This window comes from Frankia sp. R82, assembly GCF_023716925.1.
Lineage (GTDB): Bacteria > Actinomycetota > Actinomycetes > Frankiales > Frankiaceae > Frankia.
The window spans coordinates 1-57,671 of the sequence record NZ_JAMQQG010000002.1 but is presented as its reverse complement, the minus strand read 5'-3'; the positions used below and the strand labels follow the sequence as shown (position 1 = coordinate 57,671).

The 57,671-nt window shown below is 69.0% G+C and carries 44 protein-coding genes, 1 tRNA gene and 2 pseudogenes (1 of these 47 running past the window's edge); 34 read left to right on the top strand and 13 right to left on the bottom strand.

The window, feature by feature from the left end; all coding sequences use genetic code 11:
• Positions 1-1,957, top strand: partial view of an NACHT domain-containing NTPase gene (locus tag ND747_RS01020; RefSeq protein ID WP_251730996.1) — the 3' portion only. 635 nt of this gene lie to the left of the window's left edge; only the last 1,957 of its 2,592 coding nucleotides appear in the window; the start codon falls outside the window, past its left edge; the stop codon is at positions 1,955-1,957.
• A complete protein-coding gene (locus ND747_RS01015; RefSeq protein WP_251730995.1) occupies positions 1,954-3,027 on the top strand; it encodes a hypothetical protein in 1,074 nt (357 codons plus the stop codon). Before ND747_RS01020 ends, ND747_RS01015 begins: the two co-directional genes overlap by 4 nt.
• Before the next feature lie 108 nt (positions 3,028-3,135).
• On the opposite strand, the gene ND747_RS01010 is transcribed toward ND747_RS01015, so the two are convergent.
• A complete protein-coding gene (locus ND747_RS01010) occupies positions 3,136-4,026 on the bottom strand; it encodes a hypothetical protein (RefSeq protein ID WP_251730994.1) in 891 nt (296 codons plus the stop codon).
• A gap of 689 nt (positions 4,027-4,715) precedes the next feature.
• On the opposite strand from ND747_RS01010, the gene ND747_RS01005 reads away from it, so the two are divergent.
• From ND747_RS01005 to ND747_RS00975, 7 genes are all read left to right on the top strand, one after another.
• The gene (locus ND747_RS01005) at positions 4,716-5,231 is read left to right on the top strand and encodes a hypothetical protein (RefSeq protein WP_251730993.1); all 516 of its coding nucleotides are present in this window, start codon (positions 4,716-4,718) and stop codon (positions 5,229-5,231) included.
• Between the two features lie 279 nt (positions 5,232-5,510).
• Positions 5,511-6,758, top strand: a complete 1,248-nt coding sequence (gene fxlM, locus ND747_RS01000; protein ID WP_251730992.1) for a methyltransferase, FxLD system — start codon at positions 5,511-5,513, stop codon at positions 6,756-6,758.
• A gap of 64 nt (positions 6,759-6,822) precedes the next feature.
• Complete coding sequence (locus ND747_RS00995; protein WP_239375252.1) at positions 6,823-7,014, top strand: FxLD family lanthipeptide; 192 nt, start codon at positions 6,823-6,825, stop codon at positions 7,012-7,014.
• A 78-nt stretch (positions 7,015-7,092) separates the two neighbouring features.
• On the top strand, positions 7,093-10,200 hold the full coding sequence (locus ND747_RS00990; RefSeq protein WP_251730991.1) for a lantibiotic dehydratase: 3,108 nt from the start codon (positions 7,093-7,095) through the stop codon (positions 10,198-10,200).
• Positions 10,197-11,384 (top strand): lanthionine synthetase C family protein, encoded by a 1,188-nt coding sequence (locus tag ND747_RS00985; protein ID WP_251730990.1) that lies wholly within the window; start codon positions 10,197-10,199, stop codon positions 11,382-11,384. Before ND747_RS00990 ends, ND747_RS00985 begins: the two co-directional genes overlap by 4 nt.
• Entirely contained in the window at positions 11,366-12,334 is a 969-nt protein-coding gene (locus ND747_RS00980; RefSeq protein ID WP_251730988.1) for a thiopeptide-type bacteriocin biosynthesis protein, read from the top strand. Before ND747_RS00985 ends, ND747_RS00980 begins: the two co-directional genes overlap by 19 nt.
• A 6-nt stretch (positions 12,335-12,340) precedes the next feature.
• Positions 12,341-13,453: a hypothetical protein gene (locus ND747_RS00975; protein WP_251730987.1), complete on the top strand. Its 1,113-nt coding sequence runs from the start codon at positions 12,341-12,343 to the stop codon at positions 13,451-13,453.
• A 12-nt stretch (positions 13,454-13,465) separates the two neighbouring features.
• Here ND747_RS00975 and ND747_RS00970 read toward each other — a convergent pair whose 3' ends face one another.
• Together ND747_RS00970 and ND747_RS00965 are read right to left on the bottom strand one after the other, a co-directional pair.
• A complete protein-coding gene (locus tag ND747_RS00970; protein ID WP_251730986.1) occupies positions 13,466-14,245 on the bottom strand; it encodes a glucose 1-dehydrogenase in 780 nt (259 codons plus the stop codon).
• On the bottom strand, positions 14,245-15,363 hold the full coding sequence (locus ND747_RS00965) for a M48 family metallopeptidase (protein ID WP_251730984.1): 1,119 nt from the start codon (positions 15,361-15,363) through the stop codon (positions 14,245-14,247). The genes ND747_RS00970 and ND747_RS00965 overlap by 1 nt, the downstream gene beginning before the upstream one ends.
• Positions 15,364-15,579: 216 nt before the next feature.
• Between ND747_RS00965 and ND747_RS00960 the strand changes: the two genes are divergently transcribed.
• The 4 genes from ND747_RS00960 to ND747_RS29610 all read left to right on the top strand — a co-directional run bounded on the left by ND747_RS00960 (position 15,580) and on the right by ND747_RS29610 (position 20,673).
• Positions 15,580-15,978 carry a hypothetical protein gene (locus ND747_RS00960; protein WP_251730983.1) on the top strand — a complete coding sequence of 133 codons (399 nt, stop codon included), beginning with the start codon at positions 15,580-15,582 and terminating at the stop codon, positions 15,976-15,978.
• A gap of 181 nt (positions 15,979-16,159) precedes the next feature.
• Complete coding sequence (locus tag ND747_RS00955) at positions 16,160-17,068, top strand: class I SAM-dependent methyltransferase (protein ID WP_251730982.1); 909 nt, start codon at positions 16,160-16,162, stop codon at positions 17,066-17,068.
• A gap of 190 nt (positions 17,069-17,258) precedes the next feature.
• Positions 17,259-17,558 (top strand): trypco2 family protein, encoded by a 300-nt coding sequence (locus ND747_RS00950; protein WP_251730981.1) that lies wholly within the window; start codon positions 17,259-17,261, stop codon positions 17,556-17,558.
• A gap of 607 nt (positions 17,559-18,165) precedes the next feature.
• Complete coding sequence (locus tag ND747_RS29610; RefSeq protein WP_251730980.1) at positions 18,166-20,673, top strand: tetratricopeptide repeat protein; 2,508 nt, start codon at positions 18,166-18,168, stop codon at positions 20,671-20,673.
• 388 nt (positions 20,674-21,061) lie between these two features.
• On the opposite strand, the gene ND747_RS00940 is transcribed toward ND747_RS29610, so the two are convergent.
• Both ND747_RS00940 and ND747_RS00935 read right to left on the bottom strand, forming a co-directional pair.
• Positions 21,062-21,274: a DUF397 domain-containing protein gene (locus ND747_RS00940; protein ID WP_251730979.1), complete on the bottom strand. Its 213-nt coding sequence runs from the start codon at positions 21,272-21,274 to the stop codon at positions 21,062-21,064.
• A complete protein-coding gene (locus tag ND747_RS00935) occupies positions 21,271-22,140 on the bottom strand; it encodes a helix-turn-helix transcriptional regulator (RefSeq protein WP_251730978.1) in 870 nt (289 codons plus the stop codon). Before ND747_RS00935 ends, ND747_RS00940 begins: the two co-directional genes overlap by 4 nt.
• 202 nt (positions 22,141-22,342) lie before the next feature.
• Between ND747_RS00935 and ND747_RS00930 the strand changes: the two genes are divergently transcribed.
• The 4 genes from ND747_RS00930 (at position 22,343) to ND747_RS29085 (ending at position 24,036) form a co-directional block, all read left to right on the top strand.
• Entirely contained in the window at positions 22,343-22,636 is a 294-nt protein-coding gene (locus ND747_RS00930; protein WP_251730977.1) for a hypothetical protein, read from the top strand.
• A 49-nt stretch (positions 22,637-22,685) separates the two neighbouring features.
• Positions 22,686-23,291: an ATP-binding protein gene (locus ND747_RS00925; protein WP_251730976.1), complete on the top strand. Its 606-nt coding sequence runs from the start codon at positions 22,686-22,688 to the stop codon at positions 23,289-23,291.
• A gap of 14 nt (positions 23,292-23,305) precedes the next feature.
• A complete protein-coding gene (locus ND747_RS00920; protein WP_251730975.1) occupies positions 23,306-23,806 on the top strand; it encodes a hypothetical protein in 501 nt (166 codons plus the stop codon).
• Between the two features lie 107 nt (positions 23,807-23,913).
• Positions 23,914-24,036, top strand: coding sequence for a hypothetical protein (locus tag ND747_RS29085; RefSeq protein ID WP_285899781.1), 123 nt, complete (start codon positions 23,914-23,916; stop codon positions 24,034-24,036).
• Between the two features lie 61 nt (positions 24,037-24,097).
• On the opposite strand, the gene ND747_RS00915 is transcribed toward ND747_RS29085, so the two are convergent.
• A complete protein-coding gene (locus ND747_RS00915) occupies positions 24,098-24,733 on the bottom strand; it encodes a hypothetical protein (RefSeq protein WP_251730974.1) in 636 nt (211 codons plus the stop codon).
• 789 nt (positions 24,734-25,522) lie between these two features.
• Between ND747_RS00915 and ND747_RS00910 the strand changes: the two genes are divergently transcribed.
• The 5 genes and pseudogenes from ND747_RS00910 to ND747_RS00890 all read left to right on the top strand — a co-directional run.
• Positions 25,523-25,867, top strand: a complete 345-nt coding sequence (locus tag ND747_RS00910) for a hypothetical protein (RefSeq protein WP_251730973.1) — start codon at positions 25,523-25,525, stop codon at positions 25,865-25,867.
• A 771-nt stretch (positions 25,868-26,638) separates the two neighbouring features.
• Positions 26,639-27,013 (top strand): hypothetical protein, encoded by a 375-nt coding sequence (locus ND747_RS00905; protein WP_251730972.1) that lies wholly within the window; start codon positions 26,639-26,641, stop codon positions 27,011-27,013.
• 189 nt (positions 27,014-27,202) lie between these two features.
• Entirely contained in the window at positions 27,203-28,108 is a 906-nt protein-coding gene (locus ND747_RS00900; protein WP_251730971.1) for an SAM-dependent methyltransferase, read from the top strand.
• 293 nt (positions 28,109-28,401) lie between these two features.
• A complete protein-coding gene (locus tag ND747_RS00895; RefSeq protein WP_251730970.1) occupies positions 28,402-28,893 on the top strand; it encodes a DUF2975 domain-containing protein in 492 nt (163 codons plus the stop codon).
• Positions 28,893-29,108, top strand: a pseudogene (locus ND747_RS00890) (helix-turn-helix domain-containing protein); the annotation flags it as partial. The gene ND747_RS00895 and the pseudogene ND747_RS00890, both read left to right, overlap by 1 nt.
• Before the next feature lie 327 nt (positions 29,109-29,435).
• Here ND747_RS00890 and ND747_RS00885 read toward each other — a convergent pair.
• Positions 29,436-29,855 carry a nuclear transport factor 2 family protein gene (locus ND747_RS00885; protein WP_251730968.1) on the bottom strand — a complete coding sequence of 140 codons (420 nt, stop codon included), beginning with the start codon at positions 29,853-29,855 and terminating at the stop codon, positions 29,436-29,438.
• A 731-nt stretch (positions 29,856-30,586) separates the two neighbouring features.
• On the opposite strand from ND747_RS00885, the gene ND747_RS00880 reads away from it, so the two are divergent.
• The 4 genes and pseudogenes from ND747_RS00880 to ND747_RS00865 form a co-directional block, all read left to right on the top strand.
• Positions 30,587-31,396: a hypothetical protein gene (locus ND747_RS00880; RefSeq protein WP_251731066.1), complete on the top strand. Its 810-nt coding sequence runs from the start codon at positions 30,587-30,589 to the stop codon at positions 31,394-31,396.
• 1,002 nt (positions 31,397-32,398) lie between these two features.
• Positions 32,399-32,980 (top strand): hypothetical protein, encoded by a 582-nt coding sequence (locus ND747_RS00875; protein WP_251730967.1) that lies wholly within the window; start codon positions 32,399-32,401, stop codon positions 32,978-32,980.
• Positions 32,981-34,331: 1,351 nt separating this feature from the next.
• Positions 34,332-34,718: a hypothetical protein gene (locus tag ND747_RS00870; RefSeq protein WP_251730966.1), complete on the top strand. Its 387-nt coding sequence runs from the start codon at positions 34,332-34,334 to the stop codon at positions 34,716-34,718.
• Positions 34,715-36,019: pseudogene (locus ND747_RS00865) on the top strand (recombinase family protein); the annotation flags it as partial. The gene ND747_RS00870 and the pseudogene ND747_RS00865, both read left to right, overlap by 4 nt.
• Positions 36,020-36,639: 620 nt before the next feature.
• Here the strand turns inward: ND747_RS00865 and ND747_RS00855 are convergent.
• Positions 36,640-36,712 (bottom strand) — tRNA-Leu (locus tag ND747_RS00855).
• 258 nt (positions 36,713-36,970) lie between these two features.
• On the opposite strand from ND747_RS00855, the gene ND747_RS00850 reads away from it, so the two are divergent.
• From ND747_RS00850 to ND747_RS00840, 3 genes are all read left to right on the top strand, one after another.
• On the top strand, positions 36,971-37,570 hold the full coding sequence (locus tag ND747_RS00850) for an ANTAR domain-containing response regulator (RefSeq protein WP_250642081.1): 600 nt from the start codon (positions 36,971-36,973) through the stop codon (positions 37,568-37,570).
• A complete protein-coding gene (locus tag ND747_RS00845) occupies positions 37,567-39,096 on the top strand; it encodes a branched-chain amino acid ABC transporter substrate-binding protein (protein WP_251730964.1) in 1,530 nt (509 codons plus the stop codon). Before ND747_RS00850 ends, ND747_RS00845 begins: the two co-directional genes overlap by 4 nt.
• 217 nt (positions 39,097-39,313) lie before the next feature.
• A complete protein-coding gene (locus ND747_RS00840; RefSeq protein ID WP_251730963.1) occupies positions 39,314-40,489 on the top strand; it encodes a branched-chain amino acid ABC transporter substrate-binding protein in 1,176 nt (391 codons plus the stop codon).
• 189 nt (positions 40,490-40,678) lie between these two features.
• Here ND747_RS00840 and ND747_RS00835 read toward each other — a convergent pair whose 3' ends face one another.
• Complete coding sequence (locus ND747_RS00835) at positions 40,679-41,074, bottom strand: hotdog fold thioesterase (RefSeq protein ID WP_251731064.1); 396 nt, start codon at positions 41,072-41,074, stop codon at positions 40,679-40,681.
• A 264-nt stretch (positions 41,075-41,338) separates the two neighbouring features.
• On the opposite strand from ND747_RS00835, the gene polA reads away from it, so the two are divergent.
• Positions 41,339-44,110: a DNA polymerase I gene (gene polA, locus ND747_RS00830; RefSeq protein ID WP_251730962.1), complete on the top strand. Its 2,772-nt coding sequence runs from the start codon at positions 41,339-41,341 to the stop codon at positions 44,108-44,110.
• Between the two features lie 657 nt (positions 44,111-44,767).
• Positions 44,768-47,908 (top strand): EAL domain-containing protein, encoded by a 3,141-nt coding sequence (locus ND747_RS00825; protein WP_251730961.1) that lies wholly within the window; start codon positions 44,768-44,770, stop codon positions 47,906-47,908.
• On the opposite strand, the gene ND747_RS00820 is transcribed toward ND747_RS00825, so the two are convergent.
• Positions 47,898-49,073, bottom strand: coding sequence for a M4 family metallopeptidase (locus ND747_RS00820; RefSeq protein WP_251730960.1), 1,176 nt, complete (start codon positions 49,071-49,073; stop codon positions 47,898-47,900). The genes ND747_RS00825 and ND747_RS00820 overlap by 11 nt on opposite strands.
• Before the next feature lie 93 nt (positions 49,074-49,166).
• A complete protein-coding gene (locus ND747_RS00815) occupies positions 49,167-50,021 on the bottom strand; it encodes a hypothetical protein (RefSeq protein ID WP_251730959.1) in 855 nt (284 codons plus the stop codon).
• Between the two features lie 39 nt (positions 50,022-50,060).
• Between ND747_RS00815 and coaE the strand changes: the two genes are divergently transcribed.
• Positions 50,061-50,660 (top strand): dephospho-CoA kinase, encoded by a 600-nt coding sequence (gene coaE, locus ND747_RS00810; RefSeq protein ID WP_251730958.1) that lies wholly within the window; start codon positions 50,061-50,063, stop codon positions 50,658-50,660.
• Here coaE and uvrB read toward each other — a convergent pair.
• On the bottom strand, positions 50,654-52,786 hold the full coding sequence (uvrB, locus tag ND747_RS00805) for an excinuclease ABC subunit UvrB (protein ID WP_251730957.1): 2,133 nt from the start codon (positions 52,784-52,786) through the stop codon (positions 50,654-50,656). The two genes, coaE and uvrB, sit on opposite strands and share 7 nt — an antisense overlap.
• A gap of 63 nt (positions 52,787-52,849) precedes the next feature.
• On the bottom strand, positions 52,850-54,523 hold the full coding sequence (locus ND747_RS00800; protein WP_251730956.1) for a CdaR family transcriptional regulator: 1,674 nt from the start codon (positions 54,521-54,523) through the stop codon (positions 52,850-52,852).
• 336 nt (positions 54,524-54,859) lie between these two features.
• Here ND747_RS00800 and ND747_RS00795 point away from each other — a divergent pair, with 336 nt between their 5' ends.
• Complete coding sequence (locus tag ND747_RS00795; RefSeq protein WP_251730955.1) at positions 54,860-56,269, top strand: peptidase M50; 1,410 nt, start codon at positions 54,860-54,862, stop codon at positions 56,267-56,269.
• A 228-nt stretch (positions 56,270-56,497) separates the two neighbouring features.
• Entirely contained in the window at positions 56,498-57,553 is a 1,056-nt protein-coding gene (locus ND747_RS00790) for a TerC family protein (protein WP_251730954.1), read from the top strand.
• The last annotated feature ends 118 nt before the right edge of the window (positions 57,554-57,671 follow it).

The following is a 57,671-nucleotide window of genomic DNA, read 5'->3' as shown; positions in this document are numbered from 1 at the left end:
CACGGCCCTGGGCATTGAGGAGGCGTCTCTGCAGGGTGGGCTGGCGTGGTCAGCGGAGACGGCCGTGGCGTATCGGGCCGCGATGAGCGACACGGGCCGGCAAGTACGCGGATTTCTGCCGCTCGACCTGGTGTCGGTTGCCTCGACACCGACGGTGCTGCGCCTCTTGCATCCGCAGAGTAGGCGTTCCGACGTCGCTGAACCCTCACATGTGATCCTGGGTCAGGCGCGGGCGGTGCTCGTCGGGGCCGCGGGTCAGGGTAAGACGATCACGTTGACGCACCTTGGTGAAGTTGCTGCGGCGCGTGGCCTCCTGCCGGTCATTGTCCCGGCAGCCGGGCACGTGGCGGGAGCGCTGCCACGCCGGATCCGCCATGCTGTCGAAGTACAGCTTGGTCAGTCCCTGACGGCCGGTGCGGTTGACGCGCTGCTGTCAGCGCCCACGCTGGTACTGCTGATCGATGGGGTGTCAGAGGTCGACTCAGAGACCCGCGACGCTCTTGGTGGAGACCTTCAACGGTTCGCGGCGCAGCGATCTGTTCAGATGATCGCCACTGGTCGGGATCTTTCTCTGACGATCACAGTCATGACCGGGCCGGAGACGCCGGCTGCCTACCAGCTGACCACGCTTAACCGGGACGCACGTCGGCGGTTGGCCCGCACCCACGGGTACGGCGATGAGGTGGTCAGCTTGATCGAGCATCGTCTCGGGGACACCGTCGACAACCCGATGCTTTTCGTGATGGCACTCTCCGTATCCGCCGGTGGTGTCCCGGACAGTCGGGCCGACGTGTACGGACTGTTCCTGCGTGGCCTTGCCGCGCGGGCGGGACTGGGTGACGACGACATTCACATCGCCGCGATGGGAGCGGCCTGGGCGCAGCTGATCGGACGAGGCCTGCGCGCTGCCGACCACTACACGTGGCTGTCGTCATTGTCGGCCGAGCTCGATGCGCTGCGCGGACTTCCTGTGTGGCGAGGCCACGAGTGCAGCCCCGCCGACGCGCTGTCCCACGCTCAGGCTGTCGGATTGCTTACGCGGCTCGATCCCGACAGCGGCTTGGCCCCGCTTCACGACTCGTTCGCCGATTATCTGGCCGCTCGCGCTATCGCCCGCGGACAAGTCGCCTTGCCCGCAGTGTTGGATCCTGGCTACGACGAGACTGTGTTGTTCACGGTCGACATGGCCGGGCTGAGCGACGATCTAACCTACCGGCTTGCGGCGGAAAATCCCCTGCTCGCATGCAGGGTGGCGCGTCTGCCGCAGGCCTCTGGCCTAGCCGAGCCCAGTGGTGTGGGACGGCTGGTGGACGCGTTGATCGGCGACTCCGTGCTGCCGTTGTTCGGCACGTCCAAGGGGTTGAGTTTGTATCGGCACAACAGGTTTACCGGCGTGGCGCTCGCCGGAGAGGGCCGCGACCTGGTCGACGGCACCACCTTCGAGGTGCTCAGCCGAGACCATCCGTCGATGCTGGTGCCGAAAGACACGGGCAATCTTCAGCTGGCGATCGCGCTGTGGGCGAAGGCGGTGCGGCGGGCGCACCGTCCGCACGTTCGAGTGTTCCAGCCGGCGCCACCTGCCGACCCCGATGCGGCCACCGAACTTCTCCCGAAGTATCTGCGTGCTGTCGAGGCGGAACTAAAGCGGCTGGTCACTTCTACGCTACCGGCTCCGGTTCGCCAGCGGGTGTCGGCTATCCTGGGGCCGCAGGGCATGGTGGCGTATGTCGACGATCCAGAGCCCGGGGCGTTTGGCGGCTTGGATCTCCCCGTGCGCTACCGCCGTGACGTGACCTGCGTGGTCACCCGTGCCGACCGCGAAAGTGTGGATGACTCGTCCATGACTGCAGGCAGCACATTGGCCACGTTGATGCGCCGCCATCCCACGGATCAGGCAGCCCACGAGCTCGGTCAGGCTCTTGCCATGCTCACCGATCACACCTGGCCAATGTCATGAGCGTTCTTATCTGGCGGGCAGTCGGGGAGCTGGCCGCTGTTTGGCGGTCGTCTGCATATGTACAGGAGTACAGCGCCGGTGCGAGCGGACCGTTGCATCTATGCGACACATCTGGTCACCACATCGCCGCTCAGCCGTTCTACCTGTCGCGATACCTGCCCACTCACCCGCGTTATAGTTCCCGTGCTCGTTCACCGCGGAGGGATGACTGGCAGGGCAAAGGAAAAGACCTCGAAGCCGGCTACACGCTCGTCATCGAGTGGATTCGCTCCCGGCTGTATGGCTATCCTTTTCCCGGCTCGCCGCAGCTGACTCAACCGAGTCCTTGGACCACCTTCAACGTGTCGATGCACGTGCCATGGCTACACCAATTGCGCGCATGGCAGCTCCACAACCAAGTAAACCCACCGACGATACCCGTCCTGGGGGTCGACCAGGCAACGCAGCTGGAAGCTGGGGCCCACTTGGGCGCGGCGATCGCGGCCAGCCCACCTGCGATCGAGGTAGAGGCAGCATGGAAGTCACTGACCGAAATCGACAAAGATCAGCTCCGTGCGACAAGCGTCGCCATGCAGAAGGTCAGCTATCTAGAACCGAATGATGTCACCGGCACCGACGACTTTCGTGGGCTGGCCTGGGCGGAAACAATATTGGACGAAGCGATCAGGTCATTGACTGGCCGCGCCCGCGTGTTCACTGACGCTCTCACGGCGGCCGATCGTCTGATCCAGCAAGCCGCCGCCCTGTTCAGTCAGCTTATCTTCTACAACCAGGTTCGCCAGCTTGGGCAGGTGTTCTCGGTCGATCTACTTGACGGTGCGGATGGCTGGCACACCATCCGCTCCAACTCATTCATTCTCGTCGATCACCCACGTCTACGTGAGATCCTCGCGTTCGACTATCCGTATCCACGAGGCGTGATGCTGGTCGCTGGCATCCACGAGCAACTACCCTTCGACAATCGCCAGGCCACTCTGTCTGTCCATGGCCACATTTTGGCCGACAGTGAGGAGCTGGCTGCGTCAGTCGTCCCGATTCGGTCAATCCATACCGGATTCCACCAGCCGTGATCCCGTCGGGTGTCAGTCCAATCTGGACAACATCGTTGCTGGGTATCCAGGGAGAAAATGGATCTGGATGCGCCGTCAAGGCTCGAATCGTTCGAACTGTCCGGTGGATCAGTCGGTGATGTATTGTACGGCCACGTCGTGGATGAGCCACTCGCACACGGTGTCCGGGAGTTCCCATGGCTTAGTGAGCATCTTTCTTCTGACTTCCGAAAGATCCACGCCGGCGGGTGGAGGTGGTATGGGTTCGTCTTTCCAGGTTCGGTGGCCCGGATTGCCGAGTATAGTGAACATCTGGTCGACGTGGGACGGGTAGTCCGGCAGGCCCCACCAGCCGGTCGCCCACACGGTGGCGGGGAGTGCTGAACTGTACAGTGCCGAGCGGGGGTCGTAGGTGTCCATGGACGTTAGGGCGTAGCCGGCGGCGCCCGCCACCTGCCGCTTGTATTCAGCGAGTTCGGTTTCGGTCGTGACGTCGGCCGGTACGACGCAGTCGGGATGCGCTCGCGCGTTGCCGAGAGTGCGGTCAATCACGTCATGAAGGGTGACCCCGGTAATCAGCACCCGCTTCGGGTTGGTGAACCAGCGGTACAGGTTGTACAAAACCCTCTCCAAGGGCTCCGGGTCAGCATTCGCCACGTCGGCGATGGTGCGAATTCCTTCCTGGCGACGCCATCTCCTGAGCCGTTCTCGTACCTTCGAGGTGGTGTGCGTGTTGATGCGGTACATGTCGGTGTCAGACAAGGCACCGATGTCGGAACCGGCATGCCAGTCCTCGACCTTGGTGTTCCGCCACCATTCCGCTGTTATGCCGACCGCTGAGACGTCCACCATCTGACCGACATCGTCGGGATCGAGTCCTTGCCGCGTCAGCCGCTCACGAAGGACGTCCGGTGAGGGAAGACGGAGTTGCCCCGCCGAGCTGTCGCCGGAACCCGTAGATCCGCTGCGCGCCGGATCGACGGGAGGCCCGCCCGATTCCGTCGCGTTCTGCTCCGTCACGACCGCCACCCCGCTCGTCGGCTGTCTACGTCCCATGTCTCAGAGTAATGCGCCCAATAGGTGCGAACCGCTTTGGCGTCTGAGCCTCGGACTCGACACTTCTCTGCGTCCACCAGGTCACCGTGCCGATCATGCCGGTGGAACCCTGTGGCGCGTCGGCGATCCGCGTCCGCGACGTCAGGTCTACGTCGACTGGCCGGCTCTGGTACCGGTCGGGACCAATCCACTGAGGTGTATCCCGCTCCTCGGACACCTGCGTAGCGGCGAGACAGCGCCTACAGGCCTAAGCGAGGCCGACGATGGAGGTAGCACCCGTCACCGTGACGAGGTGGCTGATCTACCGACCTGTCCCGGCCGTCTCCACTCACCGCCGCCGATCACCCCCGCCAGCCTCGACCGGCAGCAGCATGCGGCCTGACCGGAGTCCGGCCCGGCGGGAGGTCCTGTCACCTGAGCCGAAGGTCGGGTTGGAGGACCCGTCGGCGGCCACCGGACGGTTCGGCCGCGATGACCGCTTCATCAGGCCGAGGGGCGAAACGGCGAAGCGGCCCATGGCATGCAGGCGGAGAAGCCAGCGCGTGTCGCGGACGGTCGGGCCCGATGCCGAAGCGCATCAGTGGTGAAGGGGTGTGATCGGCCCTGCGGCGTATCCGCCAGATACGCCGACATTGCGGAAGGAAGGCTGGGCTATGAACAGCGAAACCGGAGCCCTGGTCGAGGACATCACCGCCCGTGTGCAGCGCGCGGTCCGCGCGGGCGACTATCCGGCCATCGTGGGGTTGCACGGCGACCGGACCTTGATCCTCAGCGACTACGACTACCTGGCCAGCTGGGCGACCAGCCTCGCGTTCGAGGTCCGCGCCGCAGCCCAGGCCCAAGCCATCCACGTTAACCGGTGGGTCTTCGCCGTCCCGCATGTCTGGTACGACGACGGCGACACCATCCAGGCCCGGCCCCTGTTCACCGCCCACCTCCAGCCTGGCGAGACCGAGACGATCAGCTGGATGAGCTACGACGACGGCGATGGCATCGACTACGGCCGGGTCGAGTTCGCCCGCCGTCCCAACGGCGAGCCGGTCTTCGACGAACCCGAGTACTTCGCCGTCCCCATGCACCCGCTGCCCCGCCACCCCGGCGCCGCCCTGCACCGCCTCCTCGCCTCCGGGATCCCCAACCTTGCCTCGGCGCTTCCGCAGCGACCCTGAACGTCACCCGGTCAAGATCTGTTGGCCCGCGCGGCAGACGGACCGGTTGGCGAACTTTCTGACCCGCATCCGTGGCCGATGCGCCGAACCGGAGAGGGCATCGATCATCGTTTCCGCAGCTCAGGAGCCCATGCGTAGCCGAGGTCAAATCTTCCCCGCCCGGGGAATGAGTCGCGCCTCGGCATGGGCCATCGTTACAACGCACCCCACCAGAGCCCAGGCGATCTTCCGCCTGTGCAGCCGCGGAGCTGGGGGCGAGACGGCCCGGAAGGATCTTCGTTGACTCAGATGATTGGCACGTCCAGCGCCCCGGACCGGGCGGCTGAGGTCCGTAACGCGCTGGTGGACAAGCTCTGCGTGACCGGCATGATCACCTCTCTGGAGGTAGAGCGGGCGTTTCGTGCCGTGCCGCGGCACCTGTTCGTTCCCGAGGGCACCTCCCTGGAGGTTGCCTACAACGCCGACGACTCGGTGGTGGTCAAGCGGGCCGCGGACGACGTGATCATCTCGTCGATCAGTGCTCCGTTCATCCAGGCTCGGATGATCGAACAGGCCGGGCTCGGCCCCGGGATGAGCGTGGTCGAGATCGGATCCAGCGGCTACAACGCCGCGCTCCTCGCTGAGGTCGTCGGCCCCTCGGGCCGAGTGATCAGCGTGGACATCGATCCCGAGGTGACCGACCGGGCCCGCGAGCTTCTGGAGACGACCGGGTACGCGGACCGGGTCGCGGTGATCCGCGCGGACGCTGAGGACGGCGTGGCCGAGCTCGGCGACCGGGTCGACGCGATCTTGGTGACGGCCGGTGCGTGGGACCTCTCGCCGGCGTGGCTCGCGCAGCTGGCCGAGGACGGCCGGATCGTCGTACCGCTGCGGATGAACGGGATCACCCGGTCGATCGGGTTCCGTCGCGACGGCGATCACCTGGTGAGCACCTCGGCGGAGGTGTGCGGGTTCGTCCCCATGCAGGGTGCCGGTGCCCACGACGAGCGGGTCTTCCTCCTGCCTGACGGGCACGGTCGTCACGTCAGGCTGCGGTTCGACGCCGACCCGCCCCAGGATCTGGATCTTCTGGGCGGTGTCCTGGCGTCACCGCGGACCGAGGTGTGGTCCGGGATCACGATCCGGCACGGGGTGTCGTTCGCCGACCTGCACCTGTGGTTCGCCTGTTTCCTGCCGGGCTTCTGCCGGCTGGCGGCGGACGAGGGAACCGACCTGGCTGCCGACCGCAAGAGCTGGTTCCCCTTCGGGGCCGTGCAGGGTGACTCGTTCGCCTATCTGGCTGTGCGCCCGGCGCTGGACGGCGCCGGTGTCGAGTTCGGCGGACGTGCGTATGGCCCGCACGGCGAGGCCGCTGCCGCTGCGCTTGTCGAGCAGATCCAGGCCTGGGACCGCCAGGCACGGGGCGGACCGGCCCCGACCTTCGCCTACTGGCCGACGGGCACCGACCGTCCGCCGGCCGGGGAGGGCACGGCCGTGCTGGCGAAGACCCACGGCCTGGTCACGATCTCCTGGCCGGTTGCGGGCTGACCCGGCCGGTTCAGGACGCACCACCCACCCGAGAAATCCCCCACCAGAACAAGGAGTGATCTCGATGTCGCCGGTGCTGATGGCCGACCAGGCGGAGTCCGTGGACTTCGCGCTTGACGACGCGGAACTGGAACTGGACATGCGGGTGGTGGAGTCCACCACCCGGATCGCGATCATGATGTGCGACACGAGTGACGGCTGCGGCCAGAGCTGCAGCACCAGCGCGTGCAGCACATCCTCCAACGACCCGTCCTGACCCAGCCGTCCGCCGTCGGCACCCGCCCGACTCGGGTGCCGACGGCGGATCCCACACCGGCGAGGAGAGGGAATCGCCATGTCCGTGCCCCCGCGCTACCAGCACACCGGCTTCCTCCAGGTCCGCGCCTCGACGGACCCGGGCGGCCTCGATCTGCCTGCTGATCTCGACCTGTCCGACTCCGTCGCGGTCGAGCAGGAAGGCCGGGCATGGCTGGCCAAGACCTGGGCCCGCCCGGAGGTACAGGAGGCGCTGCTGCTGGCATCCACCGATCTCTGCGCCCGCGTCGAGCAGATTCTTGACGACGGCGCCGGGCAGCGTTCCGGGACGGAGGTCCGGCGAGCCCTTACCGCCGTGGCGTCCTATCTGCTGCGGTGGCAGCGACGCGCGACGCCGTTCGGGATGTTCGCGGGAATCGGCACCGCGGCCGTCGGGCCGGCTATCGCCGAGGTGGGGCGCGCGCATCGAGTTGTGGCACGTGCGGATGCAGAGTGGGTCACGGTTCTGGTCGATCAGCTTGAACGGAATCCGGAGCTGCGTGGGCGGCTGACGGTGGTGGCGGACAGCGCGCGGATCGTGCGCGACGGTCGGGTCATCGTGCACCGGCGGGCCGAGGCGGGTGCCGCGAGCCCGGGGCCGCTGCGGGAGTCGTCGGTACGGCTGACCCGGCCGGTCCGTTTCGCCTTGGCGGAGGCCGGCAACCCGATCCAGCTGGACGCGCTCGTCGTACGGACGGCAACAAGGTTCCCCACCGCCTCCCCGGACAAGATCCGCGCGCTGGTACACGGTCTGGTCGACGGCGGCCTTCTGATCACGAACCTGCGACCACCGATGACAGCCGTCGATGCTCTGACTCATCTGGCCGACGCGTTACGTGCAGCTGGCCCGGAGGGCTTGGCTGACGTGAGCGACCTGCTGCGCGAACTCGACAGGCTCCGCGCCCTGCTGGCCACTCACAACCGCACCCCCGATCCGCAGCAGGCCGCGCAGACGCGCCGGACGATCGCCGCGAGGATGGCCTCGCTTGCACCGGGGGCCGGTCAGATGCTCGCGGTCGACACACGGCTCGACGCGAGGATCGCTGTCCCCGAGCGGGTTCTCACCGAGGCGGCGCTCGTGGCCAGCATGTTGCTGCGGCTGGCCCGCCAGCCGTTCGGCTCGACAGCCTGGCTGGATTATCACGCCCGGTTCCGGGCCCGCTACGGCCCCGGTGCTCTGGTTCCGGTTCGGGAGCTGGTCGCCGAGTCGGGGCTGGGCTATCCCGGCGGGTATCTCGGTGCACCGCGAGCGAGGCCTGCCTGGCGGATGCTGACCGACCGCGACACCGCGCTCCTGACCCTGATCCAGCAGGCCGCCGTGGACGGGGCCGAGGAGATCGCGCTGACCGACGCGGACGTCGAGGAACTGGCTGTCGGGGAGCACCAGGACATCGTGCCGCCGCAGCGGGTCGAGCTCGGTGTCGAGGTGTGGGCGGTCTCGACGCGTGCGATCGACCGCGGGGACTTCCGTCTGCGGGTCACCGCCGCCCCGCGGACCTGCACCAGCATGGCCGGACGGTTCGCCCACCTGCTCGATCCGGCCGACCGCGACCGGCTGGCCGCGACGTACGCGGCCGGCACTGAGGCGGGGGAGCGCGACCAGCCGCTGGCGGCGCAGCTGTCGTTCCCGCCGCGCCGTCCGCACAACGAGAACGTGGTGCGCGTCGAACCGCTGCTGCCGGACGTCGTCTCCCTCTCGGAGCATCCTGCCCCCGGCCGCCCCGAGGTCAGGCTGATCGGACTTGACGATCTGGCGGTCACCGCCGACGGCGCGCAGATGTACCTGGTGCAGCGCTCCACCGGCCGGCGGGTGATCCCTCGGATTCCGCACGCGCTGGACAGCAGCGTGCAGAGCCCACCGCTGGCCCGCTTCCTCGCCGAGGTCGCCGACGCCCGCAGCGCCGTGTTCGGCGGGTTCGACCTCGGCGCGGCCCGCGTCCTGCCCTACGTGCCGCGCATCCGCTACGGCCGCACGGTGCTGGCCGTCGCCCGCTGGATACTCACCTCCACCGACCTGACCCGGGGCCAGTCCGGCGACGAAAGACAGGAAGCACTGCGCGCCTGGCAGCAGCGGTGGCGCGTGCCCGCACGGGTCGTGCTCTGCCACGGCGAGCTTCGTCTACCCCTCGACCTGGATCGCCACCTGGACCGGGCGCTGCTGCTGACCCACCTGGAGCGGGCCGGCCGCATCGAGGTGCAGGAGGACGGTCCGCCCGACGCGCAGGGCTGGATAGGCCGGCCGGCCGAGCTGCTGATCCCGTTGACCGCAATCAGTCCATCGGCACGGCCACTGCCCATGACCGCAGCGCCGGGAGCGATCCTTCGCCCGGGTAACTCGGCGCTGCTGCAGGTGCAGCTCGTCGGAAACCCAGCCCGGTTCGACGACATCCTCACCGGCCACCTGCCGAGGCTGGTCGCCAGCCTGGAAGGGCTTGTCGGGCTGTGGTGGGTCCGGCGACACCGCGACATGATCCTTCCTGAGAGTGATCAGTACCTTGCGGTGTTCCTGCGCCTGCACAGCCCAGACCACTATGGGCCGGTCTCCGCCGCCGTGGCCGCCTTCGCGGCCGACCTGGAAGCCCGCGGCCTTCCCAACCAGCTCACCCTGGCCTCCTCCCCGCAGCACCCCGCCCGCTACGGCGACGGCGACGCACTGGCCGCCGCCGAGTCGGTGTTCGCCGCCGACACCCTCTGCGCCATCGCCCAGATCACGGCAGCCCAGACGTCCGGGATCTCCGCCCAAGCACTGGCCGCAGCATCGATGGCAGACCTGGCTGCCTCCTTCGCCCTCGACTCGCCGGCCGGGTACCAGGCACTCGTTGCCTGCCTTCGGCAGGAGCACGGCGCCCTGGATCGCACCCTGCGGGATCAGGCTCTCGACCTGGCCGATCCCGGCGATGACCACCACGCGCTTCGTGAACTGGCCGGCGGTGAGGCGGTCGTCAAAGCCTGGAGAGCCCGAGCCACCGCGCTGGCCCTGTACTACCAGGCCTTCACACGGCAGCGTGATCCGCGGACAGCGCTGCGGACTCTCCTGCACGAGCACCATGTACGCGCTGTCGGTGTCGATCCGACCCTGGAGAAGGAGACCGGGCGCTTGGCCCGCGCCGCCGCACTGCGCCGCCTCGCTCTGGCCGGTGCCCGGTGACCCCCGACACCGGTGCCGCGGTGGAGACGTTGTCCGCCGACGACGCGGTCAGACAGTCCCTGGCCCGGGGCCCGGTCGGGACGGCGCTGCTGCAGATCGAGCGGGCCCTGACCGACACGGGTAGCTGGGACACCGCGCAGGCCCACATCCGGCGGGTTGTCGCCGGACCGGTCGATGCGGCCGAGCGCGCCGGCCTGTACTACGGGGCGCCCGCCCTCGCCTTCCTCCTGCACGCCGCCGCCGACGGACATCCCCGCTACCGCAGAGCCCGCGACACGCTGGACGCCCACGTACTGCGCCTGACCCGCCGCCGGCTGACCCTCGCCGCCACCAGAGCCGAACGCGGCGAGCTCACCACGTTCGCTGAATACGACCTGTTCTACGGCCTGACCGGCATCGGCGCCCTCCTGCTCCGCAGCCACCCCGACAGCGAACTCCTCGCCGACGTCCTGCGGTACACGGTCAGCCTGACCCGGCCGCGCAGTGAGAACGGTGTCGACCTGCCGGGCTGGTGGGTCGCACATGACCCGGACGACGCTCTGCCGACCCCGGGCGGGCATGCGAACCTCGGCATGGCACACGGCGCGGCCGGCCTGCTCGCCCTCCTCGCGCTCGCCACCGCCGGGGGGCACCTGGTCGACGGCCAGGACGAAGCGATCGCCACCCTGACCGCCTGGTTCGACCAGTGGCGCCAGGACGGCCGCGACAGCCCCTGGTGGCCGCAGTGGATCACCCGAGAGGACCTGCGTACCGGCCGCCCCACCCAGACCGGTCCCGGCCGCGTCTCCTGGTGCTACGGCACGATCGGCATCGCCCGCGCCCAGCAGCTCGCCGCCCTCGCCGCCCAAGATCATCAACGGGCGCAGGACGCCGAGAACACCCTCGCCGCGGCCTTGACCGACACCCAGCTCGACCGGATCAGCGATCTCGGCCTGTGCCACGGTCTGGCAGGGATCTACCAAACTGCGTATCGAGCCGCCCGCGACGCGCGAAGCTCCGCCCTCGGCCGCCGGCTTCCCGCGATCGCCACCCGGCTCGCGCAGCACGCTACCGCCTCCTCCACCTCCAGCGAGCAGGACAGCGGGCTGCTGACCGGCGCCGCCGGGATTGCCCTGGCGCTGGAATCCACCCGACATGTCGGACCGCCACGTACGGGATGGGACACATGCCTGCTCATAGCCTGAGCATCACCGCCCCCCAAGACCTCGCTGCCGGCGTCATCGCGGTGCTCGCTGGCGCCGACCTGCACGCCACAGCCACCAGCAACGCGCTCAGTCCCTCCGACCTGGACGACGCGGTACGGGTCTACCAGGCGGCTGGACTCGCGGCGCTCGAACAGCGCGCCGACCAGAACTGCTACCAGGTACGGGTCCAGTTCCCCGACTGGTCCACCGCCGAAGCCACCGCCGCCACACAGCTCGGCCCACGCCTGGACCAGCTCCAGACCGGCGGCGTGGTCGGCGGCTGGTGGTTCCTGCGCAAGCACCCCTGCTGGCGGCTCCGCCTGCACCGCGCGGACACCACGGCCGTCGACCAGGTGCTCGATGAGCTGACCGCCACCGGAGCACTCACTCGCTGGTGGTCGACGGTCTACGAACCGGAAACCTTCGCCTTCGGCGGCCCAACCGGGATGAACGCCGTCCATGAACTGTTCTGCGCCGACAGCCGCGGCGTCCTCGACTACCTGCGTCACGACACCCCGGGCCTCGGCCGCCGCGAGCTCTCGATCCTTCTGATCAACGGCCTGCTGCAGGCGGCCGGCCTCGACACCTTCGAACGCGGCGACGTCTTCGCCCGGGTCGCCGGGCTACGCCCCGCCTCACCGGCCGCCGACCACCCGAAGACCGCTCAGCTCGCCGCGAACGTGCGGCTGCTCCTGTCCATCCCCGACCTGCCCACCAGCGACCTGTTCGCCCCCGGCGGCCCGGTAGCGCACGCCGCCCCCTGGCTCACCGCGTTCCACACCGCCGGCTGCCAACTCGGCGACGCCGCCGCACGGACACAGCTCGGCCGGGGCCTGCGGGCGATCCTCACCCATGTGCTGATCTTCCACTGGAACCGGTTCGGCCTGTCCGCCACCAGCCAGGCCGTTCTCGCCCGCGCGGCTGCCACAGCCCTCCTGCCTGGGGACTAACGGATCATGAATCCCGCAGCATTGGCTGTAGCCTGCTTCTTCCCCTTGATCGGCCGTCCCCGCCTTGCTTGTCCGCCTCTGTCTGATCGAGTTGCGGAGATCGCAGAGATCGCCCAAGCAGCGGCCCGGGACGGCGCGGACGGACTGGCCGAAGGAGCGCATGCTCTGAACAAGGCGGCGCTGCTCGCCAGCGACTGTGGCCTGACGCCCCTCGCTCGTGATCTGTGCTGGCAGCACATCAACATCTACCGCGCCGCCCCGCGCCCGCTCACCATCCACCAGGCCAGATACATGCTCGAACCGGCCCTCAACCTCGCCCGGCTCCAGATCCGCGCCAGCGACGGGGAGCAGGCGCTCGGGCTTCTCACCTCGATGTTCCAGGCCGTCTCGTCGAACACTGACCTGATCGTCGACGGCCAGGCCCTCCCGCTGGCCGACCTCACCGGCACCCGCGACGAGCGCCACAAGCTGCGCGAATGGGTGTGGCTGCACCTCGTCGGGGACGGCGTCCGAGCCCTGGCACTCGCCGGCCGCTGGGGCGACGCGGTCACCCATGCGGGAACGCACCGAGGGATCGGACTGCATCTCCTGGAAGGACGCCAGGCGAAGATCCTCGCTCACTGCTTGAACGGGACGTCAGCCAAGGCCCGCACGACCTTGGCGGAGGGCACGCCGACGTACCCGTGGGAGCTCCAGGTCGCCTCCTGCCTGGAAGTGATCTGCGCCGAGGGCACACCCACAGTACGGAGCGTCACCACCATGATCGGGCACTTCCTGGGACAACGCCCGACTCCTGGCTACGCGGTCTTCCGCGCCCATCTCGGCATGACCGTGGCCGCTCTCGCCGCCGCCACCGACCCGGACGCCGCCGCCCGCGTCCTCGCCCAGGCCGTTAACGAGGTGATCGAAACCGAGGACGGATACGCGGCACGGGACGTGCTCCGACTTCGCCCCACCCAGGTGATCGAACTGACCGCCGCGCAGGACGAGGCGCTCGCCGACCTTCTCAAGGTCTCCGGCCTGAAAGCGGGAACCCTGCCTGAACCGCTGCTGGAGTCCGTTCTCAGCTCCGCCCGCACCGCCGAAACTACGATCGTTACGTCGATACACCCTCAGTGACGGTGATCTCGGTCAGTACCCGCGGGCACTCGGCCGGCCTTGAGCGCCGTCGACGGCGATGTCGGCTCCGTTCACCCAGCTGGCCCGGTCGGACAGCAGGAAGGTCACCACGTCCGCGACTTCCTCGGCGGTGCCCAGCCGGTGCGCGGGGAAGTCCCGCTGCACGAAGGTCTCGAAGTCCTCCGGATGCTGGCGGGCGTAGTTCTCCCAGCCGCCCCCGGGGAAGAGGATCGACCCTGGGCTCACCGCGTTGACCCGCACGTTGAACGGCCCCAGCTCCCGGGCGAAGGCTGAGGCCAGGTAGATCTCCGCGGCCTTGGCCGCCCCGTACTGCGCTCGGGGCGACGGCTTCGAGCCCGAGATCGACGAGACGATGACGACCGATCCGCCGCCGTTCTTCTTCATGTGCGGGACGGCCGTGCGGATGGCTCGGACGGCGTGGCCGGCGTTGAGGTCGAACGTCTGCGCCCAGTCTTCAGGGGTCGAGTCGAGAAGGTCCCCTCCGACGGTGCCACCGACGTTCGCGACCAACAGGTCGACGCCTCCGAAGCGATCGGCCGCTTCCTCGACGAACCGTTCGACGTCGCCAGGCCTGGTCACGTCGGCCGTCAGGCTGAAGACGTCCGAATCGGCCAGGTCGAGGCTCGCTGCGGCCTGGGCCAAGGCATCGGAGTCGCGTCCGCAGATCCCGACCCGGCAGCCCTCGGCCGCAAGGCGGGACGCGATCGCCCGGCCGATGCCGCGGGAACCGCCGGTGACGAGCGCGACCTTACCGTTCAGATGAAGATCCACTAGAGGATGTCCGCCTGTCGATCATGTGCCGCTGAACCGGCGCCGGGGTTGGAAGGGGTCCGCTGCACGCCTCGGACCGTGCGGGACAGGTTCGTCTGGCGCTCGTACAGGTCGCGGACGGCCGACAGCTCCTGGTAGGGACGCAGCTCCCGCATGACCTCACCGGTGCGGCGAACGATCAGATCCACCGGGCGCTCGGTCGCGCAGATCTCCAGCGCCTCGACGGTAACGGCGCACGCCCTGTCTGGTTCCTTCTGTCGCACCGCGGCGAGCGCGAGGTCGACCCGGGCCAGGGCCCGCGCGACCGGCCAGTTCGCCGCCGCCGCGTCGCACAACGTCACCGCCTGCTGGGCGAAGGTCCGCGCCTTCTCGGGCCTGGAGAGCGCTGTGTAGGCCGTGCCGGCGTAGAACGGCAGGTAGGGGTAGTCGAAGGAGAAGATGCTGTGCGACGCCTTCTCCGTCACCGACTCGAAGGAGTCCTCCGCACGGGCGAACGCGACGCTGACACCGTCGGCATCGCCCAGGCGCGCATGGGCCCGTCCCTGCTGCGCGAGAAGTCGAGTCTGGAGGAAGGAGTTCCGCGGGGCGACGTCCAGGCCAGCCAGGGCGTAACGCAACGCGTCCGCTGCGTCGCCGGTGTAGAAGGCGATCATCGCCTGGGTTCCTCGGACCCACCCGCCCAGCCGGGCGTCGCCGGACTCCATGGCGAGCTGCCACGCCGTAAGGCAGTGCGCGTGAGCCACGGCGCTGTCACCGAGATCGAGCGCCAGATGTCCCATCAGCCCCGACAGCCATCCACCGACGACGCACAGGCGCTGCCGCTGGCTCAGCGTCTGGCGTCCTGCCACCATCGCGGAGACCCACTGCCGGCATTCGCGGACCTGGACGAACAGCTGCTCGGGCGGCGTATGCAAGTAGGACAGGCCGAACCGCTGCACCTCCAGATCAAGGTGCTCCAGCGTCGTCGAGCCGAGATCGGACTCCTCCCAGCGCTGTCCGAACATCGCCGACTCCACCGCCGACTGGGCGAGCAGGGCCGCGACGGCAGACGCGCCCGCCGCGGCGAGAACCTCGCGACGCTTCGTCGGTGACCCCTCTCCCTCGACTCCGACAGGCACCGGCGTCCGCGAACGCACGGCAGGAGGCCTGGATATTGGCTCATTGTCCACGAATGCCGGCAGAAGCGCAGGCTGCGGCAGCCCGCCCGCAGCCCCGGGCCATCGAGGAGTGTCGCGACCACGAACGGCGCCGGCTGACGTGGCCGGCGGCCGGCCGCGCGCCGCGCTGACCTCGCGCACGCAGCTGTCGAGGAGAAGAAGGTCCGCGGGTGCCAGGTGCTCGCGGTCTTCAAGGTCGAGAAGATGATGGATGCCCGTGCCATACACGTGCGCGAGCAGAGCGAGGATCTGCGGGGTGGGTCGCCGCGCGCCCGAAGCCGGCCAGGACTCAAGCTCCGACAATCGCGGCCCTGTCATGCTCGCCCGGCCGTCCGGATCGAGCCCGAGGCTCGCCGCCTGAGCATTGATCGCGTCGGCAGCCTCCTGGAGCGTCCACCCGAACGCGTGCCGGAACGCGGCCCGGGGCCGGAAGCGAAACCGCCGTCCGAACTCACCGGCGATCTCGTCATGGCTCATACCGAACTCGCGCATCCGACCACGAAGCTGCCGCTGCTCAGCGCGCTGACTGACACGGGCCACTGCCGGCTCACCCAACCCTCTGGACTGGGAAAATGAGGCCGTCGCCCGCCGCGATCAGCCACCAGAAGCGATCCTACGGTATGGATCTGTCACGTTAGGGCATGCGGTGCGCCGGAGCGTGCTCACTACAGCATTCCCAGGTCAAAGTGACATGAGCTTGCGGCCAGTGCCCGATGGTCGGATGCATTTGGGCGGTCGCGGTCGGTGGTCACGCTCCGTGGCGCGGCCCGCTCCCGCTGGCTCGGGTGCGGTGGCGCGGGCCCGCATCCCGGACGTATGGCATGTGCCGCACTACGCTGTCCGCTTCGTGGATGACGCGACGGAGTTGAACCGGGCGCGCTGGGATGAGCTGGCGCGCCTGCACGGGCAGGACGACTACTACGACGTCGAGGGTTTTCTCGCCGGGCAGCTCATGCTGAGCGCGCGGGAGCGAGAGGAGATGGCCGCAGCCGTCGGGTCTGTGTCGGGTGTCGACCTCCTGCACATGCAGTGCCATTTCGGGTTGGGGACGCTGTCGTGGGCTCGACTCGGCGCACGCGTCACCGGCCTGGACTTCTCGCCCGTCGCGGTGGAACGAGCCCGCGTGCTCGCCACCGCCGTGGGGATTGACGCGCGGTTCGTCCGGGCGGACGCGCAGCAGCTGCCGGCGGACCTGGCCGGCGCGTTCGACGTCGTCTTCGCTTCCTACGGCGTGCTGTCCTGGATCGCCGACGTAACAGCGTGGATGACCGCAGCGGCCACGGCGCTGCGTCCCGGCGGCGTCTTGGTGCTGGTGGACGGACACCCGCTCACACAGATGATCGACTCGGTCGACCCTGTCAGGTTCGATTTCCCGTACCAGGGCAGCACCGCTCACCACATCCGATCCGCCAGCTTCTACGCGAGCAGTGCCACCCAGCTGACGACCACGGAGACCGTGCAGTATCCCCACGGCCTGGGCGAGATCGTGACCGCGGCGGCTGCCGCTGGACTGCACGTGGACGCGCTTACCGAATACCTCGACTCCGACGGCCCTGAAGGACGCGCAGACCAGATGAGGTGCGGGCAGGACGGCCGCTGGCAGCTGATCCTCACTGGCCAACCCGTACCGGTGCAATATGCACTGCGTGCTACGCAGAACTCCTAGACGCCCCACCTTCGACCCCGAGGACGGCCCCGCGTACTCCTCAGTCGCTGACCTGGTCCTTCACTTGATCGATCTGCGTTCCGGGTCGAGCTTTCCCTCTTCGGGGTGGTCGCCCCTGGCGTGGGGCGGGGATGCGAGGTTCCGGTTACTGTGTGCACCATCCGGTAGGTGTCGGTGATCGGGGGATCCGATGGTGGATGGGCCGTGGGTGGGGTTGGCGGACGCGATCGGCGCGGTGCGGGCGGAGTTGACCGCGGCGATGGTCGCGGGGGCTGGTGCCCCGGTCCGGTTCACGGTGGAACCGGTCGAGCTGGAACTGAATGTCGAGGTTCGTACCGGTGTCAAGGCGGATGGTGGGGTGCGGATCGGGGTGGTGTCGATCGGCGCGTCCGGTGAACGCTCCTCCACCTCCACCCACCGGCTCACGATCCGCTTGCAACCGGTAGACCCGGCGACCGGCCAATCGTCGTTGATCGCCGACGACGAATAGCCCGAAGACCGTGGGGTTCCCACCGGGGCAGGTAGCCGAGATCCGCACGCCTAGGGCGAACGGTAGGACATCGGTGGGGTCGGGTCTGCTGGTCACTGGCCGGCTGGTCCTGACTGCCGCGCATGTCGTGTTCCCCGACGCGCCAGCATCGCCAGGACAGATCGGGTTGACCGTCGGAATCGGCGAGGACGGGCGGACGGTGACGTCCGGGCGGGTGGTGTGGCCAGCGCACTGGGCTGGACCTCACAAGGACCGGGTGGACGCGGCCCTGATCGAGATCGACGACCCCGGGTGGAAGCCACCGAAGGTGGATCAGTTGCGGTGGGGTGTGCTCACCGGACGCACTGCCGGGATTGTCTGTGAGGCGGTTGGGTTCCCCCGGGTGCTGCGCGGCGCAAACATGGTGCGAGAAACGAACCACCTCCTCGGTCATGTGAACCCGTTGGGTGGGCTGGTGACCGGTCGCTATGACATCAACATCGATGATCCTCCGCCGCTGGCACCGGTCGCGGAGAAGGAACCGTTGCCGTGGTCAGGGATGTCCGGGGCGGTGCTCTACTCCTGCGCCGACCCCACCGGATCTGCACCGGTATGGCTCGCATCCGCCGTGATCGTCGTCGACACCCCCGGGTTCAGTGAGGGCCGGCTGACCGCGGTACCGATCCGCCGGCTGTTGGACGATCCCGTGTTCCGGGACCTGATCCGCGCCGACGGCGGACGAGTCGACTGGGAATCGGTGGAACTCGCCGGACTACTCACTCCGCCGACGGCCACGGTGCCCCGGACACCGGCACAGTTGCTCCGCGCCGACGCTGAGATCATCGACCTACACGGCCGCGAAACCCTCCTCACCGAGTTCACAGACTGGTGCACCAGCGACTTTGACAGCGCGGTACGGCTGCTGGTCGGACCGGGAGGGCAGGGCAAAACTCGCTTCGCCCGCGCACTCACCGCCCGCATGCGCGCCCATGGATGGCTCGCCGGACTCGCCCGCCCCGACAGCGCTGGCCAGGTCGGGCGCCTCGCCACGCAGACACGGCCGGTGCTACTGGTCGTGGACTATGCCGAAACCCGCCAAGATCTCACCAGCGCCATTCTCAGCACCTTGGAAGCGCGGTCAAGTCGCGTTCCAGTGCGGCTGGTGCTGGTCGCCCGCGGAGGTGGGGACTGGTGGGACGACCTCTCTCTCCGCCACGCCCTCGCCGACGATGGGCAGATCATCCCCCTGCCGGCGGTGGAAATCACCGGACCTGACCGGACGAGCCTTTACACCGACGCTGCCAGCACGTTCGGTCGCCGGCTCACCGACCTCGATCCCGCCGTGGACTGGACCGAACGCGCCCGGCAGGTTGAGAGCGGGATACCGGGCCTGTCCGACCCTGGATACAGCTTGATCCTGGCCATACACATGGCCGCCCTCACCGCCATACTCGACCAACCCGGCACCAGCACGGACCGATCACCAGCACAAGTCGCGGACCGGCTGCTCCGTCACGAGAAGCGGTACTGGACCGACACCGCCCACACCCGCGGCATCCATCGATCCGCCGAGAGCCTGGAACAGGCCATCGCCGCGGCGACCCTCTGCGGCGCCACCAATCTGGCCGAGGCCACCGCGATACTCGCCCGCGTCCCGAGCTTTGCTGGGGATGACGGTGGCTCCCACGACCAGCGGATCAGGGCGGCACGCTGGCTCGCAGGGCTCTACCCACCATCGTCTGACCAGGCCGGGCAACTCTGGGGCGGGATCAGCCCCGACCGGCTTGCGGAACACTTCCTCGCCTGTCACCTCTCCAGCCACACCGGTGATCCCAAATTTGCCGAACAGACCATCGTCGGCGCATCAACCACACAGATCTACCAGGCGCTGACCGTCCTGAACCGTGCCGCACCCGCGCACCCCGAACTCACCGCCCTTCTAGCCACCCTGCTCACTGGCGACCCGACCACCCGCGCCCCGATCGCACTCCGGGTCGCGATCGAAGCAGCGGACCACCGGCCTACCGCCGACGCCCTAACCACCATCGCACCCCGCCTCGACCAGCCCACTCTCACCGCCATGATTGACAGTCTTCCGCGGTATAGCCTGCGTCTGCTCGACCTCGCTGCGACCCTGCAACACGTCCACACCACCCGGACACGCCACGGTGCACCCCACCACCCGAACCTTGCCGCCGCGTTGAACGACCTGTCGGTCCGGCTGGCCGATCTGGGGCGGTCCGAGGAAGCGCTGGCTGCGGTCGAGGAAGCCGTGGCGATCCGCCGTCGGCTTGCCGCCGACCGACCCGACACCTTCCTCCCCGACCTAGCAGTCTCACTGAGTAACCTGGCGAACCGGCTGGGGGACCTACGAGAGCCGGAAGTCGCCCTAGCCATCAATGAGGAAGCTGTCGCTACCTACCGGCGGCTCGTCGCCGACAGACCCATCGCTTTCCTTCCCGACCTTGCCGCCGTGTTGAACAACCTGGCGGTCCAACTAGGGAATCTAAGGCGCAGAGAAGAAGGCCTGGCTGCGATCGAGGAAGCCGTGGCGATCCGCCGTCGGCTTGCCGCCGACCGACCCGACATCTTCCTCCCCAACCTCGCCACCTCGCTAAACAACCTAGCGGCAGCCCTGGGAGATCTGGGTCGCCATGACGAAGCGCTGGCTGCGATCGAGGAAGCCGTGGCGATCCGCCGTCGGCTTGCCGCCGACCGACCCGACACCTTCCTCCCCGACCTAGCAATCTCACTGAATAACCTGGCGATACGGCTGGGGGACCTAAGGCGCAGGGAAGACGCATTGGCTGCAATCCAAGATGCCGTCGCTACCTACCGGCGACTCGCCGCTGACCGGCCTGACACGTTCCTCGCGAATCTTGCCGGCTCGCTAAATAACCTGACCATCGATCTGGGGGATCTGGGACGGCCCGAGGAAGCTCTAGCCACTATCCAGGAAGCTGTTGTTGCCTACCGCCGGCTGGCGGCTGACCGACCCGACGCCTTCCTCCCCAACCTCGCCACGGCGCTGAATAACCTGGCGGACCTACTCCGCGCGACGGGCCGACACGCCGAAGCAAAGACTATCGATCATGAACGAGGCGCCCTGTCGAAGGTCAAAAACGATCAATCGTGACGCGATCACGATCTCTCCTTGATTGCTATTCGGAACTGTCCAGCTCGGCCTGTGGTGATGAGCGACCCTTGGCTCGGTCCGGTAGTCCGGCGGAAGGACGCGGTGGTCGCGATCGAGGAAGCCGTAGCAATCCGCTGGCGGCTGGCCACTGACCGGCCCGATGCCTTCCTTCCCGATTTCGCCAGCGCGCTGAACAGCCAGTCGGATCTATCGTTGGATCGACCCGGAGACGCCCGGCGAGAGGTAAACGTCGAGGTCAGCCAATGGTCTATGAGCGACCCTTGGCCGGCCCCACCCCCTGGGGCAGCGGGGCCTCGACTCCGTCCCCACGACACGATCGAGGGACCCGCGCAGGCGTTCGGAGCCCAGGAACACAACTGCGTCTGCGCTATTGGTCGAACTCGCCGTCCTGTGCGCCGGCGAGGAAGGCGGCCCATTCGGCGGGTGTGAAGTGCAGGGCCGGTCCGTCTGGGTTCTTGGAGTCGCGGACGGCTCGGCCGCCGTCGGGGAGAGTGGCGACCTCGACGCAGTTGCCGCCGGTGCCGCCGGAGTAGCTGCTCTTGCGCCAGTTCAGTGGGGCGTCCGCACCGTGGGTGGTCATCGCTGTAGGTCCTCACGTGCCGCTTTGATGATCGAGAGGGTGTTGGGGGTGGGTGCGAGGGCGGAGCTGCGGAGCTGGTTCATCCAGGCTTCGTAGCGTCGGACCTCGGCCTGTTTCTCCAGGTAGAGGCTGCCCGTGGGAGCTTCGATGTAGACCGTCTCGGAAGCTCCGCCGGTGTCAGGGAAGCCCAGGATCGTGAAGCTTGCGATCATGCCGGCGTGGGCGCCCGCGGTGAACGGCACGACCTGGATCGTCACCGCGGGTTGCTCCGCCGCCTCGATCAGCCGGTCCAGCTGCCGGGTCATGACGGTGGGGCTTCCGACGTGCCGGCGGATCACGGCCTCGTCGAGGATCGCCCACAGCTGCACGGGCTGGTCTCCGGTGAGGATCTTCTGCCGGTTCATCCGGACTTCCACGGCCCGGTCGACCTCGTGGGCGGGCAGCTCCGGTGAGGCGGCGCGGATGACCGCGCGGGCGTAGTCCTCGGTCTGGAGCAGGCCGGGGACGAGCAGGCTCTCGAAGGTCGTGATCGTGGAGGCCTCGGCTTCCAGGCCGATGTAGACCTGGAACCAGCGGGGTACGAGATCGCCGTAGGAGTGCCACCAGGCGGGCCTGCGGTTCTCTTTCACCAGCGCCAGCAGGGCTTGGCGCTGCTCGGCGTCGGTGACGCCGTAGAGGTCGAGCAGGTCCGAGACGTTACGTAGGACGAACCGGAACTGGCCGGTCTCCATCCGGCTGATCGTCGGCCCGCTGCGGTGGATGTGTTCCCCGGCCTGGTCGACGGTCAGTTCCTTGGCCTCCCGTAGGCGGCGCAGCTCCGCGCCCAGGCGCCGGCGCCGCACGGTAGGGCCTGGTGTGCTCGGCATCGCCCTCCCTTCTCCCGGTAGCAGTCTGCCAGCCCCTGTCTCGGGCCGATCAACGCTGACTCACGTATCTGCCATACGTACTTGCGTATGAGAGTTCCGCGGGTGCATTCTGCCAGTACCCCAGCGCCGCCCATGACGGCGCTGGGGTGCGGAACGAAGGGCACGCCAGGAGATCGTTTCCGGTCGGCAAGGGGGCAGGGCCATGGAGGAACACCGGTACGTGGTGTGGGACGCGGAGGGACGGCCGCTGGGCGCGTTCGGCAACTTTGACACCGCCCACGAGTGGGCGCACCGGCGCCTGCGGCAGGCGCTGACCCGCCTTCCCCTGACCGTGGATGACCGGGTGGCGAAGGTCAGCCGCCGTCTGTCGCAGGCGCGCTGCGAGCTGGTCGCGTGGGTAGAGTTCGCCGTTCTCCCGGGCTGCGACCTGTCCAGCCTGGCCCAGGGCGTGGGGGACTCGTCGCATTGCCTGCCCGCGCGACCCACACGCGGATGAGCGCCACGATCACCAGTCGCCGCACGCGCAGTGCTGCGCGGGGATCGGCATGACCGGGGGCGCCTCCTCCGCGATCCGGGTGGCGGTGGCGCACTTCCCGTCCACGACCGCCGCTGTCCCCAGGGTGCGCAGGAGCACCGTGCACATGCTCACCACGTGGTCCGTGGACCCGGACGCCGTCAGCGTCGCTGAGGTCGTCGTCTGCGAGCTGGCCTCGAACGCCGCGAAGGCGAGCCACCCGGACGACGTCATGGCCATACGGCTCACCGCGACCAGCGGAAGCATCCTGATCGAGGTGTGGGACAGCAACGACGCCGGCCCCCGCATCACCGACCCGGACACCGACAGCGAGGACGGCCGGGGCCTGCTCATGGTCGGCGCGCTGAGCAGCCGATGGTCGTGGTACCGCGCCAAGACCCAGGGCAAGGTCGTGTGGGCGGAGATCTCTAGCGGCCTGGTGCCGGAGCCAGCGGCCATGGTTACAGCGATGCCGACCCGAACACCGACCGTCGGGCCGGAGCCCACGGAGCCGATCGCCTACCGCACCGACCCGGAAACCCTGCGGCGGGTCGCCGATGCGCTGCGCGGACTGGACCGCTGGCACCGCCCCCGTCCACCCGAATCTGTCGCGCACCGCATCAGTGTCAGGACCTGACCGGGAGGGCGGCCATGAGGAAAGCCAGCCTGAAGGCGGAACAGAAGGATCTACGCGATCGCATGCTGGACGCGGGGTCAACATCCGCGGAGATCGCGGGAGAGTTCATCCGCCGCTACCGCTTCCGTCCCCGCGCAGCGTTCCGCCACGCCCACGGATGGACGCTCCTCCGCGCTGCGGAGCACATCAACGATCACGCGGCCATCCTGGACATCGATACCGACGGCAGAGCGACTATGACCGGTCCCCACCTCTGTGAGCTGGAGCACTGGCCCCACCCGGCCGAACGGCGGCGGCTCACCCCGCAGGTTCTCGCGCTGCTCGCAGCCACCTACGGGACAGACGTGCACAGCCTGCTCGACGTCCACGACCGCGCCTGCCTCCGGCCCGCAGACAGGCTGGTGATCGACTCGATGCGGAGCAGTAGTGTCGGCCACTTGCGCCTGCGGCTTGCAGATAGAGTGAGTGGCTGCGATCCCGCCTGTGCGGACGCGTCATCCCCGGCCTTCAGCTGACATGGTGCCGCTTCGGCCAGGGCAACTGGCTGAGCTGTCGGCGGGGGCTGGGGACCTCGATGGGCTACGCGTCTGTTCTGACGCCGATGATGAGGTGACTGGGCTGGTTGGCCAAGCAGCTGATTGAGGTCGGCGGCGACGGTTTACGTATCGAATTCAGGCTGGACGCGGGGAGGTCCAGCACGCAGTCGCTGCTGGTGAATCCGGGGCGCGAACAGGATCGGAGCTAGAGTCCGCTGTTCCCTAGCCTCCTGGCCCGATCGGCCCCGGCCCCACCGCTCGCCGTCAGGCTTAGCAAGCTGGCGCTACCTGATCGGAGGTATTCGTGAAGATGAATGCATCGCTTGCGAAGCCTTGGTGGCCGTCAGGGGTGGTGACGTAGTCCCATAGATCAGTTCTACCGTACGGGCCGGTAACCGCTGGACCGCGTACCTGGCAACCGATGGTCAGCATCGTCTGCTCGGGTATCACAACTAGGAGTTTTCCGCTCCCAGGTCCGCTGTTCAGCCACAGGCCGGCGCCGCCGGTCCACGATACTGGCGCCTGGATGACGGAAGGTCCGACTGCGGGAAGCTCAGCGGGAGATGGTTCGGCCTGGCCGCTGTGCTCCACAACCTTCCTTACGAAAAGGAAGAACTGTACTTCTCGGGGAAGTTTAACGCGGAATTTTATGATCTTTGTGTAGGGATTTCCGACGATCTGCGCGGCACCTATCTCGGCTGCATCCCTGAGCGGAGCGCAAGTCCAGTCGTCCCACCCGAAGAACCGTCGAATTTTATCGTTGACGCGTCCCTGGCCGTCGCCGAGAAAGCTGCCGAGGTTGAGACCATCCCGATCGGGATCGTAGGTCCGGTAGCCGCAGACAGTTTCCTCGTCGGCCCTCGCGACACCGGGGGTCACGAAGAGGGTGACAGCCGTCAGTCCCATGACCAAGACTGCGATAAGGGCGGCGTGGGTTGTCGGCCTAGGGTGGCCTGATCCTACTGAATATGTTCTCAACTACATCCCTTCCTCTTTAGGAACCACTAAAGATTGATCATTAAAATGATTTGACATTGCTTATCTTGATGGCGCACTAGGCTCATTCGATCGGGGTGCTGTCGATGATCTGGTGGCGCAAGCGGCTGATCGGGAGTGTATGTCGGCCCGAATCCATGGTTTTCGGCGTGTCGGATTGCCGTCATGGATGCCGGCGCGTGATCCTGGCCATCAGGAAACGGTCGAGCTAGCATTTTCCTGGACAATGAGACGCAGTCGGAGGGCCCGTCTCCTCCTGCGGTCGTCGCATCCGACAGCATCGAGGCGGCATTCCGAGACTTAACGAGCCCAGCCGACACCCGGCTCGGTGCGTGCACGATGCGGCCGTCGTGCCGGTTCAACTTCGCCCTCGGGTCCGGAGGCTGCTTCCCGGTACGGCGGCCTTGGTCCCAGCCCGCTCCGCTTCTCGCAGCCGCTGCACTGGTTAACTCCCCGAAGGGCCGCCCCAAGTTCGCCACGTGCCAGCAGTCGCCTAGTTCATTTGGTCTACGTGAATGGCCCGTACGGTCTATCTGTCATCGGGTCAAAATGGGCTGAAAGTGTCAAATCATGCTGGCCGGCCGTTCCGACTCCAAAGTTAGAACGAGACGAGTCCGACATCGTGCGGTACGTATGGGTAGAGACGGTCCGCAGTCGCTGTGCCACGGGCCGACGCCACGACCGCGCGAGGTGGACGCGATGGAAGGTCGCAACAGCTCTCGGTATCAGAACCGACCAGGCCGGACGATCATAATCAGTGGCTTGGCGGCCGTCGCACTGGTGGCTGCCGTCACGGGCTGCGGCTCCGATGGCGATTCCGCGCCGCCTCCACCCCCGACGCCGTCCAGCACACCAGCGCCATCCCCAACACCGGCGTCGGCCGCGGCCGACGCCGAGCGGCAAGCGATCGATGCCTACGTCAGCTTGTGGAACGCGATGGCGGAAGCCAGCCAGACCTCGAACTGGCAGTCTCCGGAGCTGGGGCGCTACGCCTCGGGCTCGGCCCTGCAGGTGCTGTCCGGCAGCCTGTCAGTACCGCACTGACGGCAGCCTGGTCGACGACGAACCGGGCGGTCGGCGGGCGGTGACCTCCGAGGTGCGTCTCCACCAGGACGGGTCGTGGAAGGTCACCCGGTTCGCGGTCGAAGGCCTCGGATCATGCTGAGGTCATGGCGTTCGGCGGCCGTGGCCGCGACATCCCTGGCTCTGGTAGCCGTGTCCGCGGTTCCGGCGCTCGCGCGGGATCCTTACGCGTTCACGACGTGCGCGCAGAACCCGCATCCTGGATGTGAGCTTGGCGCGGGCCAGGGAGCGGAGCCCGCCGCCCCGCCCCGCCAGGAAACGCCGCAGGCGCCCGACCGCGGCACTCCATCGCCAGACGGCGGTAGGCGCACCCGTCCGCCGGGTGACACCTCGCTCGATCCATCAGAACTCGCCCGCTGCTCCTACGTACGCAGCGCCTTCCAGCCGCCCTCCGACGCGACCCAGCCGGTGCTGTTCCAGACCGTGCCGCACCGTGACGGCCCACGCATCGTGACCGCACTGGGCCACCCCGGAGGTCTCCGTGTGCAGCTGGCCGCGACCGTTCCGGACGGGCAGCCCGGGGCCTGGTACGTATACCAGTGCCAGACCCAGGGCGTGCGAGACGCGCTGTATCGACCTCCGGTGTGGATCGCAGATGGGCAGGGAGGGCCGGCCGATGCTGCCCCGGATCCAGTGGCGCTCGCGGAGCAGGCCCGGAACCAGTTGCATCTGCGGGGGCCGGCGATTGGGCTGAGTCCGACGGGCCGGCAGTTGATCCGCCTGCCGACGTGGATGTGGCTGGATCCGGCCGGCTGGAATCCGGCCTCCGCGACGGCCGCCGCCGGCGGCGTCTCCGTCACCGCCACGGCCATGCCTGTCGGCGTGGTGTGGACGATGGGTGACGGCTCCGAGGTTCGCTGTGCCGGGCCGGGCACCCCGTACCGCGCCGATGCTGATCCGAAGGCGTCATCGCCGGACTGCGGCCACACCTACCAGCATGTGTCGGAAGATCAGCCGGGCGGGACGTTCCCCGTGACCGCCACAGTGACCTGGAATGTGACCTGGGCCGGCGCCGGTCAGACCGGAGCGTTCGAGGGCCTGACCACGGTCTCGACGGTCCAGGTCGAGGTGATCTCCATTCCCGCGTTGATCACCGGGGGCGGATGACCAAAGCCCTTTGCTGGGTCGGGTCCTGGTGGCCGCTATCGCTTGGTCCTGTCGACGGCGTCCGCCCAGGAAGGAGTTCGGGGCCGTGGTGGTCGGCGGCCAGTGGAGGTGGGTCCCAGGCCTGGGATGGGATCATCCCAGGTCACGGCCAGCCTCCTGTTGGCTCCCCACAGTGAAGGGAAACACGGCATGGCAGAGCAGCGGACCTGGGACATTGTCACCGGTCCCGGCATCACGGCCCTCGGTATAGCCGCATCTCGGAGCGTGGAGTCGTCGATGCCCGACGCGCTCATCGACGACCCGTTCGGGGCCGTGTTCCTGGGCGCGGTGGACTCGCCGGTTCCGTTCCCACTGCGCTGGCCCGCCGAGGGTGAACCGGTGAGTGACCAGCACAGACTGTCCCTACATACCTCCCGCTTCATCGGCGTGCGCTCGCGGTTCTACGACGACGTCATCCTGGACGCGGTCCGCGACGGAGCTGGCCAGGTCGTTCTGCTTGCCGCGGGCCTGGACACGCGGGCGTTCAGACTGCCCTGGCCGTCCGACGTCACCCTCTACGAACTGGACCAGCCGGGGGTGCTCGCCTTCAAGAACGACGTGCTGCGCGGCAGCCGGACTGCGCCTGGCTGCCGGCGTGTCGCGGTCGGCACCGACCTGCGCGAGGACTGGGTGGGCGCGCTCACCGCGGCAGGGTTTCTCCCGACGGTGCCGACCGTGTGGGTTGCGGAGGGTCTGCTCGGCTACCTTCCTGCCACCGCCGAGGAACACCTGCTGCGAAAGATCCACCAGCTGTCCGCCGTCGGCAGCCGCCTCGCGCTGGACCGCTTCGCGGACCTGGACCGTCTGGCCTCCGACACCGCGACGCTGGAGCAGCTCAGCCGCCGGTCCGGTATCGAGGCGCGATCGCTGTTCAACACCGAGCCCCGTCCGCACCCGGCCCAGTGGCTGTACCCGAACGGCTGGACCGTCCGCGAGGACGACGACACCGAGATCGCCGACCGTTACGGCCGCGACCTGACCGACCCGTTCACCGGACAGACCACCCGGCCCTGGCTCGACACGCGCTTCCTCACCGCCGAACTCGGCCGCGGGTAAAGGTGTTCTGCGGCATCGACTGGTCGGCACACCACCACCACCACCACCACGACGGACCGGGTGCGGGTCGCTGAGGTCACGAACGGCTGATCGGATGTCGCGCCACCGGGCGCTGCCATGAGTGTGCCGCGTTCTCCCTCCCCCGGGCCGAGAGCTGGCCGCCGCAAGCGCGGGGAGACAGGGTGGCGGCGTCTCGCTGCGGCGCGAAACCGTCGTCTGCCCTCCGTCCCAGCCTTTGCCTGGCCTATCGATATTCGATAGATTCCCATCGTGAATCGATGGAAGGATGGGTCATGGGACGGCTGACGGTGGGGGCGCTGCGCGCTGTGCTCGTGGTGGTGCTCGCAGGCACCGTGTTCGTACAGGCGGGGATGGTGTGGGCGTTGGTCAGCGGGAGCGACCCGGAGGACGGGTCGCTCCCGCTGACCCCGCTGCGCGTGATCACGATCCTGGGCATGGTGTCGGTCCAGGTTGTGCTGCTCTGTGTGGGGCGGCTGGTGACGATGGTGCGGCGCGGAACGGTGTTCTCCCGCGCCGCCTTCCGGTACGTGGACGTCGTGATCGGTGCGATCGTGGCGGCTGCCCTCGTGTGGTTCGCGGTCACGGTTCTCAATGCGCCGGGTCAGCGGGACGACCCGGGCGTCACCGTCATCATGGGCGGGGTCGGCTTGGCCGTCCTGGGGGTCGCGCTCCTCGTGCTCGTGCTGCGGATGCTGCTTGCCCAGGCCGTTGCTCGTGATGTCGAGGCGTCGCAGTTGCAGGCCGAGCTGGACGAGGTGATCTGATGCCGATCGCCGTCGACATCGACGTGATGCTGGCCAGGCGGAAGATGTCCGTGGGCGAGCTCGCGGACCGCGTGGGGATCACTCCCGCCAACCTGGCGGTACTCAAGAACGGCCGCGCCAGGGCGGTGCGCTTCGCGACCCTCGCCGCGCTCTGCGAGGTGCTCGACTGCCAGCCGGGCGACCTGCTGCGCTGGGAGCCCGAGGACGCCGCGGGCGCAAGCGCCAGCGGAACAGCCGGACAACCGCTGCCCCAGCTGGCGATCGCTGGCACGCCAGCAGACTGCGCAGCAGGAGCGCTGCGAGACCGTGACCAGCGAACCTCGCCAAGTAGGCCGGATCGGCACGCCAGCTCCTGACCAACTACAGCGGCGGCCCGCCGGTAGATCCGTCTCCTCCGAGCTGGCATGCCGCGGTTGTTGGCCAGTGCCAGCGCCGCCGGACGCGGCCGTTGTTGGCCAACGCGGCGATTGGCCCATGAGCGTGCCCGCGGACGTCGGAGGCCGTGAACCCGGCCAGGCGGACGGGTCTGATCGGGAGCGCGGTCAAGCCTCCTGCCGCCAGAGCGGTGTGACCTCAACGCGGGTGAGCCGCCACCCGTCTTGGGCGCGGAGCGCCTGGAACGCGAAACGCAGGCCGACGAGCCTCAAGAGCGGGGGAAAGACCTGTCTCGACGGGAAGTACGCGACAAGCTCATTCGCCGTCATAGTGGCGCGGTCCCCGTCAAGCTCGACGAGCACGTCGGTGATCAGATGCTGAGAGTTCTCGTTGTCGTCGCTGGTGCGCCGCGAATAGTCGAGTATGTCGTCGATCCCCGTGGCGCCGCCGCGAGCGCTGTGGATGATGGCGTCCTCGTGGAAGATCGCGCGCCCCTCCTTGTCGTCGCCGGTGTCCAGCCAGCGCCCAAGCTGACCGACCAGGGCGGCAAGTTCTGCTCGGTCGGTGATGTCCCTCAGATGAGGCACGGTGCTCCTCAGTGCTCCTGCGCCGAACGGCCGTCGTTGACAAGGTGTGGGGCCGATAAGACCGCTCGACCCTGCGACGGTCAGGCTAAGAGTTCAAGTCCGCTTGAGGTCAACTCCTTCGTCGGCCTGCTACCGGCATCTCCCGGCGCTTCCGCAGGCTGGCCAACTATCCCGGCTGTTGACCATCTACTGGTCAACCATCACGACGGGTGGCCATCTACCCCCGATCGCTACACGCCCATCGGAGAGCCCGTCCGGTAGCCCATCCGGTACGCATCCCGGTCTCCCATTTGATGAGCTACTCTGCCGTCGAGGACTCGTGCAGGTCGGCGTCCTGCTGGCACCGCCCAAGAACAGCCCGACTGGTACCCCCCGGGTACCGGGAGATAGTCGGGACGGCGGCGGGAAGGTGACGGAGAGTGGCCCGCGAGCCGGCCATAGAGCCCCTTTTCTGGGCAGCCTCAATCCATCGAAATCATTCGCATTTCACCTCCCCTGTATTTGTTGTTTCTTTGACGCTGACCGTCGGGGTTAGCTCTTCCATTTTCTTTTTCTGTGTCGCGATTTAAAGGGGCCTCCGACCTGCAGGAACGTTGTCGGGGAAATCTTCGGAGAATCCAAGAAAGGCTGTCTCGGGGTATTGATTTCCGCTGGAGTGGGAGGGATTATTGGTTATCGGCGCGTTGCGTCCGGCGTGCGGCGCTAAACCCCCTTCTTGTGTGGAGTCTTCCATGTCGAATTCCTTCATTTCCTCGTTCTTCTCTCGGGACATTCCTTCCGTTGTTGCCGAGGCGGTCACGGCGGAGGACATGGCGCGGGTCACCGAAGCGGACTGGGTCGCGATCGTCGAGCACGCGCACCGGTACTGCTGGAAGGCGGACTCGGCCCGGTCCCGCAAGCGCGCTGACCGCTCGGCCACGATCGCCCGGGACGGACGCGGGATCTACGGCAGTGACGATGTGTCCGACGACATCGCCCAGGACGCAGTCCTGATCTTCGCCCGCCGGTTCGGAATGATCATTCGTGGGTGTGTGGTCGCCTCGGTCGACGTGGCCACCCGTGAACCCGACCAGTGGCGGTACCAGCCGAGGAACGGAGAGATGTTCCTCGTGGACCGTGCCCTGATCCGCCAGTGGGCCGTTGGGGACGCTGCCAAGCGTAACGGTTACCGTCCCGGCAAGCCAGAAGCGGCCACGCCGGACGTGGCGGAGCAGCAGGCGAAGCATCTGGCCGCGTCTACCTTCCTCGCGGCCATGTCGGAAGTGATCTTCGATGCGGCGTGGGGAGACGGACGTGAGTTCCCGACCCTGCAGAAGGTCATGGACGTGGCGAACCAGGACGATGACCTTGGACGCACCGGCATGTTCGCGACCGTCGCCCAACAGACCTACGGCGGCAAGTACGGATCACGTCGCTCCGTGATCAAAGTCCGGGACGCTGCCCACGCGGAAGCGCGCGAACTCACCGAACGTTGTGACGCGATCCGCGACGAACTGACCCACCGTGACCAGGCGAGGAAGCGTCTTACCGCCGACGACTGACACAGCCGCTACCCCCAACGGAGCCTCCGAGCGTCATGCTCGGAGGCTCCTTCCTGTTCAATCCCCTCAATCCCCTCGGTGGCCTCGGTGGCCTCGGTGGCCTCGGTGGCCTCGGTGGCCTCGGTGGCCTCGCCATAGTGCCAGTTCTGCCGGTCCCCGCTCGTGTGTTGGGCCTTGGTCGCGTGACTCGCCGTCCTTGCTGCTTCTGGCGGCTTCGCTGGTCGGACCGGCCTCAACGGCTCGTGCTGGTCTCATCAGGTCCTACGGGCCTCGCCGAGTCCCTGCCCGTCCCCGCGGTCTCTGGCCTGTCCGCCTGCGGCTCGGCACCGAGCGGCGCCGGGCCGGTCTCGCCGACCCGAATTGGTCTCGTCCCCGTGGGGCCTGCCTACCTGTGCCGATACCGGTCTTCATCTGCCGGTCCTGTGTCCGCGCTGTTCTCGCCGGCTGCAGCGAGCCCATCCCCCTACCCACCCACCTGCCTGCCGACATGCCCGCCCGTCCACCTACCTGCCCGCCCATTCCGCCGGATGCGCGGAGTGGCGACGCGTTGGCACCGCGTGGGCTCCCGCTGGCTGCGCGCGATGTTCTGAACGCCCGGGTTCTGCTGGTCCGAGCTGGCCTCGCTGGCGGCGACCCGCGCTTTCGCCTCGCCGGCCTTGCTGAACCTGCCGGCTCTGAGCGTTACCTGTCGTGCCGGGCGGGCCGTTCCCGATGGTCTTGGTCGGTTCCGTCCGCTGGCGGGCGGAGCTCGGTCGGATCGCCGACCGGACCCGGTCCGGGTCCGGACCCGGACCCGGACCTTGGGAATGGGCGGGTTCGTGCCCTTGCGGACGGTCGGGGTGATCCTTGCCCTGTTTCATGGATAGACGGGCGATCGTCGGACCGGGTCGGCCGGTCGGCGCGTCTCAGGGGGAACGGTCGGACTCCGAACGCGCCGGAGCCCAGATCTGCCTATCTGGCGTCTTCGAGGTCGCTGCGGCTGTTCCCGCTCATGGTGGCACCATGGCTGCCATGCGTCTGGGCACCGCTGATCATTTCGGCTGGGCCGTAGCTGTCACGGCGACGGGGGATCATCGGGTCGTGGACCGCCGGCGGATCGAGCTGATCGAACCAGGCCTGCCAGTGGCGCCGATCCACCATGCCGGCGGTCCTCACCAGCTCCACCGGTCGGGGGAGCGGCTCAGCGACACCGAACTCGCGGCGCTGGTGGCCGATGTCCGTGCCTGCGTGGTCCGGGCCGCTTCGGCGGCCTTCGAGGAGCTGGCCGCAGTGTTGTCCGCACCGATCAGCTCGCTCTCGCTGCGGACCTGGCCGGCTGGCTTCCCGGCCGACATCGCCGTACAACGACGCGTCCCGTACGAGAGCCGTGCCGACGCCATCATGTACCGGCAGGTGCTGGCCGACGTGGCGCGGAACCGCGGCTGGGCGATCCATCTCTATGACCCGAAAACCGTTGAGGCTGAGGCGGCCCGCCTCCTAGGCAAGCGCGCGGATGAGGTGCTGCGCGGACCACGGGCAATGCTGGGGCTGCCCTGGGCGAAGGATCACCGGGTCGCCCTTGCGGCCACGATCGTGGCCGCGTGATCCCACCTCTGCTCTGAGGCCCGGTCGGTTTCTGCAGGTGCCAGCGGAGCCTGCCACGGAGGGCCGCTGACGGTGTGCCCAGCGGTCTCCTGTGCATGCTCGCGAATCACAGCGTTGCAGGTCAGAGGTCCGATGGTGATCGGATCCTGCCGCCGGCGTACGGCTGCGGGCCGGACGGGTGGGGAGCGGCTGCACGGGTCGGCTGTGCTCGGTTGACTGCCCAGCGATCTTGCTGGGCAGGATGTGGTAGATCGTGCTGGCTTTTCGCTGGGCACGGTGTGGTGCGCTAGGCCCGTCCGAATCCCGAGGCATCGGAAAGGACGGCCGCCATGCCCGCGAAACGATCTCCCTTGTGTGCGCGAACGGCTGACGCCAGGCAGCGCGCGCCGCGTTGGCGACTTCCCGAGGCTGCTCCCGCCGGTCGCTTCCAACATCCCTACTCCTGGGGCGGCGCACCCGTCTCGATCGTCACGCGGGCAGGCCGCGCGAGGCCCGATCCGCCTGCCGGCCGGGCCGATGGTCGCCCATGGCGCGACGTGGTGATCTTCGTCGGTCGCTCCCCGAGGGCCGGAGCTGCCAGCGACGGCGACGGGCGCTTGTGATCTTCGCGATGGAGGTTGTCGCGTTGTTCGGCGATCATCATCCGATTGGACTAGTCAATGGCACCACTTTTCCCTGTGGACGCACGTCGGACCATATTTTGATCTCTAATCCTGGCGGTCCGGTGGGTGGGCCCCATTCCTACTAGTCGGGGAGTGGGGGCGGTGCTTTTCGGCGGTCCTCCGAGCCAATTCTCTTCCGTCGCCCATCGGACAACTCTTCAACAACTTTGGAGATCAACTGTCCGAAGTGGGCCTGAAAACCGGATTCCTATATAGCGGCGTTTCGCGCCGCACGGAAGGAGGCCCGCCTCGTGACCGACCAGGCCCACACGAACCCCGACCGTCCCGGCTCTCCCCGCCCGCTGCGTCCGGTAACCCCTGCAGCACAGCAGCCAGACGGACCGCATCCCGCACCCGCGCCCTCGGGACCACCGGCGGTTCCCGCCGATCCGCCTCGCCCTGGCACGGCGGCGGGGGAGGAGTCCGGGTCCGGACCCGGCTCTATTCCTGGACCTTCCTCGAACTCTCCGGCGGGTGGGAATCCGCATCCAGCTCAGACGGTGCTGTGTCCGCGGTCAATTCCCGGATCGGAGTATTTTCCGTGCTTCGCGGGTTCCCTTCCGGCCCGTCCGGGTGTTACTGTTTCTGTCAATGAGCCGGATACTGCCCCGTGCCCTGCTGGGAGCGGCTGCCCGATCTTGGCCTCCTCTGCCTCTGTCTGGTCCTTTCCTTCGGCGCCTGGAGGCTCTATGACGGCTGCCCGTCCCACCGGTCCCATCGACAACCCGGACGCCGACGGCGACGGGCCGCCGATCGCCCAGCGCGACCCTGGCCACCCTGGCCAGATCGGGCAGCCCTCCGCTGCGGGCGGCGCCCCGGCCGCAGAAGATCCCCACGGGTCAATGGGGGAGAAAACGGAGGCGGAGGACGCGGGAGTCGTCGCGCTGCGAGCCCCTTCGGAAGGCGGACGGGGACGGCCGGGCCGGCGGTGGGTATTTCACGGCGAGGTCGAGACGATCAGTGGCCCGGGGGCCGCCCGGCTCCGGGCGGAGCTCGTGGGCGCGATCCGGGACCTGCTGCTCTGGGACGCCGGCGAGGCCACCGGCAACAGTGGATCAGATGAGGAGGCAGCATGAACGATCCTGGCCGACCGTCCCGGACGGCCGGGCGGGACCGTCCGGGACCCGGGCCGGCGAGCCGGGCGGCGGATCCGGCGAACCCGGCGCTGCGCGGGTTGTCGGATCTGGCGGTGTCGCCGTTCGCGTTGCCGCTGGCGGGGTTGGATCGGGAGATCCGGGTCGCGTTCGCCGGGCGGACCTCGACCGAGGAGCAGCAGGACCCCCGCCAGTCGTTGATCCGCCAGCTGGACCGGTCGAAGTCCGCCCTGCCGGAGTCGTGGGTGATCGTCGCGCACTTCTACGACGTGGAGTCGGGCCGCAAGGAACTCGATCAGCGCGGCCACGGGGCCGACGTGTCCCGGTTCGACATCCCGATCCCCCGCGACGGTGGCATCGACGACCTGCTGGCCGAGGCGGATCATCCGAACTGCCGGTTCGATGCGGTGATCTGCGAGTCGATGTCGCGGATCGCCCGGCGAATGTACGAGAACCTCGCGATCGAACGCCGGCTCGAACAGGCCGGCGTGGCGCTGCTGGCGTGGAACGAACCGATCAAGGTCGACGGGCCGCGGGCCTCCGCGATCCTGCAACGGCGGATCAACCAGTCGGTCGCCGAGTACGAGGTCTGGAACACCCTCGAAAGTAGCTGGGGTGGGCTGTGCACCCATGTCCGCGACGGCTGGAACATCGGCAAACCGCCCTACGGCTACCGGCCGAAGAGCTACCGGCACCCGAACTCGATAAAAGCCGACCGGGGGGCGACCAAGACCCGCCTCGAACCCGACGGGGCACGCGGGGAGACAGTCACGCAGATCGCGCACTGGCGCTACTACCGCAAACTTGGCTATGGCGAGATCGCCGAGCAGCTCAACGCCGACCTGGAGCGCTACCCCCCACCCGAGCCGCCCGGTGGGGCCCGCCGGGCACGAGGGGCATGGTCGAAGTCCACGGTGGCCGATCTGCTGCGTAACCCGAAATACACCGGCTATCAGGTGTTCAACCGGCGGGCGACCCGGTCCCGGCATGGGGCGGTCAACGGGCCGGAGAAGTGGGTGTGGTCATCCGAACCCGTCCACGAACCCTTGATCCCGAAGTGGATGTTCGACGAGTTCAACGCCAACCGGCAGACCCGACGCGGCTCCCGCGAGCACAACGAACTCAACCGCCACCCCGCGACCAAACGGACCTACGTGTTCCGGGGCATGATCCACTGCACCTGCGGGCGGCGGATGTTCGGAACCGTCCGCGATCCCAGCGCACCTGTCTGGTACAAGTGCTGGCCCCGAGCGAACAACCGGGGCCGTGACGACAAGTTCGTCGGACACCCCAAGAGCGTCCGTATCCGCGAAGACGTCCTTGAAGCCGCGATCGCCGACTTCTACGCCGAACGCGTCTTCGGGCGCGACAGGATCGCCCTCCTGAACGCCGAACTCGCGACCTACGATGACCGCGCCGAGCGGGAACGAGCAGCCGAGCGAGGCCGACTCCAGAAGAAGATCGACGAGCTTGATCGCAGGCAGGGCAACCTGCTCCGCCAGGCGCAGGACGGCGACCCCGACGACCCGTTCACCCAGGGACTGCGCAGTAGCTACAACCAGCTCGACGCAGAGCGTAAGACCGCCCTCGGGAAGATCAAGGATCTCGACGCGGCGGACGAAACCGAACCCGACCGGCCAGGCCAAGACAGCCTCGCCCTCCTCGACGCCCTGCCGGAGCTGCACCTCAAGCTCCGCCAGGCGCCGGAAGCGTTGCAGCGACGCCTCTACGAAAGCACTCAGCTCACCGTCCACCTCGATCACGAAAGGCAGGAGGTGCACATGATGATCAAGATTCCGGTGGCAGACCTCGACAAGGTTGCCCATCTGGCGGGAGTGACGGCCGCCGCCCCCGGGCCGCACCCGGCAGCCACTGGGCATCCACGGCGCGTAGATGCTGTACGTACCCCGGGTGGGATTCGAACCCACACTGTCGGTGGTTTGAGCACCGTCTCTCTGCCGTTGGAGTACCGGGGCCTACGGGTGGATCGTAGGGGTGTCGGGCTGGTGGATCATCGGGCGGGTGGTGCGGTCGGGCCGGGTGGTGCGGCGGGCGGGCGGCGTGGCGGGTGGGCGGAGCGGGGCCTTCCTGATCGATCCGGACCGGAACGCCTCGCTGAAGACTCTATCCGGGTAGGGTGCGTTTCGACCTCCCGCCCTGCCCTGCCCGGGCGGACGTCAATCACTGCCCTGCCACACTGGTGGCATACCTGACGAGACCGGGAGTACGCCTCGATGAGCCAGCCCTCCTCGAACCCGCGCCGGGTCCTGATCGCCGAGGACGAAGCGCTGATCCGGCTCGACCTGCGGGAAATGCTGCAGGAGGAGGGGTATGAGGTCGTGGGGGAGGCCGGCGACGGTGAGATGGCAGTCAACCTGGCCGGCAAGCTGCGGCCCGACCTGTGCATCCTCGACGTCAAGATGCCCCGGATGGACGGCATCGAGGCCGGCGCCCGGATCGCGAAGGACCGCATCGCGCCGGTGGTGATCCTCACCGCGTTCAGCCAGCGGGAACTCGTCGAGCGGGCCCGCGAGGCCGGCGCGATGGCCTACGTCGTCAAGCCGTTCCAGAAGAAGGACCTGCTGCCCACGATCGAGATGGCGATGAGCCGTTTCACCGAGATCGTGAGCCTTGAGGCCGAGGTTGAGGACCTGCAGGGCCGCCTGGAGGCCCGTAAGATCATCGAACGGGCGAAGGGCGTGCTCCAGACCGAGCACGGCATGACCGAGCCGGATGCGTTCCGCTGGATCCAGCGGACCTCGATGAACCAACGGCGCACCATGCGCGCTGTCGCCGAGGCGGTCCTGTCGGGCGAGGCGTTGCCGACCTCGTGATCTCGCCCGTCCTGCGGGCGGCGGCGCGGGCGGTGTCCCGCGCGGCGGCGGGCGGGTGGGCGGCGTCCGCCACCCTGGCGGGCAGGCTCGGGCGGTGGGCGCGCGGGCGGGCACGCAGCCGCCGGGGGCGGGTGCTCCTCGGGCTGCTGGCCGTCGTCATGCTGGCGGTGCCGTCGTTGCTGGGATTCGTCCTGGCGTCGGCGCTGGGCGGTGACGGCTCTGACGGGACGGGTACGAAGGTCGCCACGATCGGTGTGATGGCGCCGCTGTCCGGTGACCTCTCGGCCGATGGCGCGGCCGTACGCAACGCGGTGGCGCTGGCCGTCGACGAGGCCAACGAGTCCGGTGTGATCGCGGGCTGGCGCCTGGAGCTGTCCAGCCGCGACGACCTGGCGCGCCCGGACGGCGGGGCGCAGGCCGCCGACGCGTTCGCGGCGAACGAGCGGCTCATCGGCGTGGTCGGACCGGTCAGTTCGCTGGTTGCCCGGGTCGCCGTGCCGACGCTTGCCGCCGCGGGCGTTCCGGTCGTCTCGCCGTCCAACGCCGACCCCGGGCTCACCGGTGTGGGCACCGAGCCGCGGACTCGGCCCTATCCGAGCTACTTCCGCCTGGCCGGCACGGACGAACTGCAGGCCCAGGTGGCGGCTGACTACGCCGTGCGCACGCTCGGCCGCCGGCACATCGCGGTCGTCGACGGCGAACCCCGCTACGGAACCACGCTCGCCGACCGGTTCGCCGCGCACGCCACCGCCCTGGGCGCCTCGGTGACCGCGATGTACCCGATCCGCGGCGACGACGACGGTCCCGAGGTCGATGACGTGGCGGCATCCCTGGAGCAGGAGGGGCCCGACCTCGTCTACCTCGATACCGCCGCGTCCTTTGCGGGCAGGCTCCGGGCCCGTCTGGCCGAGGGGGGACTGTCCGTCCAGGTCCTCGGGTCGGACGCGTTGCTGCGCCCGCGGTACACCGACGAGGCGAAGACCGCGGCCGACGGCGATCTGATCACCAGTCTGCTGACCCCACCGACCCGGCTGCCGGCTGCCGGCGCCTTCGTCGCCGCCTACGCGCAGCGCTTCGGTGGCGTGCCGGGCCCGGGCAACACCACCCGGTCGCCGCGCACGAGCAGCGCGACCTCGGCCGCCGGCTCCGGGCAGCCGGCCGTGAACTCCTCCGGTGGACCGACGTCGCCGAGCGTGGCACCCGGCCGCAGCGCCGACGAACAGACCGATCACGATGCGGCTGTGCAGCTTGCGCAGCGCCGGGCCGAGTCGGTCCCGGCCGTCGCCGCCTACGCCTACGACGCCGCCCGGGCGATCATCCGGGCAGCCGCGGCCGTTCTGCCGGGACGGCCCGGCGTGGACGCCGCCGTCCGGCGCGATCTCGTGGCCGCGATCGGTCGGGGCACGTTCGTCGGTGTCAGCGGGACGATCGAGTTCGACCGGTTCGGGGACACCCGCTCCCCGTCGGTCGTGCTCTACACGGTGCTCGCCGAACGCTTCGTCGCCCTGACCACCCGGTCCCACTGACCGTCCCGGTCGCCCGGCCGATCGGGTTCGGCGGGACCGATGGTCGCTGCGGCCGCCGTCCCGTCCGCACCGGTCCCCGTGAAGCGGCAATAGGTAACGACACGCTTACCTATAGTTGTCGTTGGGTGCATCCGCTCGGCTAGGTTTCGTCACAACAGGTTATCTGTCGGATACCTGTAGCCATCAATGGTGATGGCGAAGCGACGAAGGGCGTGACATGAGGGCGGCGGGACGGCGCGTCGGAGCACTCGGGATCGCGACAACGATGATGGCCGCGGCCATCCTGGCCGGTTGTGGCGGATCGGACGGTGGTGGCGGGGGTCGCGAGGAGTACGTCCTCGGCTTCCAGGGTCCGCTGTCCGGCGAGAACCAACAGCTCGGCCTCAACGCCTACGACGGCATGCTCACCGCCGTGGACCTCGCCAACCAGCGCCCCGACCTGCCGTTCCGGCTGCGGATCGTCGCCGCCGACGACCAGGGTTTGGCCGCGCAGGGCCCGACCGCGGCACAGAAGCTCGTTGACAACCCGAACATCGTCGCCGTCGTGGGACCGGTGTTCTCCGGGCCGACGAAAGCGAGTGAGCCGCTGTACAGCGCGGCCGGACTGCTCTCGGTCAGTCCGTCGGCCACTGCGCCGGCCCTGACCGACCTCGGGTTCACCAGTTTCTTCCGGGTGATCGCTCCTGACAGCGTGCAGGGCACGGCGGCCGCCGAGTACCTGGCCAAGGTACTCAAGGCCCGGACCGTCTTCTCGTTGGACGATCGCAGTGAGTACGGCATCGGCCTGTCCGGCGCGCTGGAGCGGGCGCTGAACGCCCACGGTCTCAACGTCATCCATGACGGGATCAACCCGACGAAGGACTACGGTTCCGAGGCCATCAAGATCATTTCCGCTGACCCGGACGTCCTTTACTACTCGGGGTACTACTCCGAGCTGGCACTGCTCGTGCGGGCACTGCGGGGCAAGGGCTTCACCGGGAAGATCGTCTCCGGGGACGGGGCGAACGACGACCAGCTCATTCACCAGGCCGGCGCCGGCAACGCCGAGGGAGTCCTGCTCACCTGCGCCTGCGGGGACCCGAACAGCGACCCCGCCGCCGCCGGGTTCGTCGGGAAGTTCCGTGCCGTCAACAGTGGCACCCGCCCGGGGACCTACTCCGGCGAGGCGTACGACGCCACCAACGCGATCATCGACACGTTGCGCCGCCTCGGCTCCGCGGCGAACCGCTCCGCGGTGGTGGCGGCCTTCGGCTCGGTGAACATCCCCGGCGTCACCAAACAGATCACCTTCGGCAGGGACGGCAACGTGGACGGCTCCACCGTGTACGTCTACCGGGTTCGAGGCGGCAAACGGACGGTACTCGGCCCCGTCGACACCCTCGCCAAGCCCTGACCGGCGGCGGAGGACCTCGATCTGTGTGTGGCACCCGGGATCGGCTTTGGTGCCGTCCGGACCTTCCCCGCGTCCGCACGTTGTCTACTCGCGTGACCCGGGTGCCACGGGCGATGAGGCTAGGCCCATCGCCGTATCGGGTCAATGTACCTGGGTCGGCCTGGTGTGTCCGTTCGGATACCGCCGGGGTTACCGGGAGCCGGAGCGGATCATGCAGGTGAGTCGGCAGGTGCACACGGCGCGTCCGGCGTCATCGGTGATCCGGATGTCGTAGGTGGCCAGCGTGCGCCCGCCGTGCAGGCGGGTGGCGACCGCGGTGACCGTCCCCGTGGTGGCGGACCGGTGATGAGTCGCGTTGATGTCGATGCCCACGGCAAGGGATCCCGCCGGCGCACCGAGCGCGGCGCCGATCGACCCCACCGTCTCGGCGAGTGCGACGGATGCTCCGCCGTGCAGCAGCCCGTACGGCTGCCGGTTGCCCTCGACCGGCATCGTCGCGACCACGCGCTCGGCCGCGGCCTCGGTCAGCACGATGCCCATGTGCTGTTCCAGTTCGCCGCGGACGCCGTTGAGGTAGGCGACCAGCTCTTCCCCGTGCGTGGGCCCCTCGACGGGGGTGGTGGAGCCGCGGTCGGGATCCGCGTCCGTGTTCGTCACCTGCGCGAGCCTAATCACCGCTTCTGGTCATCGTCAGCTCCGTCCCGACCGCCGCCGGCTCCGTACCGGTGTGCTCCCAGCGGTGCGCTCGGTCCGACCGGGGCGTTCGCGGGACGGTCCCGGTGTGCTGCGTGGAGCGACGGACCGCCCACAGGCCACGAAACTGTCGGACCCACGGCCTAGACTCGCCGCGTGCCCGTGACCTCGTCGACATCGTCCTCCGGTCGGGCGACCGCAGCCCGGTCCGCCACCCGTGCCCGCAGCTCCGCGCCCGCCGGTGCCCCCGCCGCTGATGCCGCCGCGCCGCGCCTGCTGCTGCTCGACGGGCACTCGCTGGCCTACCGGGCCTTCTACGCGCTGCCGGTGGAGAACTTCTCCACCACCACCGGCCAGCCGACGAACGCCGTCTACGGGTTCACCTCCATGCTCATCAACGTGTTGCGGGATGAGCGGCCCACCCACGTCGCCGTCGCCTGGGACCTGCCGACGCCCACGTTCCGCCACACCCAGTACGCCGAGTACAAGGCCGGCCGGGCCGAGACGCCCTCCGACTTCGTCGGCCAGGTCAGCCTCATTCACCAGGTGTGTGACGCGCTGGCGGTGGCCGGGGTCAGCGCCGCCGGCTTCGAGGCCGACGACGTGATCGCCACCCTTGCCACGGCCGGCAGCGCGGCCGGCATGCAGGTGCTGGTCGTCACCGGTGACCGCGATGCCCTGCAGCTCGTCGACGAGCAGGTCACCGTACTGATGACCCGCAAGGGCATCTCGGACATGACCCGCTTCACCCCGGCGGAGGTGCAGGCCAAGTACGGCCTGTCCCCGGTGCAGTATCCCGATTTCGCGGCCCTGCGTGGCGACCCGTCGGACAATCTGCCCTCGGTGCCCGGCGTGGGGGAGAAGACTGCCACCAAGTGGATCCAGCAGTTCGGCTCGCTCGCGGAACTGGTCGACCGCGCCGATGAGATCGGCGGAAAGACCGGTGCGTCCCTGCGTGCCCACCTGTCCTCGGTGATCCGTAACCGTGCGCTGACCGAACTCTCGCGGGACGTACCCCTGCCGCTGGGGCCGGACGAGCTGCGCCTGCGCCCGTGGGATCGGGAGGCCGTCCACCAGCTGTTCGACACCCTGCAGTTCCGGGTACTGCGGGAACGCCTCTACGCGGCGCTGGCCACCACCCCGCCACCGGTGGAGGAGGGGTTCGACGTCGTCGTCACCACCCTGGGGCCCGACGAGGTGGCCGACTGGCTCGCCGCGCACGCCCGCGGCGCCGGGCGGACCGGCCTGCATGCCCGCGGCACCTGGGGGCGCGGTACCGGTGTGCTGTCGGGGCTGGCCCTGGCCACGGCCGACGCCGCCGCCTGGCTCGATCCCACCACCCTCACTCCGGCCGATCTTGACGCGCTCGGAGCCTGGCTGGCCGACCCGGCCCAGCCCAAGGCCGGCCACGACGTCAAGGGTCCGATGCTCGCCTTCGCCGAACTCGGTCTCACCCTCGCCGGCGTCACCAGTGACACGGCGCTCGCCGCCTACCTCGCTCTGCCCGGGCAGCGCTCCTTCGATCTCGGTGATCTGGTTGCCCGCTATCTGCATCGGGATCTGTCTGCCGAACCCACCGGTGACGGGCAGCTCACGCTGGACGGTTCCGGCGAGGCCGAGCAGTCGCAGGCCGATGCGGTGCGGGCACGGGCCTGTCTGGAACTCGCCGACGAGCTCGATGCCGACCTCGAACGTCGCAGCGCCGCCACCCTGCTGCGTGACATGGAACTGCCGCTGGTCACGGTGCTCGCCGGGATGGAACGCGCCGGTATCGCCGCCGATCAGGACCATCTGCTCGAGCTTGCGAAGCACTACGGCGGCGAGGTCAGCGCCGTTGCCGCCCAGGCCCACGAGATCGTCGGGCGGGCGTTCAACCTCGGCTCGCCCAAACAGCTCCAGCAGATCCTGTTCGACGAGCTCGGGCTACCCAAGACCAAGAAGATCAAGACCGGCTACACCACCGACGCCGACGCGCTGGCCTGGCTCGCCGTGCAGTCGGACCACCCGCTGCTGCCGGTGCTGCTGCGCCACCGGGATGTGGCCCGGCTCAAGACCGTCGTCGACTCGTTGCTGCCGATGATCGACGACGCCGGGCGGATCCACACCACCTTCAACCAGACCATCGCGGCCACCGGCCGGCTGTCGTCCACCGACCCGAACCTGCAGAACATCCCGATCCGTACCGCCGAGGGCCGCCAGATCCGGCAGGCCTTCGTCGTCGGCGCCGGCTACGAGACGTTGCTCACCGCCGACTACTCGCAGATCGAGATGCGGATCATGGCGCATCTGTCCGGCGACGAGGGTCTCATCGAGGCCTTCGGCTCCGGTGAGGACCTGCACACCTTCGTGGCCGCCGAGGCATTCGGCCTACCCGTGGCCGAGGTCGACCCGGAGCTGCGCCGGCGGATCAAGGCGATGTCCTACGGCCTCGCCTACGGCCTGTCCGCGTTCGGGCTCGCCTCCCAGCTCGGCATCGCTCCTGACGAGGCACGCGAGCACATGGACGCCTACTTCGCCCGTTTCGGCGGCGTCCGGGACTTTCTGCGTGGTGTCGTCGAACGTGCCCGCCGTGACGGCTACACCGAGACCATCCTCGGCCGCCGCCGTTACCTGCCCGACCTCACCAGCGACAACTCCCAACGCCGGCAGATGGCCGAGCGGATGGCACTCAACGCCCCCATCCAGGGCTCCGCCGCAGACATCATCAAGATCGCTATGCTGGGAGTGAACCGGGCCCTGCGGAGCGGTGCCTTCGCCTCCCGGCTGCTGCTCCAGGTGCATGACGAGCTCGTCCTCGAGATCGCCCCCGGTGAGCGCGAGCCGGTCGAGGCCCTGGTGCGGGCCGAAATGGCCGCTGCCTACGCCATGTCGGTGCCCCTGGACGTCAGCGTCGGCTCCGGTCGCACCTGGGACGACGCCGCCCACTGAAAGCGCCGTCTACCGAAAGGCACTATTCCGCTGCACTCTGTTGCGCACAGCCGCGGTGTCCTCTCGTTGACCAGTCCTCCAGATCGATCGTCCGGCGCCGCTTGGGCATTTTTGTCCATTATGTCGGTTTAATGATGAATAATGCGTTCAGGTAGGTCATTGAACCGGGAGACAACGGGTCCCGAACTCGCGTCCAACGCACGGTCGGCTTTGGCCGGACGATTTCCGTCGTCCGGCGGCGATCCTCCGGTTCGAGGGTTCCTGTCGTGGACGAAGCCGGTTCCGACGTATACGTTCTAGCTGTATCTGGGGGCAAAGGGGATATGGGCCTCCACTCTTGCGTCTACGTAGGGTGAAGATGCTGGCGAGCAGGTTAGGCGGCGGGTCACGCCGGACATGGTAGAGAAAGCTTGACCCTCGCCTCGGTGACGGCGCGGCATTCCGGGACCATCCCCCGCGCGGTCGCCCATATGGCCCGGTGGGCACCGGCAAAGGCGTTTGGACGTGGGGCCGCCGGGCGGCGGGGCGCCCCGACCTGGCAGTCGTGGCCCGCGTGCTGCAGATCCTGGTCGGCCGCGCCGGAGATCTGCGAGGTGTGGCGGCTTGGGGCGTACCGGTCTTGAAGATCCTGGGCCGGTTGGGGGAGGGAATCGTTTCGTGGGCACCGAGCGAGTACTCACTGAACGCAGGCGGGTCCTGGTTCTGGTTCTGCTCGGCATCACCGCGGTATTCCTGCTCGCGGTCGTTCTGCCGGGCTCGGCCCTGCGGCCCTGGTGGATCGGCTGGCTCGTCTGCGTGGTCGCGGTAGCCGCCCTGGCAGTGCGCTGGGTCGCCCGGTCGATGCCCGGCTGGGCGCCGCCGACGATCGCGGTCGCGTTCGCCGTGCTCCTTGGCTTCGGGCTGGCCCATGCATCCTCGTCGGACGACGCATCGGCCTACCTGCTGTGGTTCGTGGCGCTCGCGATCTATGTCGCATGGGCTCGGCTACGAGCGGCGGCAGCCACCCTCGGGCTCATCGTCGCGATCTTGGTTCTCGGCGCCTGCGCGGGCGGTGATCTGAACACCCTCGGCGGGCCGGCAATGGCCGCGGCGCTGTGCGTCGTCGCGGCGGGAACGCTGCTCATCCGCTCGGGGCCACGCCACGACGAGATCGATGCCCTGACCCGGCTGCCCAACCGCAGCGGAACCCTCCACCACGGTGAACGTGTGGTCGCCTCGATCCTGTCCAGCGGCGACGAGGCGGTTCTCGTCCTGGTCGACGTCACCCGGTTCCACGAGATCAACGATGCTTTCGGCTATGCCGGTGGCGACCAGCTGCTGCAGGACGTCGCCCGCCGGCTGCGGATCATGACGCCGGCACCGGCCATCGTCGGACGCGCCGGTGGTGACGAGTTCGTTCTGGTCTTCCGGTATCGCGCCTCGTCCTCGACGACCTCGTCAACGTCAACATCGACGGTGGCCCCGCCGTCGGCCACACCAGCGACCTCGACCGCTCGACCGGCGCCATCGCTCGGTGCCGATCCGCGGGCGGAGTTCGGCCGGCAGGTACTGCGCCGGGTGCAGGGGCCGTTTCGGGTCTGCGCGGTCGACGTCGCGATGGACGCCCTGGTCGGCATCGCTGTCGCGCCCCGCGACGACGTCTCGATGGCTGGCCTGCTGACCTGCGCCGACGCGGCGCTGGCCCGCGCCCGACACGAAGGGGAAAGTGTCGCCGTCTGGGCGCCCGGCATCATCGGCGTCCAGCCCGCGCAGATCGCGTTGTACGCGCAGGTACGCGCCGCCATCGCTCGTCAGGAACTGGTGCTCTACTATCAGCCGCTCCAGTCCGCGCATTCCGGGGCGATCGTGGGCGTCGAGGCATTGCTGCGGTGGCGCCATCCCACCCGTGGCCTGTTGGCCCCCGGTGACTTTCTGCCGATGGTCGAACGATCGCCGATGATTGCGGATGTGACTCGCTGGGTCCTCGGCGAGGCAGCCCGCCAGTGCGCCGTCTGGAACGCGGCTGGTCTCCACCTGGCGGTGTCGGTGAACCTGTCCCCACGGATGTTCGTTCTGGACGACCTGCCACGGGCAGTCGTCGGCGCGCTCGCCACGCATGGCCTGCCCAGCCACGCGCTCACCCTGGAGATCACCGAGAGCGCGGTGCTGACCCAGCCCGAGCGCGCCGCGGCGATGCTGAGCCAGCTGTGTGCACAGGGCGTCGAGGTCTCGTTGGACGATTTCGGCACCGGCTACAACTCGATGGAGATCCTCAAGACCCTGCCCTTCGACGAGGTCAAGATCGATCGTGGCTTCGTCACGGATGCCAGTGGCAGCGCGCCGGACGCGGCGATCGTGCGTTCCGTGATCGAGCTCGGGCACCGCCTCGGCCTGCGCGTGGTCGGTGAGGGCATCGAGGACGAGCGCACCCAGTCGATGATGGTCGATCTCGGTTGTGACCTGCTGCAGGGAACGGCGATCTCCCCGCCGCTGCCGGCCGTGCGGATGACGGCGCTGTTGCAGGCACAGGCCGCGGGAGGCTACCCCGTCCGCGCCGGACGCCGACCGGCCTCCCCTCGCCGCGCCGCCACCGGCTCACCCATCGCCGCCCCCGGCGCGGCCTCCCCCAGAAGCTCTGCCACCGCCAACGGCTCTGCCACCGCCAACGGCTCTGCCACCGCCAACGGCTCTGCCCCGACAGACAGGTCTGCCCCGACAGACGGGTCTGCCACGTCGAGCGGCGTGTGGCCGGGCAGTTCGGCCAACCCGCGACTCGCGGAACTGACCATTCTCGACGACCTGCACCTACTTCGGACGGCTCCGGAACCTGCCTTCGAGACGATCGCGTCCATCGCCATTGAGGCCACCGGATGCGCGACAGCGACGATCATCTTTCGGGACGGTGATCGTGAATGGTCGAAGACCCACATCGGAACCGGATCGTGGATTCCTGTCCAGGAATGTGGGATCGCCACAAAAGTGATCACTGGGCGGGCCTTCGTGGAGATCCAGGACCCTGCCGTCGATGCCGAATCCGCCACGACCGGCCGGTGCTACGCCACCGGCGAGAAGATCGGTTTTGCCGCCGGGGCGCCGATCAGCACCGGAGCCGGGACGACCCTCGGCGCGCTGGTCGTGGCCGACCGGTCGCCGCGTTGCCTGACCGTGGGGCAGCGACGTGCGCTGATGGCGCTCGCCGGCCAGGTCACGGCCCTGCTGGAGGCACGCCGCGAGGCCAGCGTGATGTCGCTGGTCAGCGATGCCCTGACTGACCTGGACCGGCTCTGGTTCGCCCAGGACCTCGACCACGCCGTCAGGGCGATCACCGACGCGGCGCAGGCCCTGGTAGGTGCTGACGACCTGGTTCTGCTGCTCTCCGAGGTGCCGGGGTCGACGATCTACCGGGTGTTCGGCTCGCGCACCCGGTCAGGTGGCCCGCCGGTGATACCGCTGGGGGAGGCCCGCCAGCCGGAAGCCGGCCGAATGCTGCAGGCTGCGCTGCGCTCCCAGGGACCGCTGTTCCTCGCGGACGCCCGCGAATCACCGCTGATCAACAGTGAGATGGCGACCCGGTTCCGGCTCGGATCGGTGCTCCTGATCCCGCTGGCGGGTGAGGGCGGCCTGCTCGGCGCGATCGCTGCCCGGTGGGCGGACAACCGCAGCGCGGTCGACCCGGTGGTGATCCGCGCCCTCACCCTGTTGGCCCGCCAGTCCGCGCACACCCTGGTCCGGCTGCGCGCAGGCGAGGACCGGACGAGCGGGACGACCCTGCTCGACCCGCCGGAGCACGCCGCCGCACCGAGCGGGCTCAGGGGATGACTTCCACCTCCCGCCACGCCTCCGTGACCACACGTCGCTCCTCGGCGCCGAACAGTTCCTCGGCCTGCCGGGCGGTGACCGCGGCAAACAACCGAAACGACACGTTCTCCTGGATCCGGATGGCGCGCAGGCTGGCGTACCAGATCGGGCCGGCCTTTTCCCAGGCATGGCCACCGAGGGCGACCGCGGTCAGATAGAACGCCCGGTTCGGGATGCCGGAGTTGATGTGCACCCCACCGTTATCCAACGTGGTGTACACATAGTCAGACATCTGCCTCGGCTGGGGGTCCACCCCGAGCACCGGGTCGTTGTAAGCGGTGCCAGGCGCCTTCATCGAGCGCAGTGCCACGCCCTGTACCGCGTCGGTGAGCAACTCCTGGCCGATCAGCCAGTCAGCCTGCTGCGCGGTCTCGCTCCGGGCGTACTGGCGCACGAGCGAGCCGAACACGTCGCTGATCGACTCGTTGAGCGCGCCGGACTGCTGGACGTACGCCAACGACGCCTCGTGCTCGGTCACACCGTGCGTGAGCTCATGGCCGATGACATCCAACGAGAGGGTGAAACGACGGAAGATCTGGCCGTCGCCATCACCGAAGACCATCTGCCCGCCGTCCCAGAAGGCGTTGTCGTAATGGTCGCCGTAGTGAACGCTGGCAACCAGCGACATGCCCGCGTCATCAATGGAATCGCGGCCGAGGACCGCCGAGTAGAAGTCGAACGTGGCGCCAAGCGCCGTGTAGGCCTCGTTGACAGCGGGATCCTCGACGGGCCCGTTGCCCTCGCTGCGCATGGTCACACCCGGCAGGGTCTCGGTGCCGCCGGCGTCGGCGACGGTCCGGCGGGGACGGGGTGCCTCGGCCGGTACGCCCGGCTCGCCGCCGTCATCGAGGGCCCGCAGCAGCGACTCATGGGCGCGGATCGTGCGATGCGAACTGTCTCGGACCAATGTGGCCAGCGCCCAGCCGCGCTGTGGCTCGCTGCCGTGGCGGGCGATGCGTTCCAGGATGTGCGGCGGGACGGCGCAGGCCACTGTGCGGCAGTGCGGGACGCCCGGCCCGAGCGGCCGGCATCCGAACCGCGACGGCGGATGCTCGGACGACAGCGGGTGGGCGGAGCCGGACGGCGGGTGGGCACGGCCGGGCCGAAAGGGGCGCGCGGGGGACATGGCGGCTCCATGACGGGAACGGGGACCGGGCCGGATTCGGCACCGGATGGACGGCGGCGGTGAGGAGAACGATCCGTCGCCTTGCCGACCTTCCTACTCGTTTCCCGGGATGTCCACCGTGTGCCGGCAGGTCAGCGGACGGTGGATGTCGGGACTCGGCGTGTTGCGACCATTCCCGCGAGGCTCTCGCGCGGCGCGGCGCACTCCTCGGCCCGTATCGGAGCCGGGGACCAGGATGGACCGGGAGTACACGCGCCGTCCGGATCTCGCGGCGACCCGAATGAGTGCGAGTGCCAGACCACCGACGACGAACCAGGTCATATGGGCGTCCAGCCAGTCCACGGCGCGGCGCATGCCGGGGGAGGCCGCCCGCGCCGCCGTCAGATACACGGCGGTCTGCAGCAGTGAACCGGCGGCCAGGAAGCGCAGAAAGCGACGGATCGGCACATCGCCGGCGCCCAGGGCCGCGTCCACCGCGATGTTCGTGTTCACCAGGCAGAACCACAGCAGCGGCGTCCGGGTGTTCGGCCGGGTCAGCGCCGCGACGAGCCGACTGCCGCCCAACGAACGCAGCAGCACCGAGCGGATGTTGTTGCGAGCCAGCGCAAAGTAGCCGACGTCGAGCAGACCGCGCAGAAACGCCGCGAGCAGCAGCGTCGGGACGAACGGGACCGTGCCTCCGACCAGGACGAGTACCCCCCAGGTCGGTCGCAACGCGACCAGCAGCAGCGGCGCTCGGCTGCTGAGCACGGGCACCAGGGCAAGCCCCAGCACGCCGACCCCGATCAGCGTTCCGGTGAGCAGCACCGGCCACAGATGATGGGACCAAAGGATCCAGCGCCGCACCCGGCCGGCCGTGGGCATCCCGGTGATGTCCGTCCCTTCGGCCTCCACCTCGCACAGTGTGCCAAGTCCGCAGGCGGCACCGGTGCGCCGGGGCGGGGACACCGGCCGGGTGTGCCTGGCAGACTCGGCAGCGTGCTCAGGGTGGGACTTACCGGTGGCATCGGCTCGGGCAAGAGCGCGGTGTCGGCGCGGCTGGTGGCGCACGGCGCCGTGCTCATCGATGCCGATCAGATCGCCCGGGAGGTGGTGGCGGTGGGCACCGCGGGTCTCGAGGCGGTGCTGGCGGAGTTCGGCCCCGGGGTCGCTGCCGCCGACGGCAGCCTGGACCGGCCGGCGCTGGGGCGGATCGTGTTCGCCGACGAGGCGGCTCGCCGTCGGCTGGAGGCGATCGTGCATCCGCTGATCCAGGCGGAGACCGCCAGGCGGATCGCGAACGCGTCAGCTGATGACATCGTTGTGCACGACATCCCCCTGCTCGTCGAAGTGGGCGCCCAGAACGCCTATGACGTCGTGCTCGTCGTCGAGGCGCCGAGTGAGCTGCGTCTGGACCGGCTCGAGGCGCGCGGGCTGCCGCGTGAACAGGCGCAGGCCCGAATGGCCGCCCAGGCCGACGACGCGCGCCGCCGCGCCGCCGCGGATCTGGTCGTGGACAACGGCGGCAGCCTGCCAGACCTCGACGCCCGCGTCGACGAGGTCTGGCAGGCCCTGCTGGCCCGCCGTGATGCGGCCGCGGGTCACTGAACGCCGGCGGCGCCCATGCCGCGCAGCTCCTTCTTCAACTCGGCGATCTCGTCGCGCAGACGGGCGGCCAGTTCGAACTGCAGCTCCCGGGCCGCCTCGTGCATCTGATCGTCGAGCTGGCGAATGAGTTGGGCAAGCTCGTGGGAGGGCATGCCGGCGAGCTCGGCGGCATGCCGGCCGACGGCGTCGCTGCGCCCAGAACGGGACTTCATGCCGGGCACGGGTGCCTTGCCCCGCGACTGCGCCCGCCCGCCGCCGCCGATCAGTTCGCCCTCGGCGGATTCGCGGACCATGTCGTCGAGGATGTCCACGACCTTCTTGCGCAGCGGCTGCGGGTCGAGGCCGCGTTCGGCGTTGTAGGCCATCTGCCGGGCCCGGCGGCGGTTCGTCTCGTCAATGGCGTAGCGCATGGACGGGGTGACCTTGTCGGCGTACATGTGCACCTGGCCGGAAACGTTGCGCGCGGCGCGGCCAATGGTCTGGATAAGCGATCGTTCCGAACGGAGGAAGCCTTCCTTGTCCGCGTCGAGGATGCTGACCAGGGACACCTCGGGCAGGTCGAGGCCCTCGCGGAGCAGGTTGATGCCGACGAGCACGTCGTACTCGCCGCGGCGCAGCTCGGTGAGCAGCTCCACCCGGCGCAGCGTGTCGACCTCGCTGTGCAGGTAGCGCACGCGGATACCGAGTTCGAGCAGGTAGTCGGTGAGGTCCTCGGACATCTTCTTGGTCAGGGTGGTGACCAGGACCCGCTCGTCACGTTCGGTGCGGGTGCGGATCTCGCCGACAAGATCGTCGATCTGGCCCTTCGTCGGCTTGAGGATGACCTCCGGGTCGAGCAGGCCGGTCGGGCGGATGATCTGCTCGACCACCCCGTCGGCCCGACCCAGCTCGTAGGAACCGGGGGTCGCCGACAGATAGACGGTCTGGCCGATCCGTTCGAGGAACTCCTCGAAGCGCAGCGGGCGGTTGTCCATGGCACTGGGCAGTCGAAAGCCGTGGTCGACCAGGTTGCGTTTGCGGGACATGTCGCCCTCGTACATCCCGCCGATCTGTGGGACCGTCACGTGCGACTCGTCGATGACCAGCAGGAAATCATCGGGAAAATAGTCGAGCAGGGTGTGCGGGGGGGTACCGGCGTCACGGCCGTCGATATGCCGGGAGTAGTTCTCGATGCCCGAGCAGAACCCGACCTGGCGCATCATCTCGATGTCGTAGGTGGTGCGCATCCGCAGCCGTTGGGCCTCGAGCAGCCTGCCCTGGCCCTCCATCGTCGCCAGGCGTTCCGCCAGCTCCGCCTCGATGCCGGCGATGGCCCGCTCCATCCGCTCCGGGCCGGCGACGTAGTGCGTGGCGGGGAAGACGAAGATCTCCTGCGATTCGCGGACAATCTCGCCGGTGAGCGGATGAAGGTAGGTGAGGCGCTCGATCTCGTCCCCGAACATCTCGATGCGCACGGCGAGCTCCTCGTAGACCGGGAACACCTCCACCGTGTCACCGCGCACCCGGAACGTGCCCCGGGTGAAGGCCAGGTCGTTGCGCGCGTACTGGACATCCACGAACCGGCGCAGCAGCGCGTCGCGCTCGATCTCCTCACCGACGCGCAGGCGGACCATCCGGTCGATGTACTCCTGCGGGGTGCCGAGGCCGTAGATGCAGCTCACCGACGCGACGACGATGACATCGCGGCGGGTGAGCAGGTTCATCGTGGCCGAGTGTCGCAGCCGCTCCACCTCCTCGTTGATCGAGGAGTCCTTCTCGATGTAGGTGTCGGTCTGCGCGATGTACGCCTCGGGCTGGTAGTAGTCGTAGTACGACACGAAGTACTCGACGGCGTTGTTCGGCAGCAGCTCACGGAACTCGTTGGCCAGCTGGGCGGCGAGGGTCTTGTTCGGCGCCATGACCAGCGTCGGGCGTTGCACCCGTTCGATCAGCCAGGCCGTCGTCGCGGACTTGCCGGTTCCGGTCGCGCCGAGCAGGACGATGTTGGACTCGCCGGCCTCGATCCGCCGGGCCAGATCCTCGATCGCGGCCGGCTGGTCACCGGCAGGGATGTAGTCGGACACGACCTCGAACGGGGCGCGCGTCCGCTCGAGGTCGGTGGTGGGCCGTTCGAACGCTGTGCTCACATCCTCCAGAACACCACAGCCCTCCGACAGTTTCCGTCCGGCTGTCCGCCCGGGCGGGCGGGGTCATGGGGCGGCTGGATCCCAGCTGATGAGCCTGGCGCCGAGCACGGCCGTCTGCAGGACGTAGCGGTCGGTCGGTGAGGTCGGATCGTGCCGGGTCAGGGTGTGGATGCGATCCAGCCGATAGGTCAACGCCCGCACCGACAGATGCAGCCGGCGGGCCGCGGCCAGGGCCACCCCGCCGGTGGAGAAGTACGCGTCCAGGGTGTCCAGCAGCGGCGCGGCGCCACCGCGTGCGGAGCGCAGCGGAGACAGCACCGCGTCGACGAGCTCCGCCAGCGCTTCCCGGTCACGCAGTAGCACCTTGTAGATGAGCAGGTCGTCGGTGTGCACGACGGCGCCGGCGAGGCCCAGACGACCTGCGAGCTCGGCCGCCGAGCGGGCTTCCTCGAAGCCGATGCGCACCCCGGCAACGCCGCTGCGGGCCCGGCTCGTGCCCATCCGCCAGACCAGCCCTGCCTCACCGTGTAACCGTGCGGCCAGCGCCGCGACGGCTGCGCCGGACTCGGGCGGCGAGGCGAACGCCGGCAGCGGGGAGAACCCGAGGCCGCGCCCGGACGGACCAGTCGCATCGGCCGGACGACGCCCGGCCGGTCGGGGTGGACGCCGGGCCCCCGCCTCGACACCTGGATCGGTCGCCGGTACTGCCCCGGACGAGGCGTGAGCTGCCGGGCCAACCGGGCCAACCGGGCCAACCGGGCCAACCGGGCCAACCGGGCCAACCGGGCTGGCCGGGCTGGCCGTGGCCGAGCTGCCAGCCGGCGGGGAGGTGCTCAGCCTGGCGGCGGCCGTGCTCGCCGGTCCTGCGGTGTGGGTCAGCTGACTGTGCGCCGGCACCACGCAGACGAGCAGGCCGTCGCGGGTCGCCACGAGCGGTTCGGTGAGACTGTGCGTCCGCAGCAGTTCCTGCGCTGCTCGGGTCAGCGCCCGCCCGTCCAGAAACCGCCGGTTGCCGGCGACGACCAGCACCGAGTGCGGCGCCTCGAGCCGCAGGCCGAACGCGATGGCCCGGTCGAGCAGCTGGCCGACATCCGACGTCCCGGTCAGCAGGTCGTCAACGAGCTCGCGGCGCAGCGCCTCCTCCGAGCGGGCCCGGGCCGTTCGAGCCGCCTCATAGCCCTCGCAGACGGCGGCGACGGCGTCATCGCTGGCCCGCAGCACCGCGGACGCGGCCGCCCGGGTCCGCGAGACCGCCCCGGCCGCCCCACCCGACACCGCTGGCCTCCCCCCACGGGCGTCCTGGGCGGCGCGGACGTCACGAAGACCACGGGCGGCCCGGTCGGCGGCGCGCACGGCCGGCAGCGACGGCCACACCCGCCACGTCGCCGAGAGATAGAGGTCGACCAGGGCCCGCAGCGGCGCGCCCGACTCGGCGGCGATCTGCCCGAGCGCCCGGAACTGGTCCAGCTCGGCCTGGGTGAGCCGCCGCCCGCTGTCCGCCGCGGCAGCGAGCACGGCGAGGTAGTCCCCCAGCAGCCCGGCATGCAGCCGGGAGTCGGCAGCGGCCAGGACGGCCGCCCGTGGCAGCCGGGTCAGGCTCGTCTCCGGGAGTCCCGCGGGAACGTCCTCGTCGTCGGGCGGCGTGCCGGTCGTGGGTTCGCTCCGGTCGTCCCGTGCGTGGCCGCCGACGTTCCGGTTCCGGCTGCCTGCGGTCCGACCACCCGCGCCATCGGGCATTCGGGGCCCTCCGCTTCCGCCCTCGTGCCTGCTTCGGTGTCTGCGCAGGGCGTGCCCTCGCGCCTGCCGGTGTGTCCGTGTCTGCCGCCGTATCTGTATGTCCGACGGTGTGCCAGGGGGTGTGTCTGGGGGTGTACTCAGAGTGTGATCTGGACATTTCTTGCCGAGTGTCGGCAACAAAACTATAGGCGAACTCGTCCACTTCGTGCGGTGTCTGCCGGGACCAGATCGGGGAGGACAGACGTTGAGTCTGACAAGAGCCCGGTCGTCGCACCGGTTGCCGCGAGATCGACGACCGGCGTCGGGCGGGACCAGCGGGAAGGAGTCCGAGCGGCCATGAGTACCCACGGCGCCACCAGGTGGGGAGGTCTCCCGCCGATCACGGTGCGTCCGGGATTTGCTGTCTCAGCGACGCTCGTCACCGTCCTGCTCGGTGCACTGACACTGCCGGCCACCGTGGCGAACCGTCCGGCGTCCGCGTATCTGTGCGGCGGCCTGATCGGTGCGCTCCTGCTCGCCGGCGTCCTGGTGGGCGCCGATCTGATGCGGGCGCGGACCGCCCGCCGCGCCGGGTTGACGGTCGTCGGTATCACCCTGGGCGCGACCGGCAGCCGGCTGATTGTCGCACCGGGCCGGCCCCGGCCAGGCGACCCGGTCGTGAACGGTTCGGCCGGGCCCGGCCGACCCACCACGACGAGCGTCGACCGGGTGACCGGTGGTTTCGGAGCTGGCGTCGGTTTGTCGGGACGCGGCGGCGGGCTGGGTCTCGTCAAGCCCTCGCCCACCGACCGGCCGCCGCAGGACGGGCCGCCAGACGGCCCGGCGTTCACCCAGGGCGGTGTCGCGGACAACGGCGCTGATGCCGAGGCCGACGCGATCCGGATCGAGGCGAAGCTGGCCCGGGCGGGACTGAGTGTCACGGCGCTGGCCGGCGCGATGCTGGTCGTCCTCGGGGTCCTCCTGCCCGGCACGACGACGGCGTTGGCTGCTCAGGTGGCGCTGTGGGTCGGTACCTTCGTGCTGCTGCTCACCTTTGTCGAGATCCTGCCGAGTCCCCGCAGCGCCGGTGGGCGACTGATCGCCGACCGGGTGCTGCGCCGCACCGGCAGCCGGGCGAACGCGGAGCGCGCCGCGGCCCGTGCCGGGGTACTCAGCGGCTGGGCGCTGATCGCGCTGGGTACCGCCGGGGTGTTCCTGGTCGGGTTCGTCGCCCTGTGGGCGGTGCTGCTGGGCTGGATGGCCCTCGGCGCCTCCCGGCTGTCCCAGGCTCAGCAGCGCACCGCCGCGGCTTTCGCCGGGTTGACCGCCCGGGATGTCATGGTGCCCGCCGCGCCGATGCTGTCCGCCTGGACGACGGTGGACGACGCCCTGCGTGACGTCGTGCTGCCCTCGCGGCAGGGTGTTTTCGGAGTCACCGACTTCTCCGGCGGACCTGCCGGGGTGGTGCTGCTGCACGATCTCGCTAGTGTGCCGATGGACGACCGCGGCCTCACCCGGGTCAACCGGGTGCTTGTGCCGCTGCCGATGGTGGCCACCGCGGCTCCGGCGGACGATCTCGCTGTGCTGCCCGCTCGTCTGGCCGAACGGCCGGCCGCCGGCTGCGTCGTGGTCCTCGAACAGGCTGCGGACGGCGGCGTCCGGATGGTCGGCACCGTCGGCCCGACCGAGTTCGGTCGAGCGCTGGAGACCGCGCCGCTGCGCGGGCAGGGCCTTGGCCCGGTCCGTCCCGGCAACCTCTGGCGCTGACCCTGCTGGTGGCGCTGGCCCTGCCTCTGCTTCTGCTTCTGCTGAGACCCGCCGGACCCTGCTGACCCCTGGCTGCGTCGTCGTGCCCTGACGGCCCGGACGCATCGCCGGTGCCAAGCGTGCCCCGGGTGGCTGCCGGCAACGGAGCCCGTCCACCCGGGGCGACATCACTCCCATTCCATCCGGTCCATTTTGTCCTACCCCTTTCCTGGAACTGGAGACAAATTCGTGCACGTTCCGCTATGGGCCTGGTTTGCCTTTGTGGGCGGTTTGCTTGCTCTGCTCGCTGTCGACCTGTTGGCCCATCGTCGCGCCCATGTGATCTCCTTCGGGGAAGCCGCCTGGTGGAGCGTGCTGTGGGTATCCCTGGGCCTCGGCTTTGCCGGGCTGATCTGGGCCTGTTACGGGCCGGCGGCGGCCGGTCAGTACACCGCTGCCTACCTGCTCGAGAAGAGCCTTTCCGTCGACAACCTGTTCGTGTTCGCGCTGATCTTCTCGTACTTCAAGGTGCCCCGCGCCTACCAGCACCGGGTGCTGTTCTACGGGGTGCTCGGCGCGCTGGTGCTGCGCTTTCTGTTCATCGCGGTCGGCATCGCGGTCCTCGATCGATTCAGTTTTGTCATCTACCTCTTTGGTGCGTTCCTGATCTACACCGCGGTGAAGATGGTGCGTGACGACGGCGTGGAGATGGACCCCGGCCGCAGCCGCGCGACCCGTCTGTTGCGGCGGATCATGCCGGTGACCGGCGAGTACCACGGTCAGCGCTTCGTACTGCGCCGCGCCGGTCGACTGGTCGCCACCCCGCTGCTCGTCGTGCTCGTCGTGGTCGAGACCGCCGACGTCCTGTTCGCGTTCGACTCGGTGCCCGCGGCCCTCGGTGTCACCGACCAGGTGTTCCTGGTCTACACCGCCAACGCGTTGGCCATCCTGGGCCTGCGATCGCTGTTCTTCCTGCTGTCCGGCCTGATGGAACGCTTCCACCGGCTTGCGACGGGGCTCGCCGCGATCCTCGCCTTCATCGGGATCAAGATGCTGCTCACCGACGTGTGGCACCTGCCGATCGCGCTGTCCCTCGGCTTCATCGCGGTTACGCTCACCGCCTCGGTGGTGTGGTCGCTGCTCACCGAGCCCCCGGCGAAGGACGCCAACCCGGACGAAGCCGCGGCACGGGACCAGGTCACCGCACGGGACGAATCCGTCGACCGGGGACAGGGTGCCGATGCGGGCGAGCCCCGGGACACGGACACGGCTGCCGACGTGCTTGCCGGCAGGAGGCAGGTCTGATCAGCTCGGTCCGACCGGGCTGGCCGGACCGTTCAGCCGGACCGGGCCGATCGAGTCCGCCGAACCGGGCGACGGTTGGTGCGGGCTGGCCGCGGTGCCGCCCGGCCCGGCCGGCGGT

Excerpts from the sequence above, each read along its gene's own strand:
- ND747_RS00870 (WP_251730966.1), top strand. The coding sequence starts at position 34,332 with ATGACGGCTGCCCGTCCCACCGGTCCCATCGACAACCCGGACGCCGAC.
- ND747_RS00900 (WP_251730971.1), top strand. The coding sequence starts at position 27,203 with ATGGCAGAGCAGCGGACCTGGGACATTGTCACCGGTCCCGGCATCACG.
- ND747_RS00940 (WP_251730979.1), bottom strand. The coding sequence starts at position 21,274 with ATGACCACCCACGGTGCGGACGCCCCACTGAACTGGCGCAAGAGCAGC.
- ND747_RS00800 (WP_251730956.1), bottom strand. The coding sequence starts at position 54,523 with ATGCCCGATGGCGCGGGTGGTCGGACCGCAGGCAGCCGGAACCGGAAC.
- ND747_RS00875 (WP_251730967.1), top strand. The coding sequence starts at position 32,399 with ATGGCTGCCATGCGTCTGGGCACCGCTGATCATTTCGGCTGGGCCGTA.
- ND747_RS00915 (WP_251730974.1), bottom strand. The coding sequence starts at position 24,733 with ATGGGACTGACGGCTGTCACCCTCTTCGTGACCCCCGGTGTCGCGAGG.
- ND747_RS00920 (WP_251730975.1), top strand. The coding sequence starts at position 23,306 with ATGAGGAAAGCCAGCCTGAAGGCGGAACAGAAGGATCTACGCGATCGC.
- ND747_RS00910 (WP_251730973.1), top strand. The coding sequence starts at position 25,523 with ATGGAAGGTCGCAACAGCTCTCGGTATCAGAACCGACCAGGCCGGACG.
- ND747_RS00980 (WP_251730988.1), top strand. The coding sequence starts at position 11,366 with ATGCCTGCTCATAGCCTGAGCATCACCGCCCCCCAAGACCTCGCTGCC.
- ND747_RS00925 (WP_251730976.1), top strand. The coding sequence starts at position 22,686 with ATGACCGGGGGCGCCTCCTCCGCGATCCGGGTGGCGGTGGCGCACTTC.
- ND747_RS00950 (WP_251730981.1), top strand. The coding sequence starts at position 17,259 with ATGGTGGATGGGCCGTGGGTGGGGTTGGCGGACGCGATCGGCGCGGTG.
- ND747_RS00895 (WP_251730970.1), top strand. The coding sequence starts at position 28,402 with ATGGGACGGCTGACGGTGGGGGCGCTGCGCGCTGTGCTCGTGGTGGTG.
- ND747_RS00880 (WP_251731066.1), top strand. The coding sequence starts at position 30,587 with ATGTCGAATTCCTTCATTTCCTCGTTCTTCTCTCGGGACATTCCTTCC.
- ND747_RS01005 (WP_251730993.1), top strand. The coding sequence starts at position 4,716 with ATGAACAGCGAAACCGGAGCCCTGGTCGAGGACATCACCGCCCGTGTG.
- ND747_RS00905 (WP_251730972.1), top strand. The coding sequence starts at position 26,639 with ATGTGGCTGGATCCGGCCGGCTGGAATCCGGCCTCCGCGACGGCCGCC.
- ND747_RS00840 (WP_251730963.1), top strand. The coding sequence starts at position 39,314 with ATGAGGGCGGCGGGACGGCGCGTCGGAGCACTCGGGATCGCGACAACG.
- ND747_RS00975 (WP_251730987.1), top strand. The coding sequence starts at position 12,341 with ATGAATCCCGCAGCATTGGCTGTAGCCTGCTTCTTCCCCTTGATCGGC.
- ND747_RS00795 (WP_251730955.1), top strand. The coding sequence starts at position 54,860 with ATGAGTACCCACGGCGCCACCAGGTGGGGAGGTCTCCCGCCGATCACG.
- ND747_RS00995 (WP_239375252.1), top strand. The coding sequence starts at position 6,823 with ATGTCGCCGGTGCTGATGGCCGACCAGGCGGAGTCCGTGGACTTCGCG.
- ND747_RS00930 (WP_251730977.1), top strand. The coding sequence starts at position 22,343 with ATGGAGGAACACCGGTACGTGGTGTGGGACGCGGAGGGACGGCCGCTG.
- ND747_RS01015 (WP_251730995.1), top strand. The coding sequence starts at position 1,954 with ATGAGCGTTCTTATCTGGCGGGCAGTCGGGGAGCTGGCCGCTGTTTGG.
- ND747_RS00935 (WP_251730978.1), bottom strand. The coding sequence starts at position 22,140 with ATGCCGAGCACACCAGGCCCTACCGTGCGGCGCCGGCGCCTGGGCGCG.
- ND747_RS00820 (WP_251730960.1), bottom strand. The coding sequence starts at position 49,073 with ATGTCCCCCGCGCGCCCCTTTCGGCCCGGCCGTGCCCACCCGCCGTCC.
- ND747_RS00850 (WP_250642081.1), top strand. The coding sequence starts at position 36,971 with ATGAGCCAGCCCTCCTCGAACCCGCGCCGGGTCCTGATCGCCGAGGAC.
- ND747_RS00990 (WP_251730991.1), top strand. The coding sequence starts at position 7,093 with ATGTCCGTGCCCCCGCGCTACCAGCACACCGGCTTCCTCCAGGTCCGC.